Here is a 56591-nt window from a genome sequence, read left to right on the forward strand (position 1 = left end):
CGGTCGTCAGATGGTCCTAGGACCCGCGTCCCCTCCCGCGGGACGGCACCGCGCCGGCACGTACTTCCTCCGGCTGATTCGGGAAGACGCGCCCAGAGAGTACGGTCTTCACATGTGAGCACCGCGGGGCGCTCGCAGGGGGAGACCGAGAGGCCGGGATGGAGACCGACGACGCCTGCCACGGCGACCAGGGCGCGACCCTGCACGCCGTGAGCTCCGCCGTGCTCGCGGTCACCCGGCACCTGTCCGTCCACGAGGTGCTCCAGGTCATCGTCCGGGCGGCGGCGCAGCTGCTGGACGCCCGGTTCGCGGCGCTCGGCGTGCCCGACGACGAGGGCTCGTTCGCCGAGTTCGTCGTCGAGGGCGTCTCCGACGAGGACTGGGAGCGCATCGGCCCGCTGCCCCGCCAGCACGGCATGCTCGCCGCGATGCTGCACGGCGACACGCCGAAGCGGCTCGCCGACATCCGCAAGGAGCCGGAGTTCGAGGGCTGGCCGGTCGCGCATCCCGTCCTGAAGGACTTCCTCGGCGTGCCGATCCGCGACGGCGAGGACGTCATCGGCATCATCTTCCTGGCCAACAAGCGGCGTCCGGGCGGCTTCGACCAGGACGACGAGGACGTGCTCACCCTCTTCGCCGCGCACGCCGCGATCGCCATCACGAACGCCCGCCTCTACGAGCGCAACCGCGAGCTGACGGTCGTCGCCGAACGCAACCGGCTGGCCCGCGAGCTGCACGACGCGGTGGCGCAGAAGCTCTTCTCGCTGCGGCTCACGGCGCGGACCGCGTCCGCGCTGGCCGAGCGCGACCCCGGCCGGGCCGTGAAGGAGCTGGAGCAGGTGGAGCGGCTCGCCGCCGAGGCCCTCGCCGAGCTGCGCGCCGTGATCTTCGAGCTGCGTCCCGCCGATCTCGCGGACGGCCTGGTCTCGTCCCTGCGCAAGCACGTCGAGGTGCTGGACCGGGCCTACGAGACGTCCGTGGGCATCACCGCCGACGAGGCCGTCGTCCTGCCGGAGGAACACGAGGCCGTGGCGTTCCGCATCACGCAGGAGGCGCTCTACAACGCGCTGCGGCACGCCGGCGCGCGGACCGTCCAGGTGCGCCTCGGCACCGAGCACGACCGTGCCGTGCTGGAGGTCTCCGACGACGGCGCCGGGTTCGACGCGTCCGACGGCGAACCGCAGGGCGGGCTCGGGCTCGCCTCCATGCGCGACCGGGCGTACTCGATCGGCGGGGCGCTCACGATCGACGCCGCCCCCGGGAGGGGCACCACCGTCCGGCTGGAGGTGCCCCTGTGAGCCCGCGGTGCGCGGCCATCAAGGTGCTGATCGCCGACGACCACCCGGTCGTCCGGCAGGGGCTGCGCACCTTCCTCGGCATCCAGGACGACATCGAGGTCGTCGGGGAGGCCGAGGACGGCACGTCGGCCGTGACACTGGCCGAATCCCTGGAGCCCGATATCGTGCTCATGGACCTCAAGATGCCCGGCGCCGACGGCCTCACCGCGCTGACGGAGCTGCGGGCTCGTGGGGTGCAGGCACGGGTTCTGGTCCTGACCAGCGTGACGGAGCGCGGGCACGTGCTGCCGGCCGTACAGGCGGGTGCGGCCGGGTACCTGTACAAGGACGTCGACCCGCAGGCGCTCGTCCAGGCGATCCGGGCGGTCCACGACGGGCACGTGCTGTTCGCGCCCGACGCGGCCGAGGCGATGCTGCGGGACGGGACGGCGGGCGGCGGCGGTGGGGACGACCGCGGCCTCGCCGCGCTGACCGAACGGGAACGGGAGGTGCTCGTGCACATCGCGCGGGGGAGGTCCAACCGGGAGATCGCCCGCGCGCTCGTGGTGTCCGAGAAGACGGTCAAGACGCACGTCAGTAATCTGCTCATGAAACTGGGAGTCCAGGATCGGACGCAGGCGGCGCTGTACGCGGTCCGGCACGGTGTCGGAACGTCCGGCGCGGCCGGGGAAACCGGGGAGACCACCGCCCGCGGCTGATACAACTCCTCTGACAGGATCGTCATCGAAATTGGTATGAACGTAGCAATCAGGTACGCAGCAGGCAGTGACATCGGGTGCAACCGGGAGAACAACGAGGACTCCGGGTACGCCGGTGCAGGGTTGATCGCGGTCGCGGACGGCATGGGCGGCTATGCGGGCGGCGAGGTCGCGAGCTCGACCGTGATCGGCTCTTTGCGCTCGCTGGACACCGATGCCCCTAAAGACGATCTTGTCGACATGCTGGGCCGCGCCGTGGCCGAGGCCAACGAGAAGTTGCGCATCGTCCGGGAGGAGCGCCCCGACCTGAGCCGGATGGGCACCACGCTCACCGCCATGCTCTGGTCCGGCGAGTCCGTCGCGCTGGCGCACGTCGGCGACTCGCGCGGCTACCTGCTGCGCGACGGCGAGCTCTTCCAGATGACGCAGGACCACACGATGGACGAGTTGCTCAAGGCGGAGGCCGAGCAGGCGGGCCAGACCGCCGACCCGGCCGAGACGTCCCGGCTGTCGCACGTCCTGTACCGGGTGCTGGACGGCCGCGACGACCGCGAGCCCGACCTGCGGCTGCGCGAGGCCCGCCTCGGCGACCGGTACCTGCTGTGCTCGGACGGCCTGTGCGGCCCGGTCGACGCGCAGCAGATCTACGAGGTGGTGTCCGCCGAGGCCGACCCGCAGCGGGCCGTCGACCGGTTGATCGAGCTGGCCAGGGAGAACGGCGGGCCGGACAACATCACCGCCGTCATCGCCGACGTCGTCGAGGCCGAGCACTTCACCGGCGCCGAGGGCCCCCTCGTCGTCGGCGCCGCCGCGCAGAGCTGAACCCCGGCGCGGATCCGGTGTCACGCGGTCCCTGCTCTCGCGTGAACGCCGCCGGCGCGGCAGGATCCGGCCGAATCATTCATGCTCGTCCCGCTAAAGAGTGCGCACGTAGCTGCCGTTTTGTCCTACTCTTACCCCGAGGTGGTGTCGCCGTGCGCCGCGTAACGGTCCGGTAGCGGATCGTTGCCTTCGCTTGACCCGCCTCAGGGTGCACCCGGTATACGGGTCACTCACCTGTACGTACTGAGGCGGAGGATTCGTTGGGGGGAGCGCCCGGGACGGCGCCCGCCGGTGCACCGGAAGGTGTGCTCGGGGGGATCGTCAGCCGGACCCTCACCGCGGCGCGGCACGGACCCCTGGGGGTCGTGCTGCGCGTCGCGGCGATGGCCACCGCGGCCATCGGCGCGGCGTGGATCCACCGCGTGAACGACCCCGGTGTGCTCTGTCCCCTGAGGGCATTCACCGGAATCCCGTGTCCCATGTGCGGGGGCACGACCGTGTTCATCGAGTTCGGCTCGGGGCGACCCGCCCAGGCCGTCCTCGCGAACCCGGTCGCTCTCGTCGGCGCCGCCGCCGTCGCCGCCGCACCGCTGGGTCTGGGGGGCCGGTGGTGGGCACTCCAGCCGAAGACCCGTGCCTGGATGCTCGGCACCGCCCTCGCGGGGGCGGAGCTGTGGCAGCTCGTCCGGTTCGGTGTTCTGCGCGTTTGAGCCGCGGTCGATCCTCGGTCAGACTTGCGGAGCCCACCGGGTCCGGCGGGCGTCACATAACCACAGGGTCAATCTATAAGGAGCAAGTGTGGGTAACCCCTACGACCCGTACGGTCAGCAGCCGGGCTACGGGCAGCAACAGCCCGGGTACGGCCAGCAGCCTCCGGCCCAGCCCGGCTACGGCCAGCCCCCGGCGCAGCCGGGCTACGGCCAGCAGCCTCCGGCGCAGCCCGGGTACGGCCAGCAGCCCCCGGCCCAGCCGGGCTACGGCCAGCCCCCGGCGGCCCAGCCCGGGTACGGCCAGCAGCCTCCCGCCCAGCCCGGCTACGGCGCACCCGCGCAGCCCGGCTACCAGGATGTCCACCACCACCACCACTACGGCTCGACCGGCCAGCTGGCCGAGTGGGGCTCGCGTGCGGGCGGCTACATCATCGACTACCTGATCTTCGCCGGTCCGGTGTTCGTGCTGTACATCCTGATGATCATCCTGTCCAGCTCCGGCAGCGGCGGCGCGGCCCTGTTCGGCCTGCTGCTCATGCTGATCGGCGCCGCCATCTCCATCGCGGGCGGCCTGTGGATCTGCTACCAGGAGGGCACCACCGGCCAGTCCATCGGCAAGCGCCAGATGGGCATCCGCCTCGTCAGCGCCCAGACCGGCCAGCCGATCGGCTTCGGTATGGCGTTCGTCCGCAAGATCGCGCACGCCGCCGACAGCTTCGCCTGCTACCTCGGCTTCCTCTGGCCGCTGTGGGACGAGCGCAAGCAGACGTTCGCCGACAAGATCTGCAACACCATCGTGGTCCGCGCCTGACCACACCCCTTGCAAAACGGGGCGCCCCACACCAGGTGCGCCCCGTTTCGCATGTAAGACAGAGGCTCCGCTAGCGCTCCGCTCCAGGTACCGGGTCGAACGCACTGTTGCACGCCGCCACCAGCGCGCGGCGGACGGCGCCGTCCAGGAGGCGGAGGGCCTCGCCGCGGCGGCTCATCTGGTCGGCGCTGAGGCCGCGGTCGTCCATCTGGCGGGCCAGGTCGACGACCAGCGACAGCCGTCCGGCGAGGGCCGCGACGCGGTGGGCTCGGGGCGGGTAGCCGGGGGCGAGCGGATGGTCGCCGCGGTCGGGGTCGCGCAGGTCGACGAGCGCGTCGGCGATCTCGGGCGGGACGCCGGCGAAGTCGTTCACCGTCAGCAGCGCCTCCGTCGCGTCCCGCATCGCGCGGGTGAGCCGGTGGTCGGCCTCGGCGAGGGACGGGACGTCCGGCGGCACCGGCGACGCGTCGTGCGTCGTCCAGCGGACGCCGACGTACGACGAGCCGCGCCTGTCCTCGGACGGGACGAGCCCCATCGCCCGCCCGTCCAGCACGGCGACGACGGCCGCCCCCGCCTCGATCGCCGCGGCGTTGAAACCCGGCGGGCCGGTCAGCCCGAGGAGGTCGCCCGGCTCGGGCAGCGCCAGCCGCAGCGCCGCCATCCCGCCGACGCGCAGGTCACCGAGCCCGCGGCGCAGCGTCACCTCGGCGGGCTCGCCGCCGACGATCTGCGGGCCGCCGCTCTTCTCGATCTCGTCGACCGCCTCGTCCAGGCCGACGCTGCCCGTCAGCCACGCATTGCCCCAGGCGACCAGAGCGATCGCGACGCCCCTGCTCATTCGCTCGTGCTCTTTCCCTGTCCCGGACACTTCGCAATGGGCATGCGAACCACGATAAGCGCTCGGATCGCCGGTGCCACCGGACGTAACAGACCTCTCGCGGTGCGGGAGCGTTCCCGGACCGCCGTTTCCGAGGGGAACCGGGTGGCCCACGCCCGTCCCGGATCGCATAGGTTCTTTCCTGAACCGGACCACGGGACCACCGGATTGGGGACGAAGGCGCGCGATGGCAGGCGAGGTACTTCAGCTCCGCGGAGTCGGGGTCAGGCGCGGCGGGGCACACCTGCTGCGCGACGTCACATGGACCGTCAACGAGGGCGACCGCTGGGTGATCGTCGGCCCGAACGGAGCCGGCAAGACGACACTGCTCCAGGTCGCCGCCGCGATGCTGCATCCCACCGAAGGCGCCGTCGAGATCCTGGAGGAGGAGCTCGGACGCACCGACGTGTTCGAGCTGCGCCCCCGCATCGGCATCGCCAGCTCGTCGGTCGCGGAGAAGGTCCCGACCAACGAGACGGTCATCGACCTGGTCCTGACCGCCTCGTACGCGATCCTCGGCCGCTGGCAGGAGGAGTACGACTCGACCGACGTGGGCCGCGCCGTCGCGCTGCTGGAGGCCCTCGGCTGCGCCGACCTGATCCGCCGCACGTTCAGCACCCTGTCGGAGGGCGAGCGCAAGCGCGTCCAGATCGCCCGCGCCCTGATGCCGGACCCTGAGCTGCTGCTGCTGGACGAGCCCGCCGCCGGTCTCGACCTCGGCGGCCGCGAGGACCTCGTCGCGCGCCTCGCCGCCCTCGCCGACGACCCGGCCGCCCCCACCATGGCGATGGTGACGCATCACGTGGAGGAGGTCCCGGAAGGCTTCACCCACGCGCTGCTGCTCCGCGGCGGGCAGATCGTCGCGCAGGGCAAGGTGGACGAGGTCTTCACCCAGGAGCACCTGTCGGACACCTTCGGGATCCCGCTCACGATCGAGCGGCAGAACGGCCGCTGGTACGCGCGTTCCGCCCGCTGACCGACCCCGGTGCGCCGGTGTGAGCTGCGCGGTCCCTACGATGTGTGCGCCGTTCAGTGACACATGACGCAGGGATGGGACGGACTTGAATCTGCTGGACGCGGTCGCCGTCTTCGCGGCCGGGGTGGCCGCCGGAGGCATCAACACGGTCGTCGGGTCCGGCTCCCTGATCACCTTCCCGACCCTGGTCGCGCTCGGCTACCCGCCGGTGGTCGCGAACGTGTCCAACAACATCGGCCTCGTCCCGGGCGGCGTGACCGGCGCCATCGGCTACCGCAAGGAGCTGGAGGGCCAGCGCGGCCGGCTGCTGCGGCTCGCCACCGCGTCCTGCGTCGGCGCGGTGATCGGCGGCCTGCTGCTGCTCGGCCTGCCCGAGAAGGCGTTCAACGTCATCGTCATCGCGCTGATCGCGATCGCGCTGGTCCTGGTGGTGGTGCAGCCCCGCCTCCAGAAGTGGATGGTGCGCCGCCGGGAGGGCGAGCATCGTCCCCACGGCGGCGCGCTGCTGTGGATCGGCGTCCTGTTCGCGGGCATGTACGGCGGCTACTTCGGCGCCGCGCAGGGCATCATCCTCATCGCGCTGCTCGGCATCATGCTGGACGACGACCTGCAGCGCCTGAACGCGGGCAAGAACGTCCTGTCGGCCGTCGTCAACGGCACCGCCGCGATCCTGTTCACGCTGACGTGGCTGTTCGGCGACACCGGGATCGACTGGTGGGTCGTGCTGCTCATCGCCGCCGGCTCCACCTGCGGCGGCATGATCGGTGCCTCGGTCGGCCGGCGCATCCCGCCCATGGTGCTCCGCGGCGTGATCGTCGTCGTCGGCCTGGTGGCCATCGTGAACCTGCTGCTCTAGCCCTCGTCCTTGCGGCCGTCCCCGGTGGGGTGCTCCACCAGGGCCAGGACGCGGCTGGCCATGAAGCGCGCCGTCCTGACGGCGGTGCCCGTGCGGGTGACCTCGCTGACCTCCACGACGCCGCGCCGCGTCGCGACCTCCACCCGGCGCCCCGCGCGGCTCGCCGTGATCTCGTACGTCCGCGTCCCGTCGCCCCCGGCGTCCACCACGATCTCGACCCAGTCGCCCTTCATCCGCACGAACCTCCCCGGCAGTCGAACATATATTCGACTTATACCCAGTCTGACCCCGTGCGAACCCCGACGTAACAGGACAAAACCCCTGGTCGCTGCGGCTGTGCTGATCGTTGATCAGGTTCGTGGTGAAGGGGGCGACTCCGCCGGCGCGGGGCCCAGCCCGCGGATGGCGAAGTCGATCGCGGTGGCCAGCCGCTGTGGATCATGTCCGGCGCGTTCCCCGACCGGCCTGCCGGGCGTGCTGTGGATCGGCGGCGCGGCCGCTCTGGTCGCGGCGCTGGCGGTGTGGACCGCACGAGGCATCGCCGGCCTGCGGTAGCCGGGGTGAAGGGCACCTCGCCCGGGGCGCGGTCGCCCCCATGGGCTGACAGGGTCAGACCGGCTTCACCTGGAGTACGCCCTCTTCGGTCACGCGGGTTTCGAAGGTGGGTTGGCGGGCGGTGGCGGGGCCGTGGACGACGGAGCCGTCCGCCACGCGGAAGGTGCTGCCGTGCCAGGGGCAGACGACGCAGGTGTCGGCGTTGTCGTCGGTGATGATGCGGCCCTGGTGGAGGGGGCCGGCGAGGTGGCTGCAGCGGTCGGCGAGGACGTGGACGTCGCCGCCGCGGCGCAGGACGAAGAGGCTGATGTAGCCGAGGCGGCGGGCGACGGGCCAGCCGTCGGGGAGTTCGTCGACGGCGCACAGGTCGTGCCAGCCGAGCGGGACGAGGTGGGCGAGCTGGTCGGCGTGGCTGGCGCCGGCGGCCTGCCGGAAGGCGAGGTGGCCGCCGAGGTAGGTGCCGGCGAAGAGGGCGCCGAGGCCGGCGAAGCCGAAGGCGCGTCCGGCGGCGTCCCGGCCCTGGTAGCGGGCGAGGAGGGACGCCGAGTACAGCATGCCGGCGGTGGCCGTCGCGGTGGCGTGGACCAGGCCGACGCGCTGCTGCTCGCGGTGCATCGCGGACCAGTCGGCGATGCCGGTGAGGACGGTCGGGACGGCGCCGGCGAGGCCGGCGGCGACGAGGGCCTGGGAGGCGCGGCGCGTCCCGGGCATGAGGTCCAGCACGGCGGCGGACAGCCACATGCCGATGGGCACGTCGGTGAGCGGCGGGTGGGCGGGGTGCCCGAACGGGACGCCGTGCAGGGTGTCCTTGACGGGCCCGGGACGCAGCGTGCGCCGCACGGTCGTGGAGAGCACGCGGATGGTGCGGTCGAGGCCGCGGGCGTGTTCGAGGCCTTCGGTGACGTCGGCCAGGCGCGCGGACGCCGGTGGGCGGGACCCGCGCCGGAATATGTTGACCCGTCGGTTCATGTCCCTCCTCCGCGGCCCCGTGAGACGCCTGTTGCGACACTAGTCTTCGGTGTTCACCTGCGGCCAGTCATACCTACCTGTAGCCGGGAGGGACTAAACAAGCGGGTCAGCGCGCCGCCTCCAGGGTGACGGGGACGCCGTTGAACACGGCGTTGCCGGAGAGGGGGTCGATCTCCTGCTCGTCGGTGACGGCGTTGACGTTCACGCCGGCGTGCCGGGCGGCGACCTCCGTGCGGGTTCCGGGCCGGTCGTGGCCCCAGCCGTGCGGCAGGCTGACCACGCCCGGCATGATCGTCTCGGTGGGTTCGGCGACGGCCTCGACGGTGCCGGTCCGGGACGTGACGCGGACCGTGTCGCCTGCGGCGACGCCGAGCGCGTCCGCGTCGGCGGGGTTCAGCTGGAGGGTGCAGGTGTTGGAGCCGCGCACCAGTTCGGGGACGTTGTGCAGCCAGCTGTTGTTGGACCGGAGGTGGCGGCGCCCGATCAGCACCGTCCCGGTGGACGTGCCCGCGTCGCGCAGGGCGGAGTGGAGGCGGTCGACGTCGGCGGCGAACGTCGGCGGGCACAGCTCTATGCGCCCTGATGTGGTGCAGATCACCTCGCCCAGCCGCGGCTTCAGGGCGCCGAGGTCCAGGCCGTGCGGGTGTTCCGTGCGAAGCCTGGTCAGGGTGAGCCCGCCGAAATCAGCGCCGGAGGCGCTCCGGGGGGTGTGGGGGGTCGTCCCCCCTCGAACGGCGGGTTGCGCGCCGAAGGCGTCGCCGTAGGGGCCGAGGCGCAGCATCATGTCGAGCCGCTGCTCGGTCAGGGTGCCGGAGTCGAGGAGCATCTTGCGCAGCTCGTCCGGTTCGCGGCCGTGCACCGGGGAGCCGTCGAGCGTGACGGCCTTCCGCAGCGTCGCCGTAATGATCATCTCGTCCAGCGCGGCGGGGTCGCCGTCGGCGCCGGAGGCGATCATGGCGAGCCGGGCGAGGACCTCGGCCTCGCTCGGGCGCCCGTCCGGCAGCGGCACCGCAGGCGGCGAGTAGCGGGCGTAGTCGCGGACGGCGAGACCGGTCAGCGCGATGTCGTAGTGCGGCGTCTGCGCGGGGCGCGGCGGCGGCAGGATGACGCTCGCGTGCCGGGTCGTCTCGTTCAGGTACGGGTCGACGCTGACCATGAACTCCAGGCCCGCGAGGGCGCGGTCGAGCCGGGCGGCGTTCGGGGCCGACAGCGCCGGGTTGCCGCCGATCGTGATCAGCGCCCTGATCCGCCCCTCGCCGGGCGTCTCGATCTCGTCCGCGAGCGTCGCGACCGGCAGTTCCCCGTTGACCTCCGGCAGGCCGCGGACGCGGCTGCGCCAGCGTCCGGTGGTGAACGGCCTCTTGCGGCGGTACACGGGCGCGTGGGCGGGGCGGGGGAACATCGCGCCGCCCTCCCGGTCGAGGTTCCCGGTGAGGACGTTCAGGACGTCCACGAGCCAGCTGTTCAGCGTCCCGTACGCCTGCGTGCACGTCCCGATGCGGCCGTAGACGGCGGCGCGGTCGGCGGCGGCGAGGTCGCGGGCGGTCCGGCGGATCGTCCCGGCGGGGATGCCCGTGACGGGCGCGACGCGCTCGGGGGCGAAGTCGACGGCGAGGGCGCGCAGGTCGTCCAGGCCGTTGACGCGTCCCGCGAGGTGCTCGGCGGACGTGACGAGGTCCTCGGCGAACAGGGTGTGGACGAGCGCCATGAGGAAGAACGCGTCCGTCCCGGGCCGGATGAACAGGTGCTCGTCGGCGAGGGCGGCCGTCCTGGTCCGGCGCGGGTCGACGACCGTGACCTTGCCCCCGCGCGCCCGGATCGCCTTGAGCCGTCCGGGGAAGTCGGGCGCGGACGCCAGGCTGCCGTTCGATTCGAGCGGGTTGGCGCCCAGCATGAGCAGGTGGCCGGTGCGGTCCAGGTCGGGCACCGGGATCGCCAGGGGGTCCCCGAACATGTGCCCGCACGACACGTGCTTCGGCATCTGGTCGGCCGTGCTCGCCGTGTAGAGGTTCCTGGTGCCGAGCGCCTTCACGATCGCGCCGCCGTACAGCGGACCGGCGATCGAGTGGGCGGTCGGGTTGCCGATGTAGACGGCGACGGAGTCCCGCCCGTGCCGCGCGATGACGTCGGCCAGGCCCCGCCGGACCTCCTCGAACGCCGCGTCCCATCCGGCCGCCTCGCCCCCGACGAGCGGTTCGGCGAGCCGGTCCGGGTCGCCGTCGAGGCTGCCGAGCGTGGCGCCCTTGGGGCAGATGAAGCCCTTGCTGAAGGGGTCCTTCGCGTCGCCGCGGACGCGGGTCACCGTGCCCGCCTCGTCCAGGGTCAGTTCGAGCCCGCACAGGGCTTCGCAGAGCGGACAGGTACGGAAGGCCGTGCGGTCGCCCATCGGGACACTCCTTGTGAACGGGACCGTCTTCCATCATGGCAATTGCGCCCAGACGGCGCCATCGCGGGGCATGGCCGCCAGGGCGATTTCGGAGTTACTTTGAGAAAGAGGACTTTCGGCAGCCAGTAGGGAGCTGCTATGGAGCCGTGGGTCGCCTGGTTGCTGGTCGCCGCGCTGCTCGGGATCGCGGAACTGCTCACGCTCACGTTCGCGCTCGGCATCCTCGCCGTCGCCGCGCTGGCCGCCGGGCTGACCGGGGCGCTGGGCCTGCCCGTCGCCGTCCAGGCCGCCGTCTTCGCGATCGGCTCGATCGCGGGGATCGCCGTCGTGCGCCCCATCGCCAGGCGCCACGTCGCGCAGCCGCCGCCGCTGCGCTCCGGCACGGCCGCGCTGGTCGGCCGCGAGGCGTTCACCCTCACCGAGGTGAGCCGCCGCGGCGGGCGCGCCCGGATCGGCGGCGAGGAGTGGACGGCCCGCCCCTACGACCCCGACCTGGTCATCCCGGCCGGCGCCACCGCCGACGTCCTCGCCATCGAAGGGGCCACGGCCCTGCTCTACCCGGTCTCGTCCGGACAGGATGAGGAGCCACCATGACCGACATCGCCATCGCCGTCCTCATCGTGCTGATCGCCGGGGTCGCCGTCCTGGCCACCGCGGTGATGCGGGCGGTCTGGATCATCCCGCAGGCGCGGGCCCGCAACGTCGAGCGCCTCGGCCGCTACCACCGCACCCTCGAACCCGGCATCAGCTTCGTCGTCCCGTTCGTGGACCGCGTGAAACCCCTCATCGACCTGCGCGAGCAGGTGGTGTCGTTCAAGAAGCAGCCCGTCATCACCGAGGACAACGTCGTCGTCCACATCGACACCGTGCTGTTCTTCCAGGTCACCGACCCGCGCGCCGCCGACTACGAGATCGTGAACTACATCAAGGCGATCGAGCAGCTCACCGCGACGACCCTGCGCAACGTCATCGGCACCCTCGACCTGGAGGCCACCCTGACGTCCCGCGACCGGATCAACACGGCGCTGCGCGGCGTGCTGGACGACGCGTCCGGCAAGTGGGGCATCCGCGTCACCCGCGTGGAGATCAAGGCGATCGAGCCGCCGCCGTCCATCAAGGACGCGATGGAGAAGCAGATGCGCGCCGAGCGGGAGAAGCGCGCCGCGATCCTGACCGCCGAGGGCGCCCGCGCGTCCAAGATCCTCACCGCGGAGGGCGAGAAGGCGTCCGCGATCCTGAAGGCGGAGGGCGGCAAGCGCGCCGCCATCCTGGAGGCCGAGGGCCAGTCCGCGGCGATCGAGCAGGTCTTCAACGCCATCCACACCGCGGACCCGGACCCGAAGCTCCTCGCCTACCAGTACCTCCAGACCCTCCCGAAGCTCGCCGAGGGCCAGGGCAGCACGTTCTGGGTCATCCCGAGCGAGGTCACCTCGGCCCTCCAGGCGGTCACCAAGGCCTTCGGCGGCTCCCTGGACGAAGCCACGTCAGCCCTGGAGAACGCCGCCCGCAAACCCGAACAGTCCGACCAGCAGGAACTCTCCGGCCCCGACGGCCCCTTCGAACTGACCCCGGGCCTCAAACCCAACGGCAAGGAAGAACCCGCCGATTACTCCTGACTCAGACGCTCTCCAACTCGGAGAACGACACGTTCAGCTTCATGGCCTCGGGCAGTTCGGTGTGGAGGACGCCGTGGTGGACGGTGGCGAGTTGATAGCTACGCCCTGACCAGTCGAGCCGATATTCCTCCATGCACTTGATCGTGTCCTGGGCGTCGAGAACGACGATGAGATACAGGGGGATGCGTTGGCCCGCGTACTCGGCCTTTTTGTCCTGGAAGTCGCGCTGTCTGCTGTCTGGGCCTGTGATCTCCACGGTCGTGAAAACGTTGGCGCTGGTCAGCCTTCCGGTTCCTTCGAGGCAGTACAGGACACTGATATCGGGACGGCGCATGGTGAACCACTGTCCCTTATCGCTGTCTTGGGCGTTCTGCTCGACGTAGAACATGTCGGTGTCCGGCAGCACATCTATACAAGGCCCATCACTTGGCCGTGCGTCTTGCAGTGCGCGGCTCAGGTTTCGCAAAATGCGCTGGTGCCGCGGTGACGGTGATGCGCAGATGATGACGGCGCCGTCCACCACCTCAATGGATTTGCACACATCCGCTGGCAGAGCATCGTACTCCTCCTCTGTGATGAAGAGGCTGTAAGGATCAGTCGCCCACGCGGGAAGGGGCATGATCAGGCTCCTCGGCATCGGTTGTACCTGGCCAGAGCCTATACGCGGGCATCTGGCCGTGGGTCAGCCGCGGAAAGGGGGTGCCGATTTGAAGGCGGGGTGGAGTTCGATGGTGGGGGTCAGGGTCGCCAGGACGCGGCGGGCCCGGGAGAGGGGGTGCTGGGGGAAGTGGGGGTCCCAGCCGGGGTCGTCGGAGTGGTTGCGCGGTAGGCCGCCCTGGACTTCTGGGGTGTAGGGGTGCTGCGCCCACCAGCGCATCATCTCCTGCATGTCCCGGCCCTGGCCGTATTGGGTCATGAAGTGGTTGAGGGCCACGCTGTCGCGCATGCCGGTGACGCCCTGCTCCAGGCATTGGAGCTTCAGCACGAGGCTGCGGTCGGCGCGCGGGACGGTGAACGAGGCCACGTAGGCGACGCCGGCCGGCCGGTCCGGGAGGGGGAGCTTGATGATCTGCCGGACGGCGGGGAGCCCGTCCAGCGTGATCACGTCGAGCTCGACCACACCGCCGCCTGATTCGGCCGTCTTCGCGACGATGCGGGCGCGGAGGAGGTCGAGTTGCTGCAGGGGCGCCGGGAGGTCCGGAGGGACGTCGAACCCGTAGAGGGCGAGGGTGTCGCCGTCGGCGTTCCGGAAGGCGCCCGGCTGGAGCGGTTCCCAGCCGGTCTGGTCGAAGCGCAGGGTCATAGCGGTGCACAGTAGCGGTCATCGGACCGGTGCCTGGTGGGGCGGGCGGTGAGGACGTGGCATGCTGGGCCGATCCGACCAGCAGGTCCATGGGGACCGGACGGAGGCGAGACGATGGTCAGACGGGGGAGGACGGCCGCGGTCGTGGCCGGTGCGGCGCTGGCCGCCGCGGCGTGCGGCGGCTCCGGTGGTTCGGACGCGAAGGGCGCGACGCCGGCGCCGCCGGCGTCGACGTCCCCGGGCGGGGCGACGCCGACGCAGGCCGCCAAGCAGCCGATCCTTCTCGCGTTCGGCGGTGACACGCACTTCGAGGGGCAGTTGCGCGGCCGTCTGGGCAACCCGTCCACGGCGCTCGGCCCGGTCGCCCGGCAGTTGCGCGCGGCGGATCTCGCCATGGTCAACCTGGAGACGGCCATCACCACGGGCGGCACCAAGGCGCCCGGCAAGGAGTTCGCGTTCCGGGCGCCGCCGTCCGCGCTGAAGGCGCTGAAGGCGGCCGGCGTGGACGTGACGTCCATGGCCAACAACCACGGCATGGACTTCATGGAGGGCGGCCTGCGCGACTCCCTGGCCGCCATCAAGCGCTCTGGTTTCCCGGTTGTGGGGATCGGCAAGAACGCCGACGAGGCCTACAAGCCGTACCGCGTCACGGTGAAGGGCAACAAGCTCGCGATCGTCGGCGCCACGCAGGTGCTGGACGACAACCTGATCCAGGCGTGGACGGCCACCGACGGCAAGGGCGGTCTCGCGTCGGCGAAGAACGTCCCGCGGATGGTCCAGGCGGTGAAGGAGGCGCGCAAGGGCTCGGACGTCGTCATCGTGCACCTGCACTGGGGCGCCGAGCTGGAGTCGTGCCCGCTGCCCCGGCAGAAGGAGCTCGCCAAGGCGCTCGTCGACGCCGGAGCCGACATCATCGTCGGCGGTCACGCACACATCCCGCTGGGCGGCGGCTACCTGGAGGGCAAGTACGTCCACTACGGCATGGGCAACTTCGTCTTCTACTCCGCCAACGGGCAGACGGCGAAATCGGGCGTGCTGTTCCTGAAGGTGGAGAACGGCAAGGTCACCAAGGACAAGTGGAGCCCCGCGCTGATCTCCGGGGGCCTTCCCATCCCGATGAAGGGCGCCGCCGCCAGGGCCGAGGTCAAGCGGTGGAACGGCCTGCGTTCATGCACCGGTCTGAGCGCGCGTCCCTCCTGAGCTGGACTCTCCCACTGTGGGAGACATCAGGGTGGGTCCCGTGAGCGACGATCTCCTTCCGATCGGACGGTTCGCGCGGCTGAGCCGGCTGAGCGTCAAGCAACTCCGGCACTACGCGGAGCTGGGCCTGCTGGTCCCGGCCTGGACCGACCCGGCATCCGGCTACCGGTACTACCGGCCCGACCAGGCGCGCGACGCGCTGCTGGTCGGCCTGCTGCGGGCGATGGACGTCCCGCTGCCGGACGTCGCGCGCGTCCTGTCCGGGGACGGCGGCGCGCTGCGGCAGGCGCGGGACAGGATCGAGGCGGACGTCGCCCGGCGGCGGCGCGCCCTCCGGCTCCTGGACCGCGTGGTCGCGGAGGGGCTGCCGGAGACCGGCGTGTCGATCGTCCGGGAGCCGGCGCTGCGGGTGTTCGCCGAGCGCGCGGCGGCGACGCCGGTGACGATCCCGGACGCGACGTCGGCGTGCGTGGCGCGGCTGCTGCCCCGCATGTCGCCGGACCCGCTGCTCGTCGGGCTGTTCCCGCTGGACATGGCGGACGAGTTCGACGTGCGGGTGGCGGTCCGGGCCGAGGACGGCGACGAGGTCCTGCCCGGCGGCGCGTTCGCCGCGGCCGTCCATGTCGGCCCGTACGAGGAGATACCGCTCACGGTCCATGGCGTGCTCGCGTGGTTCGGCGACTACGGGCACACGCCCGCCGGGCCCGTCCGCGAGGTGTACCTCAACGACCCCGCGACCACGCCGCCCGAACACCTGGAGACCCGGGTGATGGTCCGAGTGGAGGATCCTGATGAGCTGGTATGAGGCGGCGGACGAGCCGGAACTGGTGGAGCTCGGGGCCGTGTCCGGCCTGGCCGTCACCGGCCGCGGCGAGCCGGGAGGCGTCGCGTACAACGAGAGCGTGGGCGCGCTGTACGCGGTGATGGGCGCGCTGGGTGCGCCGATGGTCCCGCTGGAGGGACGCTGGTGGGTGGAGGACGAGCGCTCGCCGTTCGAGGTGCCCCGTGAGGAGTGGTGGTGGCACCTGTTCCTCCGTCTCCCGGACGGGAGCGCACCAGTGGAAAGGGCGCGCGAGGACGTGCGTCCGAAGCTGCCCGCGGCGGCGCGCGTCCAGTACGTGACCTACACGGACGGACGGTGCGTGCAGATGATGCACCACGGCCTGTACTCCGACGAGCCCGCGTCGCTCGCGCGGATGGCGGCTCTGATGGAGGCCGAAGGTCTCACGGTGAACGGGCTGCACCATGAGATCTACCTGTCCGACACGCGGGAGACCGACCCGGGGAAGATGCGCACGATCCTCCGCCAGCCCGTCCGGTAGGCGTTGGCCGGTCCGTGCCGGGAACGTAGTTTCGCGGGAGACGGGATCCTACGGAAACGGCGGGCGGGCTGATGCGCAACCAGCGGGTGAGGTCGGGCGAGATCGAGCTGTCCGTGCGGGTGCGCGGCGAGGACGGCCGGCCGGCGGTCGTCCTCGTCCACGGGTACCCCGACACGGGTGCGATGTGGGACGAGGTGGCCGAGCGGCTCGCCGGGCAAATCCGCGTCGTCGTCTACGACGTCCGGGGCGCCGGCGCCTCCAGTGATCCGTCCGACCCGCTGGACTACGGGCTGGACGCGCTCATGGGGGACCTGGAGGCCGTCCTGGACGGTGTGGGCGCTGACGCGCCCGTCCACCTCGTGGGGCACGACTGGGGGTCGGTGCAGGGCTGGGAGGCCGTCATCGGGGACCGGCTGCGCGGCCGGATCGCCTCGTTCACGTCGATCTCCGGACCGGACCGGCGGCACATGGCCCGCTGGACGCGGGACGCCGTCCGGTCCGGTCCGCGCGGCGTCGCGGAGGTCCTCGGGCAGGCGCGGCGCAGCGTCTACATGCCGGTGTTCATGGCGCCTCGGGTGGGCGAGGCCGCGGCCCGGGTGCTCGCCGCCGGGTTCGGGCGCGCGATGCGGCTGCGCGAGGGCGCCGACCCGCGGCCCGGCCATCCCGCGGAGACACTGCCGTCCGACGCCCGCAACGGGCTTGGCCTGTATCGGGCCAACATGCGGCGCGGCTCGGCCCCCGCGGGCGATGGACGGACGGACGTCCCCGTGCAGCTCATCGTCCCGGTCAAGGACCGCTACGGCTCGCAGTCGCTCCTGCTCTCCGCACGGGGTGCCGTGCCACGCCTCTACGTGCGGCGTGCACCGGCCGGGCATTGGGTGGCGCGTAGCCACCCTCACCTCATCGCCCGCTGGATCAGCGAGTTCGTAGAGCACATCGAGGGCGGACCGGAGACGCCTGCACTGGCCCACGCGCGTGCGGCGGGGCAGCCCGGTAAGGACTTCGGCGGCGATCTCGTCGTCATCACGGGTGCGGGCAGCGGTATCGGACGAGCCACGGCCCATGCCTTCGCCGCCGCAGGGGCACGGGTGGTCGTCGCAGACATCGATGAAGGCACCGCCAAGCACACGGTGGACGAGATAGAGGCGGCGGGCGGCGAAGCCCACGTCTACGGGGTGGACGTCGCCGACGCCGAAGGGATGGAACGCTTCGCCGAGTACGTCCGCGACACGTTCGGCGTCCCGGACATCGTGGTGAACAACGTGGGCGTCGCCGTCGCGGGATCCCTGCTCGACACGTCCGAGGAGGAGTGGGCGCGCATCCGTTCCATCAACCTGGACGGCATGTACCGCGGCTCCCGCCTGTTCGGCCGGCAGATGGTGGAGCGCGGCGAGTGGGGCCACATCGTGAACATCGCGTCGATGGCGGCGTTCATGCCCAGCCCAGACCTGCCCGCCTACAGCGCGACCAAGGCCGCCGTGCTCCAGCTGACCGAGTGCCTCCGCCTCGACCTCGACCGCTACGGGATCGGGGCCTCGGCCGTCTGCCCCGGCGCGATCGACACGCCCATGATCGGGCGGACCCGCTTCGCCGGTCTGCCGCCCAGCGTGGACAGCGAGCTGCGTGACCGCCTGGGGCGCGCGATCGAGCGCCGGGGGTATCCGCCGGAGAAGGTCGCGCAGGCCGTCCTGCGGGCCGTCCGGCAGGACACACCGGTGGCGCTCGTCACCGTCGAAGCGCGGTTCGCCCGCGCGCTCTCTCGCGTGTCACCGTCTGCGAACAGGGCGCTCGCAGGCCTCGCGCGCCGGGCGGGAGACCGCCTCCGCACGAACGTGGAACGGCTCCACGGCTGACCCTGCGTCTCCCGAACGGGCTCGGCGCCGCCTGAGCGTCTCGGTGGGCGTCTCACCGAAACGCTGCCGGTAATGGGCGGCGAAGCGGCTCATGTGGAGGTATCCGGCCGCTTCGGCCACGTCCGAGACGGTGCGGGGCCCCGGCAGCGCCATGGTGAGCGCGGCGCGAGCGTGGTCGAGCCTGACGCCGCGTAAGAGCTGCGTGGGCGTCATCCCCCACTGGTCCTGGCAGATCGCCTGGAGCTGCCGGACGCCGACGCCGACGGCCGCCGCGACGTCGCTGACGCCGATCGGCCGGTGGTGGTGCGCCTCGACCCATTCGCGGATCACCCCGGCCAGATGGTGGGGGGCCCTGCCGGGCTCCTCGGCGAGGGACGCCGTGCCGGTGTGGGGCAGGCCGAGGAGGATCGCCGTGAGCAGCGAGTCCTCCAGGCTGCGGGCCGCGAGCGGATGGAGCCCGCCCCGCACCGCGGCGGTGTCGAGGATGGCGCACACGTACCGCCAGGTGCTCTCGATGATCGAGGGCTCCGCGATGGCCGGCCCGGTCGTGTGGAAGCGCAGCGGCGCGGTGTGGTCGCGTCCGAGATGGCCGGAGAGGTGGTCGGCGAGCCGCCCGGTGCTCGTGGCGATGACCAGGCAGCCCCGCGTCGCATGGGGCCTCATCCGCATCGCCTCGTCGTGGGACAGCACCAGGTGGCCGCCGGCCGTCTCGCGGTTCCTCGTCGTCCGGTACTCGACGCCCATGGGCGCCTGCGGGGCGCACAGGGCGAAATGCCCCTCGGTCGGCGGTGTGTCGACGACGACCCCGCCGCCGCCGTACCGCACCCAGACCAGGTTGACCGCGCCCAGGCCGAGCGCGTTGACCTGTCCGTCCAGCAGGACCCGCGGTTCGATCGCCTGGAGGTCGTGGCCGACGGCGAACGGTTCGACCGTGTCGTGCAGGACGTCGATGTCCGTGCTGACGATCCGCTGGTGGGCGGACAGAGGCGGCGAGATGTCGAGAGAAGTCATGGTCCTGGAGGCGAATCCGTTCGGCGGTCGATGGACAGGACACCCCGGGCGCGGAGCCGCGGCATGACCTCCGCGGCGAAGTACCCCAGTTCTTCAGCGTAATTGAGGAACGACAGAGCGATACCGTCGAACCCGGCACGCGCGAACTCGGCGATCCCCTCGGCCACGTCGTCGGGGTCGCCGATCAGCGGGCAGCTGCCGTGCCCGGCCGCGAACCGGTCCCGGTAGATCTGCAGCATCTCCGGGGTGAACGACTGCGCGTGCAGCCCCTGGAGCCGCATGACCTCGTCGACGGCGGGCCAGTCGGCGTGCTCGTCGGCGTAGTAGCGCAGGAAGTCCTCGGCCTCGGTCCGCGTCGGGCGGCACACGACGTGGCCGAGCGTGAAGACGCCGACCGTCCGGCCGTGGGACGCCGCCTCGGCGCGGATGGCCTTGACGATCTCGGCGCCGTCCTCGGGGCCGGCGACGACGGTGAAGGCTCGGTCGGCGTTGCGCGCGGCGAACGAACGCCCCTGCGTGGACGACCCCGCGTTGATGACGGGCAGGCTGTGCCCGTTGTACGGCTTGGGCCGCCCCACGACGTTCTTCAACTGGAAGAACTGCCCCTCGTGGTCGAACGGCTCATCGGTCGACCAGATGCGCTTGACGACGTCCCACCACTCCTGGGCGAGGGCGTAGCGCGTGTCGTGATCGTCGGGAAGGGTGAGGCCGAACATCTCGTATTCGGGAGCGTGCCAGCCCGCGACGATGTTCAGGCCGATCCGCCCCTTGCTGAGGTGGTCGGCCGTCGCGAGCTGCTTCGCCGCGACGACCGGGTGGTGGAACGCGGTGTGGACGGTGCTGAACACCCGGATCCGCTCGGTCCGGGCGAGGAGGCCGGACGCCCACACGAGCGGGTCGAGGGCGCTGCTGTGGAAGTCGGTGCCCGGGCCCCAGTCCGTCCAGCGGGCGACCGGCAGCAGGAAGTCGATGCCCGACTCGTCCGCGATCCGGGCGAGCCGGAGATTGTTGTCCCAGGTCGCGTGCCACCTTTCCGGTGCGGTCGTGATCGCGAGTCCCGATTGGGTGTTGGGGGAGAACAAGCCAAGCTGGAATCCCATGCCGACCCCTTTTCGTCCGGCCGCGTTCGGCATTGCCCGCCCAGTATCGGAAGTGCGTGGAGTTTGGGGCAATGGCCGGAACCAGCCGGGTCACACTGGTATGGCGCCGAGTGCGAACCGATCGAAAGGCCCCGTCCCCTCCGGGCGCGGCCCGTCCACCGTCGCGTACACGATCGCCCGCGCGCGATCCCGCCGCTGCTCACGGGCTTGCGTCGCCAATTTCTGCACGGTCTCGGCGAGATGGGCACCGCAGGAATCGAGGCCTCCCTCCTCGGGGACGCCGTCCGCCTCCAGCCGCACGTGAAAGGACGACGGGCGACCGCAGCGGGGCATTGAGCAGAGTTGTTCGCCGTTGCTCGGAGGGCTGGGCATCAACCGGCTTTCGATGGCGGGCGCTTTCGACGGTGGGGTGAAGGCGTCAATGATGCACCACCCCTTCCCGCTCTTCAACGTACACGGGCTAGCCCGCCGCGCTCACGGGCTAGCCGGGCGAGAGTACAAAAGCCCATTAAGCGAACAAAAGCCGCACCCGACCTGCGGCGATGCGGACCGTGGGCACGCGGGCGGCGTCCGTCACATCGCGCGGGACCCCCGGCGACCGGCGGCGGACGAGGCCCGTAAGAGGTCCGGTTTCAAATCTGCTTCATCCCGAGCTCATGTGCGCGAGCACGATTCGGGTGGAAGAGAAGCGGATCTGCTGGATACAGGTACGCGGTTTCAAAGAGATCAAAGGCCTCGGTCGTCTGCCCGATGGGCCGGCGTCCGAGCCCTGGCTTTTCCGTGACGGCGACATCCACGGCGTGCGGGCTCGCCTGTTCCGCGATGGAGTGCTGATCGCCAAAGATCGCGCGGGTGACGTTGGCCGAGGGGAAGCCGGCGGTGGGGGACCCTGTCCGGGTGCTGCGCGGCGGGCGGCCGGTGGCCGAGACGCTGCGGACGGAGTCGCGCGCGAACCTCCTCGATGTGCGCGTGGTGAAGCACGCGGACTCCACGGTGGCCGTGGCAGCGGCGGCTCCGGTCATGATGGCGCCTGCAAAGGGAAAGGAACCGGCGGTCGGATTCCGCGCCCGAGTGCTGCGCAACCGCGTGGTCATCGCCGACGGGCTCACCATAGGCTATTACCCGGACATGAATACTCTGCCACGGGACCAACGGTTTCACGTCCGGATATCCGGCACGTCCGAGAAGCTCACCGTTTTCAATATCGGGCTCCACTTTCCGGATCTGCGTCTCCGCGATGAAATCGAGCCCTACCAGGTCGTTTCCGGGAAAGCGTGAGAAACACCGGTCGGCTCGCGGTGGCGCGTAGAGTGGCGGCCATGGTCATAAAGGACGACGTCGTGCGGGCATTGCGGGGCCGGTCATGAAGGCCCGGGTTCTCACTTTCAACACGCTGTTCCGCGGGCAGGCCCGAGCGCGCATCGGCGTGCTCGCCGGACTGATCGAGCAGGCGGACCACGACGTCGTCTGCCTGCAGGAGGTCATCTCGCCGCGGGTCCTGGCACTGCTGCGCCGCGCCGTGCCGTCCTACCCGTACGCGGCCTCTTTCCCGATGCTCCCGCTCCCGCTCGTCCGCGGCGGCCTGGTGACCCTCTCCCGCCATCCGATCACGCGGCGGCACTTCCAGCCGTTCCCGCTCGCCCGTCCGGCCCGTCCCGAATGGCTGCTGGGCAAGGGCGCCCTGTTCACCCGTGTCCGCTTGCCCGCAGGTCACCTGACGGTCGTGAACACCCACCTGTCCGCGAACATGGACATGGACTGGTCGCCGGGCAACCGGTACGCGAACGTGGAGCAGTCGGAGCTTCGCCACCTGGCGTCCGCGATCAACAGGATCGACCGGTCGGAGCCCCTGGTGGCCATGGGCGACTTCAACGTCCCGCGCGACTCCCCCTACTTCCAGGAGTTCGTGTCCGCCACGGGCCTGGAGGACGCCCTGGCGGGCGACACGGAACCGACCTTCCGTCCCGACTACGCGGACATCGGCGCCATCGACCAGCTCCTCGTTCGCCCAGGAACGCACGCGACGACCCGCCTGGTCTTCAAGGAGGCGATCCAACTCATCACCGGCGCCTCGACCGTCCTCTCCGACCACTACGGGATAGAAGCGACCCTCACCACCGACGACGTCTGAACCATGCAGGGCCGGGTTCGGGTGCTGCTGACCCCGATAGGCGATCGCATCAAATACCAGGTGGTCGGCTGCGTCCTTCTCTGTACCAAGTGACCATCCGACCCTTCTTCTTGGAGTTGGTGCGGGCGTTGGCGGCCATGCTCGTGTGATGACGGTCGGCCGGGCGATGTGACCCACCAGGAGGCTTCGGCAAGGCCCGTCGCCGTGGGACTCGTGCTTCCACATCCGAACCGGATTCCCGCTGGTCAGGAAGGGTTTTTTGGATTCCTGGCGAGAACCTGCGTGCTGTTCAGGGGCCATCGGTGGCCATCGGAGCGCTACTCCGAACGATCTGTGTTGTCCGGTTCATTCGGGGTCGGACTGGGTCTGCAGCGAACACAAGACCCGGAAAAATTAAGGTTAAGGATAGTGCTATGTCTACGATTCAGACAAATCAGAACTCACCCCTTTCTGAGACTCTGCGAGGCCAGACAGTGTCTGCAGACACGAAGGCCATCGCGCTCATAGGGGCGAACTTGGCCGGCCTGGGCTTCGTGCTTACACAGGTCTCAGGGGGATCGATCGCGTTCCGGATCCTGATGGGCATCGTCGGCCTGGCTTTTGTCGCTTCGATGCTCTTCGCGCTGGCGGTCCTCTACCCGCGCTCCAGAGCCAGCGAAACCTGGTGGCGGTCCCTGTGGCCTGCGGACGAGTCCGAGGTCATCCAGATGTTCGCCCCCACCGAATCCGACAACAGCGCAGCCGATCATCTGGCGAAGATCGTCTGCGTGAAGTATCGCAGCGTCCAGTGGTCCATCTTTTTGATGGCCGTGGCGGCCTTGCCGGCCGTGGGCGCGATCATCGCGGGCATTGCCTCCTAGGCAAGGCCGCCCGCTTTCAACTCGACGGCCTCCGCACCAAGCAGCATGGTGCGGAGGCCGAACCTTGCGAAGCGAACACGAACGCCGCGCCGCCGAGGCACCGGCCCCTCACCGTCCAAGCTCTCCGATGACCGACGAGTCGTAGCGTCGGCCACCACCCTCGAACGGCGCTCCTCGCGCACAGCGTCGGCCAGGAGAACGTCACCACCATGGAGGTCGGAAGCCGTGGCCGCGCGGAGCCGTCGAGAACATGCCTAAGTCGAGCAGACCCGGCCGGGCGGGGTGATCGTCCTGCCGTGGACGCTGCGGGAGCAGTCGGCGGTCCCGCAGTCTGGATTTGTCCGACATGCAAGCGCAGCCGAGTGAAGAAGTGAGGGAATCTCGTGCCGCCACCCGGCGAACTCCCCGTGTAGCGGCGTTTGACGCTTATAGCGTCTGATGCATGGAGCCGTATGCCGTCGAGTTGGAGCCTGAAGTTCACACCCGGTGGGTGAGGGTCACCGCGCTGTGACACGCCACCGGCGTAGCGGTTGGCCCTTGCCGGTGGTCACCCAGGTGCCGTCCTGACCGCCGACGACTCCGCCTCGTTGATCGGCCGTGAAGGGAGCCGGGTAGTGCATCCGCCCGGCCACTTGCAGTGTTCCTAAATCCAGCAGCGCATGCTCGATCTCGTGCTGTTGTTGGCGTGGCACCAGCACATGGTGCTCTGATACGAAGCAACCGGCGCCGTATTGGAAGGGATCATCTTCGTCCATGACGTCGTAGAACCTGATCAGGTCGCCGCCGTCAAACCGGCCTATGACAGGACGGCCGAACTCGGCCGCCAGCCAGCGATTCTGGTCCTGGTGGACATCCACGGGGATGGCGTCAACCGTGGCGATCATCTCCGCGTCCGAGTCCGTCCAGCGCTCCCAACCGCCGTGCTGCGTGTGTCCGTCGGACGATCCGGAGCCAAGGATGCGCCCGCCGGAGTGGATCACCAGTCCTGGTTCGAAATAACCAGCGTTTATGCGGGATAGCACACGATCTTCGGCGAGATCGACCACCCAGCGTTCGAGGTGCTCCGCGCCGTCGTCCTCATCGTTGTCTCCTTGAACCGGCACGAATGCCCAGAGCCGATCACGGTCGGCCGGGAATACCACGGCACCGGGAAATGTCTCGAACCACGCATCTCTCATGTGGGGATGGCGCGTCTGCCATACGATCTCACCCTTGACGCCGACCACTGCGATATGCCCGAAACCCGCAAATGCGGCCCACCGGCCATCTCCACTTACCGCGGACTGATGCCCGCGGAATATCTCCTCATCATCGGATTCGCCGGTCAGGTCGACTCCATCGGGCGGCGCGAAACGCGCGACGACCTGCAAAGCTTCATCAAGGAGCAACGCGGAGTTATCGATCCCGGTGGCGCACCAGCCTCCCCGTATTCGGGCCGGCTCCCCTGTCGTATCACCGGGCCCCTCAGCGATCAACGCTGCCGTGAGGTCGCCATGTTCGAGTTCTGCTGAATTCGACATTCGGCGATGTTAGCGTGACGCTCCGTCAAAATTCACATCCGCAGGTGTGGTCAGATACGGCAGCTGTAGATCGTGGCTGTGGGGATGATGCTGCTGGTCGGCGGGGGCCCGGGGATGATCACGATCGGGTGGAGTGCCGGACATGCGAGACGGCCGCCGTGATCGTTGCTTTGTGTGACGAAAGTAAAGAACCCGGCGGCCGTCGGGGGCACGATAGCGCATGCCGATGATGAGCGCCGGGCGGGTTTCCTGGACGCGGTGATGGCCCGGATCTCGGGATGTTTCCGCAGGTGTGAGCCAGGGACACGGCAAAGTCATGAAGTGGGGCTGTGGCCTGCGATGTCATGACACGGGGTGAAGGGTCCGGCGTGTCTGTGGGTGGCGGGCAGGGCCCGGGCGGAACGATGGAAGTTCCTACGCTCGCCATCGCCTGCCACAAGGGACGCCCGCCCGCCGATGCCGGGGCGGACGTGCTGGCCGGGCTGGGAGCGTGCCGTGGCCCGGCGGAGGAGTCCACGTTCCGGCGCGCGTTTGCCATGATCGGCCCTGACGTGCTCGACCAGGTTCTTGGTGCCTGGCTGTGGACAAGGTGCGCGAAGGTCAGCGGCCGTCTGGTGATCGCGATCGACGGCGGGGCCGTCCGCGGCGCCAAGGACAACAACGGGAAGGCCCCGCACCTGGTCGCGGCGCTGGCGCACGGCATCGGCGCGGTCCTGGGCCAGGTTGCCGTGGATGCCAAGTCGAACGAGATTCCCGCGGTGCGGGACCTGCTGAAAGCGTTCGCCGGCCTGGCCGGGGCGGTCATCACCATCGATGCGCTGCACACTCAGCGTGACACCGCACAGGCCATCATCGGCCGGCAGGCCGACTACGTCATGACCGTCAAGGGCAACATGCCGACGCTGTACCGGCGGCTGAAGAAGCTGCCGTGGGCTCGCATCCCCGCCGTCTCATCGGATAGCACCGACCACGGCCGCCGGGCCCGCCGCACGATCAAGGCCACGCTCGCTCCGGCGTGGATCGAGTTCACCGGTGCCGCCCAGGTCGCGCAGATCCGCCGCACCGTCACCAAGAACGGGAAGAAGACCATCGAGGTCGTCTACCTCATCACCAGCGACCCCGACGCCGAGCCCGGCCTTCTGGACGGGGCTCGCCGGTGGTGAACAGGGGCGCTGTTCAGGGGAGGTCGTGGCCCCCCGCCTTGATGCGCTGGGTGAAGGCGCGCCATTCGGTGACGGCGAAGGTCAGCTTCGGTCCGTCGGGATTTTTGGAATCCCGTACAGCGATCACCTGCGCGATACCCGCGACCTCGATGCAGTCGCCGCCGTGGTGATCACTGTGGCTTGACTTGCGCCACCGGATGGCGGATCGGTTTCCTGTGCTCACGTACTCATCTCCTCCATCACGATCGTGATCAAGGAGCGCGACTCCTCTACCCGGAGCGCGTCACCTCGTAGTGAGTTGTACGTTACTGCAAACTTTGCGACGATTCGCGGCTCCTGTATGAGCATTCCTTGTCCTGCCATCTCCCCATACACCACATCCGGAGTATTGGTGAAGCTCAGGATGGTGAAGCTACCTGCGAGACCTGGGTAATATCCCGCGCTCAGCGGGACGATGTCGATTGCGATGTTGGGACGTTCCTCCAGGGAGAGGATGTGGGCGAGTTGCTCTCGCATGACCTCCCGCGGGGCGACCTCGCGACGAAGTGCCGCCTCGTCCAGCGTGAACCACACGTGCGGAGGGTTCTCCCGGGTGAGGATCTCCTGCCGCTTGAGACGTTCGGCGACGAATCGTTCGGTGGTGTCCGGGTCTTGCCTGTGGCCGACGACGGCGCGGATGTAGTCCTCGGTCTGGAGTAGTCCGTGCACCAGCGTCAGTTGGTAGACGCGGATCTGGGTGGCTTCGGCTTCGCGTTCCTGGTAGGCGGCGAAGCCGGGCGGGAGGATGGCCTGGTGGCGGGTGTCGATGATGCGCCTCTGTAGCCGCTTGAAGAGGCCGTTGGTCTTGTAGAAGGTGTCGAGGTTCTCCGCGAACTCCTTGGACGGGACGCTCTTCGCCGCCTCGACCTGGCTGATCCACTGGGGCGTGTAGCCGAGGGTCTCGGCGAGGGCGGTCTTGGTAAGGGCGGCGTCCGTTCGCCAGGCCGTCAATTCAGAGGCGAATGTCTGAATTGCGGGGGCTTCATGTGGTTCATTGCGCGATCCCATGGGGGCTCCTGCGTGTAACCCGGTCCGGGGTTTCGTTGATCTTGTGGGGGGTTTCGCGTTCCACCTGGGGAGTTGCTGGTCGGGAACGGCGTGACGCTGTGATTCTTATAACACATTCCGCGCAGGAGAATCCGACCTCGGGACCTTCCTTGAAAGAGATATCTTCGTTCGATAACCCCGCTCTCGATCGCCTCCGGAAAGACTTTCCGGGGCACCACATCTGGCGTTCGCGTCGATGGGACGGACAATTCGGTGAATACGTCGCCACGCTCATCGACCCCGAGGCAGGTGTGGACGCGACCGTGATGCGGCCCGATCCGGTCGAGCTGCGGGCCGAGCTGATGCGTGAGGCGGCCCGGGCGAGCGGCTGCTACAGAAAGGTCCGGTGACGTACCCCCACGTTGCCGGAGAAGGGCCGTCCCCCCGGCGGCTCTGGCGGCGGTGTGGCCGGTGGACCTCCTCTCGTGTCCACCGGCCACATCACTGTGCCTGCCAGAGGGCGGCCAGTTGGCGGGTGGCCAGGCGGCTGGGGATCGCGCAGAGCGCGGCGTCTCTGAGCCAGGCGGTGGCGCCGGTCTTCGAGGTCAGCCGGGACTGCCGGGACGATTGCCGCATGAGGCGGTTGGCGCGGGGACGGCGTTCGGCGTCGTAGTGACGCAGTCGCTCGGCGACCTGCGACGCGGCGTCCGGCCCTGGCCGCGGCCCTCGCGGGGCTGGCGGACGCATCGGTGCGCTTCACCACCGGGCATCACGCCGAACTCGGCCTCGCGATCCCGGCCGAGAAGATCCCCGTCCTGATCACCCTGTACGGCGGTGCGCTGTTCACCCTCGTCACCGCGCCGCCCGAGCACGTCAGCGCGGAACTCGTACGAAGCGTCGCTCATGGGATCGTGCACGGCGCACTCCCGGCATAGATCTGGCGGGAGTGCGGGATCGTCAGCCGGGCTGCTTGGTGTAGTCGCGGGTGTACCAGCGCTCTGGACGCACCCGTGTGAGGACCATCATGTCGGCGACGTCCATTGTCGACTCCAGGTACTTGGCGCCGTCCTCGACGCCGAGGTAGCGCTCGGCCAGCGCGCGGCGGTCCTCCTGGCGGGCCGGATCCTCGAACCCGACGACCGGCCCCTCCACCGAGGCGTACCGGTAGAAGGGCGGCGCGGCGTCCTGGACCACCAGGCTCACCCGTCCCGCCGCCCGGATCAGGGCCATCTTGCGGCTGTCCCGGCCGGTGATGAAGGTGATCTCGCCGCCCGGCTCGTAGGCGTACCAGACGGGCAGCGCCAGCGGCGCCCGGCCCGGCTCGTCCGCGACGCTCAGTATGGCCACGTGCGTGCCGGCGAGAAACGCCTCCCGTTCGGCCGCGGTCATCGTCAGGGGCATCGTGGCTCCTCTCCGCCGATCTTCCCAGCATGCCCCGAGGTCGCCCATGCCGATGGGCCCGGCCGGTTCCGGCCGGGCCCGCCGGGTGGTCATGCCTTGTGGCGGGCCGCGGTGGACAGGCGGAACGCGGCGACGAGGAAGAACACGCCCCCGAGGAAGGCGTAGCCGGCGAGGGCTCCCAGCGAGGGGTCGTCGGCGCCCGCTTGGAGGACGAACGAGGCACCGGCGAACGTGGAGATGGCGCCGCTGATGATCATCGCCCACTGGCCGCCCATGCTCCGGCGGACGGCGCCCGCGACGAGCTGGACGAGCCCCGCGGTGATGGCCCACGCTCCCCAGACCCGCAGGACGGCCGGGATGCCGGACGTCGCGGCGGCGGCGAGGCCGGCGACCGTGAGCGAGCTGACCGCGATGTTCACGAGGAGGACGGAAGCCCTGCCGCCCCTGGCCCTGGTGGAGCGGGCGTCGACGACCGCGGAGGCTATGTCGAACAAGGGGTAGACCAGTAGCAGTGCCACGCTCGCCGGGCCGAGCGTGTCCGCGGTGGCGAACAGCAGGCCTGCCCAGATCGCGGCGAACGCGAAGCGCAGGAAGTACAGCTTCCGCAGGGTAGTGGGATCGCTGGTGGCGGTGTCGGTGTCCTTGGGGGCGGCTTTCGGCAGTTGCAGCGGCTGGGTCATCGCTTCCTGAGCTCCGCATCTGAATGAGGGAGAACGTTCGGTCTCATTTAGACAAGCAGGCCCCGTGGGTGCTGTCAAGACCGAACGTTCTCCCTCATGTGTTGGTACCCTGGGCGCCATGAGCCCGAGTCCAGGAGGCGGCAGGACGTCCGAAGCGCGAGCGCGGCTGCTCGGCACGGCGACGAGGATCTTCTATGCCGAGGGGATCCATTCCGTCGGCGTCGACCGGATCATCGCGGAGGCGCAGGTCACTCGCGCCACGCTGTACCGGCACTTCTCGGGTAAGGAAGACCTCGTTCTCGCCTATCTCGACCTGGCCGACAAGGGAATCCGCGAGCAGATCGGCGCAGCTCAGGCGCGCGGCAGTACGGCGGCCGACAGAGTCCGAGCCGTCGCCACGTCCATCACCGAAGGCATCCAATCCTCCGGTTTCCGGGGGTGCGCCTTCCTCAACGCGGCGGCCGAATATCCCGATCCCGCCCACCCGATCCACCAGGCCGTTCTGGCGCACCGGCAATGGTTCCTGAACACCGTTACGGATCTGCTGGCACAGGTCGGCGAGGCACCCGCCGACGTGGACGGACGGCATCTCGTCATGCTCAGAGACGGCGCCATGGCGGCCGGCTGCCTCTTCGACCCGAAGCTGGTCTCCGAGACCTTCCTCCACGGCGTCGAGGGCATTCTCCAGGCCCGCTCTGCCTGAGCCTCCGCACGCGGCCTTGTTCATCGAATGGCCGGGCGCCGTTCTGATCGCCGTTGCTAAGATCAACGCCGCGTTCAGGAATTCCGGATGCCGGATTGCCTGGTCAGGCGGGCATGGCGATCCGATGTCGCGCAGCAGCCGCAGAGGTTTACACGATCTCGACAGGTGTCCGGACTCGGTCAGACAGCCAATCTTTCCCCATGTACGGGGTTGTGTCGCAATGGCTCGCCGTTAAGCTTCGGGCCCATCATTCTCCTGCGTCTCACCGGGAACGGACCACGAGCGCACTCGCATGTTTGCCGCCGGCCCGCGGCATTCCCCGCCATCGCCGAAGTGCGGTCCTCGCCCGGAGGGCACGGGAGCCCCCGATCAGAGGAGAAAGGCAATGCGCGCAACTCGGCTGGCCGCGGCGGCGATCGCCGCGGGTTCCCTGGTGCTCGGGATGGCGGGCCCCGCACTCGCGACCCCCGAACCGGTCACCCCCGGCGCCTTCTGCGACAAGCCCGGAGCCCTGGGCAAGACGGAGAAGGGCACGCTGATGGTGTGCAAGAAGGCCAAGGACGGGAAGCTCCGCTGGCAGGCCGCCAAGCCCGGCGGCGGTGGTGAGCCGACGGAGTCGCCGAGCCCGTCGCCGACGAAGCCGACGTTCAAGTTCGGCTACGACAAGGTGAAGCTGTCCAGCCGCCGCGTCGCGCCCGGTCTGTCGACGACGTTCACGGTGACCTGCCCGAGCACGGTGACGATCAACGGTAACGGCTACACCCAGAACCCGCTGCCGGTGAAGAAGGTCGGGAAGGCCACCTGGACCGCCACCGGCAAGTTCCGGAGCAACCTGCCCGACCCGACGACGGCGACGGTGGTCTGCAAGGGCTTCGGCTCGGTCCGGTTCAGCACCAGCCCGGAGAAGGGCGGCAACAACATGGAGCCGAAGACGCCGAAGATCCCCATCGGGCCGGTCAACACCGGTGACGGCAGCATGTACGGGCAGCCGGACGGCTCGCCCGCCCCGGTGCTCGCCGCCGCGTGGGGCGCGCTCATGGCCGCCGGGCTCGGCGCCGTCGCGCTGCGCCGCAGGACGGTGCGGGAGCGGTCGTAACGTTGCCCGCCTCATCAGCATCGGCGGCCGGTCGCCGCGTCCTGACCGCGGCGGCCGGCGCGCTGCTCACCGGACTGCTGTTCAGCGGCTGCGGGGGCGGCGGCACGTCCGCCTCCTCGGACACGCCGGAGCCCGCGGTGAGCGGGACGCCCGGCGGGACGACGGCCGCGTCGAACACCTCTTCCCTGTCCCATTCGCTACCGACCAAGATCGCCATTCCGAAGATCGGGGTGTCGGCCCCGGTCAGCCAGATCGGGCTGCTGGCCAACGGGCGGATCGAGGAGCCGCCGCTGAGCAGGCCCAACCTGGCGGGCTGGTACAAGGAGGGCGTCACGCCGGGCGAGGTCGGCCCGTCGGTCATCCTCGGCCATGTCGACGCCCACAGGAAGCCGGCCGTGTTCTACCGGCTGAAGGAGCTGAAGCCCGGCGACGAGATCCAGATCAGCCGCAAGGACGGGACCACCGCGAAGTTCGCCGTGGAGCGGGCGCAGCGCGTGAACAAGAACGCCTTCCCGCACAAGAAGGTCTTCGGTGAGGCGCTGGACCACGCGTCCCTCCGGCTCGTGACCTGCGGGGGCGCCTTCGATCCGAAGTCGGGCCACTACACCGACAACCTGATCGTCTACGCCAAGCTGACCGGCTCCTGACCCGGACACGGACCGCCCGCCCGCGCATCCGCGGGCGGGCGGTCCGTCAGTGCAGGACGTGGTCCACGAGGAGCCAGGCGCCCAACGCGGTCATGGCGGCGCCCGAGAAGCGGCCGGTGAGCCGCGCGGCGGCCGGGCGGGCGTCCAGGACGGTGCGGGTGAGCGTGCCGAGGCAGAAGTAGAAGACCCCGCACGTGGCCATGAAGGCCAGGCCGAGGACGCCGATCTGCGCGGCGACGGGCCACCCGTCCGCGGGGTCGGTGAACTGGGGCAGCAGCGCGAGGAAGATCAGCAATCCCTTCGGGTTCAGGCCGCTGACGCCGACGCCGCGCAGGAACGTGTGCAGGCCGGTGCCCGGCTCGTCCCGGACGGAGGGCTCGGCGGGGCGGGCGAACGTCGTCACGCCGTGCCACATGAGGTAGAGGCCGCCGGCGAGGGTGAGGCCGCCCAGCATCGCCGGGGAACCGGCGACCAGGGCGCCGACCCCGGCCGCGACCACGGCGGTGACGGCGGCGTACCCGGCGACCAGGCCGCCCACCGCGGGGAGGACCGGGCCGCGGAGGCCGGCGCCGATGGTGAAGGCCCAGTCCGCGCCCGGGACGGCGATGAGCAGGAACGCGATCGCCCAGAAGGCGAGTACCGAACCGACGGCCATGGCGTTTCTCCCTCGATGGCGGCCATTACGGGGAGAGTACGTTCGATCCAGTCGAAGATGGTTCCAAGCTTCCCTCGATGATCGGCCTTCTGTGGAAGCATCTTCTCCATGGACGCGATCGACCGGAAGATCCTTGCTGTGCTCCAGGAGGACGGCCGCCTGACGGTCACCGAGCTGGCGGCGCGGGTCGGGCTGAGCGTCTCGCCGTGCCACCGGCGGCTTCGAGAACTGGAACGCAACGGGACGATCCGGGGCTACCGGGCGATCGTGGACGCCGCCGCGCTCGGCCTGACGTTCCAGGCGCTCGTGTTCGTCACTATGCGGCAGGAGGATCGCGACACCCTGCTCGGCTTCGAGGCGGCGGTCGCGCGGGTGCCCGAGGTCGTCCAGGCGCAGCGGCTCTTCGGCGACCCCGACTACCTGCTGCGCATCGTCACCGCCGACCTGACCGCCTACCAGGAGCTGGAGGACGACGTCCTGTCCGCCCTGCCCGGCGTGCAGCGGCTGAACTCCACGCTCGTGATGAAGCACGTCGTCGGCGAGCGGCCGCTGCCGACATGAGGCGGGGGACGGACCCGGCGGCAGCCGGACCCGTCCCCGAAGCGGAGACCTCAGCGGCGGAAGAGGTTCAGCCTCTCCTCGCCGATCTTCTCGCGCAGGGCGGGGTCGTCCACGCCCTGGCCCTCCCCGGTGGCGCCGCAGAGGACGGCGACCTTGCCGACGTGCCGGTTCGTCTGGACGGCGCGGGTCGCCTCGCCCGCCCCCTCCAGCGGGAACACCGCCGACAGCGTCGGGTGGATCATGCCGAGGCCGATCAGCCGGTTGACCTCGGCGGCCTCGTGGTAGTTGAAGCCGTGCGAGCCGATGATGCTCTTCAGCCGCATCCACAGGAACCGGTTGTCGTACTCGTGCTTGTAGCCGGTCGACGAGCCGCAGGTGACGACCTTGCCGCCGCGCTTGGCGACGTAGACGGACGCGCCGAACGTCTCGCGGCCGAGGTACTCGAACACGATGCCGGGGTCCTCGCCGACGAGCCGCCGGATCGCCTCGCCCAGCATCCGCCCCGCCTTCGGGTGCCGCAGCCCCTGCTCGCCGAGCTCCAGGTCGTTGCGGTTGATCACGTGCTCGCAGCCCTGGGAGCGGACGAGCTCCGCCTTCTCGTCCGACGACACGACGCCGACCGGGATGCCGCCGCCGTTCTTGACGAGCTGCGTCGCGAACGAGCCGAGCCCGCCGGTCGCACCCCAGACCAGCACGACATCGCCCTGCTTCATACGGGCGCCGTGCGAGCCGACGAGCATCCGGTAGGCGGTAGCCGCGCACAGGGTGGTGGAGCCGGCCTCCTCCCACGTCAGGTGGGCGGGCTTGCGGATCAGCTGGTTCGCCTTGACGACGCAGAACTCGCCGAGCGCCCCGAAGTTGGTCTCGAAGCCCCAGGCGAGCTGCGTCTCCGACATCATGCCGTCGTCGTAGGAGCCGTGGTCCTCCTCGTCCACGTAGGACGGGGACAGGACGACCTTGTCGCCGACCTTCCAGCTCTTCACGCCGCTGCCGGTGCGCACGACGACGCCCGCGCCGTCCGAGCCGAGGATGTGGTACGGCAGGTCGTGCCGGGCGCCGTACCAGCCCTGGCGGCCGAACTTCTCCAGGAACGCGAACGTCGGGACCGGCTCGAAGATCGCCGACCAGACGGTGTTGAAGTTGATCGCCGCGGACATCACCGCGACGACGCACTCGTCGGGCGCGATCTCGGGCATCTCGACCTCGCCGATGTGCATCGAGCGGCGCACGTCCTTGTCCGCCTGGCCCTCGAAGATGCCGACCTCGTCCTTGCGGGTGAACGCGGCGCGGAATCGGGTCGGCAGGTCGATCTCCTGGAGCTCCTGGCCGCTCGCGCCGGAGCGTACGGCGTCGAGCAGATCGTGGGACGAGCCGGGGTGGGCCATGGGTGTCCTCCGTGGAACGGGTTTCGGGGCGGCCCTCAGCGGGCCGTGTCGAGGGCGGGGACGGCGTCGCGCTCCCGCCGTCCCGCCAGCCGTGCCTCCAGGTGTGCGGCGAGAACGTCCACACCCGGCGGGTCGAGCAGGTTGAGATGGTGCGCCCCGGGGATCGTGACGATCTCCAGGTGGGAGCAGAGCCCGCCGAAACCGTTGGTCCCGTCGAGCACATAGCGGGCATCCCGGACGGCCCAGGGGGTTTCCTCGGGCGCGTGGTACAGGATGACGTGCCCGTCGTAGGGCTCGGGCCGGTACGCCTCCAGGGAACGGGTGTCCTGGTGGGACGTGAGCTGGTGGGTGAGGGCGGCCGGGGGGATGTAGTCCACGAGCGGCGCCGCACGTTCCATGACCAGCGCGAACTGCGATTCCTCGTCCAGCCCGGACAGCTCCTCGTAGGTGAGGGTGACGTCCAGGCCGTACGTCTCGTTGATGTAGTCGGCGAACGCCGAGAACCGGCGGGCGAGGGTGTCGGACTCGTCGTCCACCCGCAGCGGCAGGCCCGCGTCGAACAGCGCGACGAACTCGACCTCGCGGCCGGCCGCCGTGAGCTGCCGGGCGGTCTCGTAGGCCAGCACGCCGCCGAACGACCAGCCGCCGAGCCGGAACGCGCCCTCGGGCTGCGCCTCCACCAGGTGCCGGACGTAGCGGGTGGCGCGCTCCTCGACGGGCGGCGCGTCCTCGAACCGCTCCAGCCCGTACACCGGCTGGTCGTCGCCGAGCAGGTCGACGAGCTGCCGGTAGCAGGCCGTGGTGCCGCCCGCCGGATGCGCGATGAAAAGCGGCCTCCGCTCCCCAGAAGGCGAGTCATTGTGGGGGGACGACCCCCCACGCCCCCCGGAAAAGGCCTTGAGGGCCCGGACCGTTTGCCGTGCCGCCTCCTCGTCCGCCGCGCGGATGTACTCGGCGACGTTCTCCGCCGTCGGGACCGCGAACAGCTCGCCGCGGGTGACGTCCCCGCCGAGCTCCTTCGCGACGAGCGCGACGATCCGGTCGGCCTGGTGGTCCTGGCCGCCGAGGTCGCGGAAGAAGTCCGCGGTGACGCCGACGCGGTCGAGGCCGAGGACGTCCTCGAAGATCCGGACGGCGAGGCGTTCGGCGGCGTCGCGCGGCATGACGTACCCGGACTCGGCGTTCGCGGCGGCCGCCGGGGCGGGGGCCGGGGCGCCGGACAGGCCGAGCTCGCCCGCCGCCCACTCCTCGAACGCGTTCACGCTGGCGCCCTGGAGCAGGACCGACGCCGGGACGGTCAGCCCGAGGTCGTGCTCCACGCCGCTCTTGATCCGGACCGCGACGAGGGAGTCGAGGCCGAGGTCGGTGAGCGGGACGGCCGGGTCGAGGCGCTGCGGATCGAAGCCGAGGACGGCCGCGATCCGGTGCCTGATCTGCGCGGCGATCATCGCGCGGGCGGCGCCGGGGTCGAGGTCCTTCAGCGCCTCCACGCCGGGCCAGTCGCCCTGGTCGCCGCCCTGCTCGTCCGCCGCCGCGGTGAGCGCGGCGAAGTACGGCATGGTCCGGATCTCCGGGAACAGCCCGACCGCGGTGGCCGGGTCGAAGCGCAGCACGCCGGTGGCGGGGAGGTCGTGGACGAGCAGCGTCTCCAGCGCCTCGGCGCCCTCGTCCGGGCTGATCGGATCGATGACGGCGACCGACGACTCGGCCGCCCCGCCGACCCGCGACCAGGTGCCCCAGTTGATGGTGGTCCCGGGGCGCCCGTTGGCGCGCCGGTGCGCCGCCAGCGCGTCGAGCGCGGCGTTCGCGGCGGCGTAGGCGGCCTGGCCGGGCGAGCCGAGCAGCGCGGCGGCCGACGAGTGCGCGACGAACCAGTCGAGGTCGAGGTCCCAGGTGGCCTCGCTGAGCCGGCGGGCGCCCTCGACCTTCGCCGTCCACACCCTGTGGAGATCGTTCGGGCCGAGGTCGGCGATCAGCCGGTCGTCGATCGCGCCGGCGCCGTGCAGCACGCCGCACAGCCGGGCGCCGCCCTCCTGCGCCACCCGGACGAGACGCTCGGCGACGCCGGGCTCGGCGATGTCGCCGAGGACGACGCCCACGTCCACGCCGCTCTCGCGGAGACGGGCGATCACCTTCTCGGCGTCGGCGCCGGGGCCGCCGCGGCCGGACAGCACGATGCGCCCCGCGCCGCGCTCGGCCAGCAGCCGGGCGGTGACGAGGCCGATGCCGCCGTAGCCGCCGGTGATCACGTAGGCGCCGCCGCGCCGGACGACCCGCTTCCTCCGCGGCGGCGTCTCCGGCAGGACGGCCTGCGCGAGCCGGGCGACGCGGCGCGTGCCGCCGCGCCAGGCGACCTCGCGCGCCTCGCCGCCGGCGAGGAGTTCCGCGACGAGATCCGCCGGGCGGTCGACGTCGACGTGCGTGGCGCGCTGGGCGGTCCGTTCGAAGGCCAGCACGCGCGTGAGCGCGCTGACGAAGCCGTGGCCGGGCAGCCCTTCCCCCGCGAGGGGCAGGGCGCCGCGGGTCGCGACATAGAGGCGGGGCCCGTCGGGCAGGGAACGGCTGACGCCCGCGACGGCGAGCACCAGGTCCTCGTCGACGAGATCGGCCGGCGGGACGAGCACGACGCCCTCGACCGGCTCGGCCATGGCCGGATGGTCGTCCGGAGGCCGGTTCATCACCCGATGCCGGACGACCCTCTTCCCGCGCTCTTCGAGCCCGTCCGCCGTGGCCGTGGCCAGGGCGTCGTCCCCCTCGCCCAGAACCAGCCACGTCGCGCCGCCCGCGGTCTCGTCCTGGTCATCGGGCAGGGGCGCCTCGTCCCAGACGAGCTCGATCAGCTTGTCGGCGACCGGGACCGGGACGTCATGCCGCTCGACCTGGCGAAGCGCGATGCCGGTCGCTTCGGCGAGGACCTGGCCGTCCGCGGCCAGGAGAGTGACGGAGCCCGTCACTCCCTCGTCGTCGCGCGTCACCCTCGCCTGGACGTGACCGCCGCGATGCGTCGGCCCGTACACGCGGAGGCTTCCGATGGTGTCGGCCAACCAGACGCCACCGCCGCCGGAGGCCGCCTCACCGGAGAGCACGGACAGGCAGCGGTCGAAGATCTCGGGGTGCAGGCGGTAGTGGCGGCTGCCGCGCTCGGCCGCCGCGACCTCGGTGGCGGCGCCGGCCTCGGCCGGGGCGGGGCCGCGGTCGTCCTCGCCGACGTCCGCGCTGGCGAGCCGCGCCCAGCCGCCCGCCGGGGTCAGCGCGTGGATCTCCACCCGCTGCTCCGCCTCGGCGAACGTCGTCGTCACCGTGGTGTGCTCGGCCAGGGCGAGGGGCCGCTCGATCCACAGGCTGTTGACGCGGACGTCCTCGATGCCGAGCGCGGTCGCGCCCGCCGCGAGCGCCATCTCCGCGAAGGCGGCGACCGGCAGGGCGGCCAGCCCGTGGACGCGCAGCCCGTCCAGCCAGGGCTGCGCGGCCACGCCGACGTCCGCGCGCCAGGCGTGCCGATCTTCCCCGGGCATCTCCACGTGGGCGCCGAGCAGCGGGTGCTCGCCGTGCCCGCCCGCCGTGCGCGCCGGCAGGTCGACCCAGTGCCGCTCGTGCCGCCACGGCGACTGCGGGACGTCGGCGACGCGTCCGTCGGCGGGCCCGGCGACGGTGTGCCCGTGCGCGGCCAGCGTGGCGAGCTGCGCGTGGAAGGTCAGCGTGTCGTCGGTCTCCTGGCCCTTGCGCGCCCGCTTGAGCGTGTGGGCGACGAGCGCGCCCGTCCCGTCGAGGGTCTCGCCGACGGCGTGCGCCAGGATCGGGTGCGCGTTGATCTCGACGAACGTCCGGAACCCGTCCTCGGCGGCGGCGGCCACGGCGTCGGTGAGCCGCACCGCGTTCCGCAGGTTCGCGGCCCAGTGGTCGACGCCGAGCGCCGCATCGGACCCGAAGTAGGCGCGGGGATCGTCGAGTGCGGTGGTGTAGAACCGGACGCCGTCGGCGAAGGGCGTGCCGCGTTCGGCGCCGACCTCCGCGAGCCGCTCCCGCAGGTCGGGCAGCAGCGGGTCGACCTGCGGCGAGTGCCCGGCGCCCTCGGCCTGGACCATCCGCGCGAGCCGCCCCTCGGCCTCCGCCCGCCGGACGATCTCGGCGACCCGGCCGGCGTCGCCGGTGACCACGGTCTGCTTCGGCGAGGAGTGGACGGCCGCGTACACCTCGGGCAGCCCGTCCGCGAGGCGCGCCACCTCCCCGGCGGACGCGCCGAGCACCGCCATCGCGCCGCCGCCGACGAGCCGCGTCAGCAGGCGGGACCGGCGGCAGATGACGCGGACGCCGTCCTCCGGCGTGAGCGCGCCGGCGACCACGGCCGCCGCGACCTCGCCCATCGAATGGCCGACCACCGCTCCGGGTGTGACGCCGTACGCCCGCCACATGCGGGCGAGGCCGATCTGGATCGCGAACAGCACCGGCATCGTGTCGGCGGGGCCGTCCGGCCTGCCGCCCTCTTCGAGCAGCTCCCAGAGGCCGGGGCCGCCCTCCTCGGCGAAGAGGCCGTCCAGGTCGTCGATGGCCTCGGCGAACGCGGGCTCCTCCTCCAGGAGCCGCTGCGCCATGCCCGGCCGCTGCGCGCCGTATCCGGAGAAGACCCACACGGGACGGCCCGGAGCGCCGAGCGCCGTGCCGGTCACCACACCCGGGTGGGGACGTCCCTCGGCGAGCGCGGTCAGGCCTTCGACGAGGTCCGCGCGGCCCCGGGCGGCGACGGCGGCGCGGGCCCGTCCGCGGCCACCGCGCCGGTGCAGGGTGTAGGCGACGTCCGCGAGCTTCACGTCCTGGTCCCGCAGCCACCCGGCGAGGAGGGCCGCATGGTCGCGGACACGGTCGTCGCTGGTGTCGGACAGCGGGAACGTCCGGACGACGGCCGGCCGAGCCTTCGCCTCCTGCTCGGGCGCCTCTTCCAGGAGGACGTGCGCGTTCGTCCCGCCGAAACCGAACCCGGACACGCCGGCCCGTGCGGCGCGGCCCCGCTCGGGCCACGGCGTCTCCTCCGCGACCACCGCGAGGCGCAGCTCGTCGAACGGAATGTGCGGATTCGGTTCCTTGTAGTGCGCGCTCGGCGGTATGACCTTGTGATGCAGTGCGAGGACGGTCTTGATGAGCCCGGCCATGCCCGCGGCGGACTCCATGTGCCCGAGATTGGACTTCGCGGACCCCAGCAGCAGCGGTTCTCCGGGATCGCGGCCCGCGCCGAGGACCTCGCCGACCGCCTTCGCCTCGATCGGGTCGCCGAGGAACGTCCCCGTCCCGTGGGCCTCGACGTAGTCGACCTCGCGCGGGTCGACGCCGGCGGCCGCGTACACGTCCCGCAGCAGGGCGCGCTGCGCGTCGGAGTTGGGGGCGACGAGGCCGTTGGAACGCCCGTCGGAGTTGACGCCGGACCCCCGGATGACCGCGAGGATCCGGTCGCCGTCGCGCGTCGCGTCCGAGAGGCGCTTCAGCACGACGGCGCCGCAGCCCTCCGCGCGGACCATGCCGTCGGCGGACGCGTCGAACGCCTTGCAGCGCCCGTCGGCGGCCGTCCCGCCGGCGAGGTCGAACGTCATCGTCACGGTCGGCGACAGCAGCAGGTTCACTCCGCCGGCCAGCGCCACATCGGCCTCGCCGCTCCGCAGCGCCCGGACGGCGAGGTGGGTGGAGACCAGCGACGACGAGCACGCGGTGTCGACGATCATGCTGGGGCCGCGCAGGTCGAGCAGGTACGACAGCCGGTTCGCGATGATGCCGAGCGCGGCGCCCGTCGCCGTGAACGGCTCCAGGGACGCCAGGTCGGACGCGGTGAACGCCGCGTACTCCGGCGCCGACACGCCGACGAACACGCCGGTCCGGCTGCCGCGCAGCGACGCCGGGCCGATGCCCGCGTGCTCGAACGCCTCCCACGCCACTTCGAGGACGAGCCGCTGCTGCGGGTCCATCACCGCGGCCTCCCGCGGCGTGATCCCGAAGAACTGCGCGTCGAACCCGGCGACGTCGTCGAGGAAGCCGCCGAGCCGCGTCGTCCTGCCGAGCAGGTCGCCGACCTCGGGGGAGCCGTCGTCGAACGGGTCCCAGCGCCCCTCCGGCACCTCGCGGATCGCGTCGCCGCGCCCGGTCAGGAAGCGCCAGTAGCCGGCGGGGCCGGTCAGGTCGCGGTCGCCGCCGGGGAAGCGGAGGCCGACACCGACGACGGCGATCGGCTCGCCGTCCGCGGCCTGCCGCACGGCCGGTCCCGGTTCGTCCCGCCGCGCGGGCGCCTCGCCGCCCGCCAGCGCCACCGAGAGCTTGTTGATCGTCGGGTGCTCCCACACGAGCGTGGCCGGCAGGGCGCGGCCGAGCAGCTGCTCCAGCTCGCCGGCGATCGCGACGGCGTCCCGGGAGGCCAGCCCGAACTCCTCAAGGGGCCGGTCCGGGTCGATCTCGGCGGCGGTGGTCCGGGAGCGGCGCGCGATCTGCTCGATCAGGTGCCGGCGGACCGAATCCTCGCTGATCCGAGTCTCGTCGTGCGTGAGGTGGGGCGCGGCTCCGGAACGATCATTGCTCTGCATGCGCTGGGTTCCCCCCATGAAACCGGGATCGTTCATCGAAGCGGAGGGACCAACTTTGTCTTACGCCCGCGCGCTCACGATGCGCACCCAGACCACTTTTCTCGCACCCGTCTTGTCACGGTGATGACAAGACTCGGCAGTAACCAATGTGGCCTGATGGGATAGTTGTGGAACCTAGGCCCGGAGTCAGGGCTGAGTAACGAGATGCGAACCAATAGTAACAATAGCGACGACTCTATTTAGGGGGAAGCGGCGGATTTCCGCGGACGGTGCGGAAGTCACCGCCGCGCAGAAGGGTGACCCGGGGACGGTACCGGTGGGCGCTGGCGGTGGTGGCCGTCAGCGCGTTCATGACCACCATGGACAACACGGTGGTCTTCACCGCGCTGCCCACGATCATGGACGACCTCGGGATGTCCTCCTCGGCGAAGGACTGGGTCGCCGCCGGGTACATCCTGATGTTCTCCTGCCTGATGATCACCGGCGGGCGGCTCAGCGACGTCTTCGGCTGCCGGCTCACCTTCACCACGGGCATGGTCGTGTTCACCGGGGCCTCGGCGGTCTGCGGGCTCGCGCAGAGCTCCGACGTGCTCATCCTGGCCCGCATCGTGCAGGGCGCCGGCGCCGCCCTCGTGCTGCCCGCCACGCAGGTGATGGTCACCGTCGGGCGCAACGACAAGCAGCGCTCGCTCGGCAACATCGTGTTCATCGGCGCCGCGTCCACCGCGACCGCGTTCGGCCCCGCGATCGGCGGGTTCATCGTCCAGCACTGGCACTGGGGCTGGATCTTCCTCATCAACATCGTCCCCGGCGTGCTGGTGATCCTGCTCGGGCTGTTCGTCCTCACCCCGCACGGCGAGAACCGGCACGCCCGCATCGACCTGCCGGGCGTGCTGATCTCCGCGACGATGCTGTTCGCGCTCATCTACGGGCTGGAGTCCGGCAACAAGCACGGCTGGGCCGACCCGTCGGTGCTCAGCGTCTTCGTCCTCGGCGCGGTCGCCCTCGGCTGCTTCGTCCTGGTGGAGAGCTGGGCCCCCGACCCCATGATCGACCTGCGGTTCTTCCGCAACCGGGTCTTCACCGGCGGGCTGGTGTCGCAGATGCTCTACGGCATCGGCTTCAACGGCATGATGTTCTACTCGCAGCCGTTCCTGCAGCGCTTCCTCGGCTTCTCGCCGACCGAGGCCGGGCTGGTCATGCTGCCCCCCGCCATCACGATCATGCTGCTCACCCCGGTGGCCTTCCTGCTGGCCGCCCGGATCGGCCCGCGCCCCACGATCGGCGCCGGGATGGGGCTGATGGGCGTCGGCATGTTCCTGTTCTCCGCCCTGCGGACCGGCGACGGCTACGCCGACCTCATGCCCGGCGTCCTGCTCATCGGCGTCGGCGCCGCCATGGGCATGCCGCTGGTGATGTACGTGCTCAAGGCCGTCCCGGAGAAGCGTGCCGGGGTGGCGAGCGGCGTCATCAACGTGATCCGCGAGGCGTCCGGCGCGTTCGGCATCGCGATCGTCGGGCTGCTCGTGCACGCCGTCCCGGACGAGGGCGCGAGCGCCGCCGACCTGGAGACCTTCCGGCACGGCACCGCCTCCGGCCTCATCCTCGGCGCCGCCGTGGTCCTCATCGGAGGCCTGATCAGCGGGGTCACCCTGCCGAGCCGGCGCGGCTGGCTGGGCCCCAAGCACGGCAAGACGGCGCCTCTCGTCGCGTCCCCGCCGCGCGCGGCGCCCGATCCGGCCGCGACGCCCCGCGACCCCGTCCCGGTCCTCACCGCGCCCGACCTCGTGCCCGTGCGCGAGCCCCTGTCCGAGCCCGTGCCCGAGCCTGAGCCTGTGCCCGAGCCCGTGCGGGAGCCCGTGCCCGCTCCGGTCGCGCTGACCGCGCCCGCTCCTCCCGCCGAGCCCGTCCCCCTCGCCCTCACCTGGGAGGACGAGTCCGTGCCCGACGAGCCCGCCCCCGATCCCACCCCGGGCCCGCACTGGTGGACCGACGCCGAACCCAAGCCCGCGGACGACACCTTCACCTGGACCGACGACTCCCCGGCGGCCCCGTGGCCGCCCCCGCCACCGTCCCCGCCGCCGCCCGGCGCGGCCGAGGACGCCGCCGAGCCGGGCGCCCCGGATGCCGGCCAGGCCGTGCACGAGGAGCACGGCGAGCGGATATGGCGGGTCGTCGCGCGGCCCGGCGCCGCGGAGGCGGAGCCTGCCGGCGGCGAGGTGGGGCCGGACGTGGGCGGCGACGCCGCCGCGGACGGTGGCGACGGCCGGCCGGCGCCGCCCGAGGGGTGGTACGAGCCGTACGTGCCCGACGACGAGCCCGCCGAGGAGCCGGAGATCGCTCCGCGCGAGGACGCCTGGTAGGAGGCAGCGTGAGCCGAATCGTGATCTTCGCGGCGGGGTCGCGGGGCGACATCCAGCCCTGCGTGGCGCTGGGGAAGGCGCTGCGGGCCCGGGGGGACGACGTGCGGCTGGTGGCGAGCGCGCGGTACGCGCCGATGGCCGCCGCGGCGGGCCTGGACCTCGCGCCGCTGACCGCCGACCCGGCGGAGATCCTGGAATCGGACGCGGGCCAGGAGTTGCTGGCCGGAGGCCGCAACCCGATCACGTTCCTCGGCGGGTTCCGGCGCATCCTCGGGCCGATGGCGGAGCGATTGCTGGCCGAGTGTTCGGACGCCTGTAAGGACGCGGATCTGATCCTGGGCCCGACTCTGGGTTTCCTCCCGCGACACATTGGTGAACATCTCGGTATTCCTTGGGCGCTGATTCATTTCCAGCCGAGCGAACCGACCGGTGCGTTTCCGCATCCTTTCGTTCCGCAAGCGCGCGTATTCGGTCCGTGGTCGAATCGGCTGAGTTTCCTCGCGGTCGATCAGATCGCCTGGCAGTTGTCGCGCCCGTTCATCAATCCCTGGCGCGAGGAGGCGCTGGGATTGCCGCGGCAGCCGCTGCGGGGCCGGCGGACCGGCGGCGCGACGGTGCTGGCGTGCTTCAGCCCGGTCGTGGTCCCGAGGCCGAAGGACTGGGGGCCGAACGTGAACCTCACCGGCTACTGGTTCCTGGACGAACCTGAGTGGGAGCCCCCTGCGGAGCTGGCGGAGTTCCTGGCCGCGGGGCCGCCGCCGGTGTACGTCGGGTTCGGGAGCATGGTGCCGAAGGACGCGGAGATGACCGGGCTGGTGGTGCGGACGGCCCTCGGGCTCGCCGGGGTGCGGGGCGTCGTGCAGGGCGATCCGGCGGGTTCGGACGAGCAGGTCTTCGCCGTCCGGGACGTCCCGCACGCGTGGCTGTTCCCGCGGATGGCGGCCGTGGTGCACCACGGCGGCGCCGGGACGACCGCGGCGGGGCTGCGGGCGGGGGTGCCGACCGTGGTGTGCCCGTTCTTCGGCGACCAGCCCTACTGGGGCGAGCGCGTGGCCGCCCTGGGGGCCGGGCCCGCCCCGCTGCCGTTCCGCGCGATGACGGTGCCGCGGCTCGCCGCGAGGATCCGGCGCGCCACCGGCGACCCGGCGATGGCGGACCGGGCGGGCGAGCTGGGCCGGCGCATCCGGGACGAGGACGGCGTCGGCCGGGCGACGCGGATCATCGACTCCCTCCTGCGCTGAGGGCATTCTGCACGCCCGGGGCTCAGGCGGAGTCGTCGGGCTCCTCGCCCCAGTGCCAGCCGGAGCCGTCGGGGTTGGGGACGATCACCCGCCTGGTGCGCGGCGGCTGCGCGGGGCGCGGCTGCGGCGGGCCGTCCGCCCACGGGGTCCACGGGCCCTGGCCGTTCCCGTTGGGGTCCTCCCCCGGAGGCGTCCGGAAGACGATCTGGGGTGGCTCGCTCGGCTGCCGTGCGGGGCGGAAGGCGTTGTTCGCGTCCACCTGCGGGCGCTCGGGCGGCGCCGGCGCCGGCGCGGGCGCGGGTGCGGGAGGCTCGGGAGCCGGGGCCGGAGCCGTCGCGGGCGAGGTCGCCTTCTCCCAGTGGATCGCGTACGGGAAGGGCTGCTCGTCCGGGAGCGGGGGCGGGACCGCGGTGGCGCCGGCGGGGGCGAACGCGGTGCGCTCGCGGAGGTCCATGCGGGCGTGGAGGCCGGCGAGGAACCCGGGCAGCCACCAGTTCGCCGAGCCCATGAACCGCATCGTGGCCGGGACGAGCAGCGAGCGGACGAGGGCCGCGTCCACCACGACGGCGACGAACATGCCGACGCCGATCAGCTTCACGACCGTGATGCCGGCCATGCTGAACGCGCCGATGACCAGCAGGAACAGCAGTGCCGCGCTGGTGATGATGCCACCGGTGTGCTGCATGCCGGAGGCGACGGCGAGGCGGTTGTCGCGGGTGAGGTCCCACTCCTCCCGGATGCGGCTGAGCAGGAACACCTCGTAGTCCATGGACAGGCCGAACACGACCGCGAGGATGAGGATCATGCTGGTGGCCTCGACGCCGCCCGTGGGGGTGAAGTCCAGCAGCCCGGCCAGGTGCCCGTACTGGAAGCCCCACACGATCGCGCCGAACGAGGCGCCGATCGACAGCACGTTCATGACGATCGCCTTCAGCGGCAGGACGATCGACCCGAAGAACATGAACAGCAGGAAGAACGTGGAGATCCCCACGACGAGCGCCATCTTGGGCAGGGACTCCATCAGGCTCGACATGAGGTCCATCTGCGCGGCCGTGCTGCCGCCGACGTCGATGTGCATCGGGTAGCCGTCCTTGGACAGGCTCATCCCGCGGATCTGGGTGACGAGGTCCTGGGCGTGCCGGTCCATCGGCTCGTACTTGTGCGTCACGGAGATGCGCACGCCCCCGTAGGTGCCGGAGTAGCCCGTGTACTGCGCGTCGGAGACGCCGGGGAGGGCGGTGAGGCGCTTCCTGAACTCCTCCAGGTAGGGCGGGATCGGGTCGCCCTTCCCGGTCGGCTTCCAGTCGCGCGGGATGAGGTCGCCGGACACGACGACGTCGATGGGCTCGGCGGACCCGTTGGGGAAGTCCTTCTTGACCGTCTCGACCACGGCGCGGGTCGGGCTGTCCGGGGGCAGGACGCGGGCGTCCACGCTGCCGAACTGGACGTTCAGGAACGGCCCGAACATCACGGCGAGGATGACGAGCACGACCGCGAAGTACGGCAGCGGGTGCTTCATCACGCTGGTGCCGAGCCGGTACCAGAAGCCGCTGTGCGGGTCGCGCTGGGCGCGCCTGGACGTGGGACGCCGCCACGGCATCCGCCCGATCTCGACGCGCGGCCCGAGGAGCGCCAGCAGCGTCGGCAGCAGGACCGTCGCTCCGAACACGGCGACCATGACCGTGGCGATGCCGGCGAGCCCGATCGTCCGGAGGAACATCTGCGGGAACAGCAGGAGCCCCGCGAGAGCGGCGGAGACGGTGATGCCGCTGACCATGATGGTGCGGCCCGCGGTCGCCATGGTGGCGGCGAGGGCGGTCTCCCGGACGGGCTTGAGCGACTCCTTGTACGCGGCCTTCGCCGCCTTGCGCGCGACCTTGTCGCGTTCGCGCTTCCAGGGTTTGCCCTGCGGCAGCCCCTGCGCGGCCATCCCGCGCTGTAGTTCCTCCCGGAAACGGCTGATGATGAACAGCGAGTAGTCGATCGCCAGGCCGACGCCCATCATCGTGACGACTTCCAGAGCGAACGACGTCACGTCGGCGGCGTACGTCACCAGGTGCAGGACGGCCAGCCCGCCGATCATCGAGAACACGGCCACGGCCATCGGCAGGAACGACGCGACCAGGGCGCCGAACAGGATGACCAGCAGGATCAGCAGCGGCAGTGCGGTGATCATCTCGGCGCGGATGATGTCGCTGACGACCTGCGTGCCGAACTCCTCGCCGAGGGGGACGGCGCCGCCGTACTGGACGCGGAGCCCGGGCGCGACCAGGCGCTCCTTGACGGCGTGGTAGTTCTCGATCTGGGCCGCGCCGTCCTCGCCCTTCAGCTTCACGGCGACGAACGTCGAGCGCCGGTCGTGGGACGCGAACGAGTCCGCGGCCTTACCGTCGAACGACCAGTAGGAGATGATCTCCTCGACCTGGGCCCTGGGCAGCCGCGCGATGGTGGTGACGACGGCCGCCTCGTAGCGCGGGTCGTCCACCGTCATTGTGTCGCTCGTGTAGAGGACGAGCATGTCGGGATTGGTGCTGCCGAAGTAGGTCGCGCCGAGCTTGGCGACGAGCGTGGAGGACGCGTCCGGGTCCTCGAAGCCGCCCTCCTTGAACTTGGCGAACACGCCGAGGCCCCAGGCCCCGGCCACCACCGTCGTGACCAGGATCAGGACAAGACCGGGCCAGCGCCGCCGGTGGATGAGACGCCCCAGCCCCGAAAGCATGATCCTCCTGTTTCGCCACGACCGCCGCGGAGCGCCCTTGCTCCCCGGGGCCGGTCACGAGTGGTCACCTGCGTGCGGCGAGGCGGGCGGCCGTGGTCGGCAGCGCGCCGTCCAGATAGCGCCGCCGCGTCGCCGCACGCGCGATTTTCCCGCTGGACGTACGCGACACGCCACCCGGTTCGATCAACACGAAGTCGTGGACGCTCATCTCGTGCTCGATGGTGATGGCGCCCCGCACGGCCGACTCCACCTCGTCCACGTCCAGGCGCCCGAGAGGAACGCGGCGGTTGCGCTCCGCGACGACGACGAGCCGCTCGGTCTCCTCGCCGGTGAGGGCGAAGGCGGCGACGTGGTCGGGGCGGATCGCCGGGTGGGCCTCCTGCGCGGTGACCTCGATGTCCTGCGGGTAGTGGTTGCGGCCGTCCACGATGATGAGGTCCTTGATGCGGCCCGTGACGTACAGCTCGCCCTCGTGGACGACGCCGTAGTCGCCGGTCTTCATCCAGGGACCGGAGGGCAGATCACCGGGCTCGGCCAGTACGCCGCCGAACGTCTCCTGGCTCCGCTCGGAGTTGCGCCAGTAGCCGGGCGCGGTGTTGGGGCCGTGCACCCAGATCTCGCCGACCCTGCCGTCCGGCTGCTCGACGCGCGTCTCGGGGTCGACGATCGCGACGATCTGGCCGGACGGGTGCCCGCACGACACCAGCGCGCTGGTCCCCTCGTCCCCGTCGCCGTCGCGGAGCCGCAGCTCGCCCTGGGTGAGCGCGTCCCGGTCCGCGGAGATCACCTTCGGCGGGGCGTCCTCGGCCGCCGCGGTGACGAACACGGTCGCCTCGGCCAGCCCGTAGCCCGGCGCCTGCGCGCCCGGACGCAGGCCCGCCGGCGCGAGCGCCTCGGCGAACGTCGACAGCGTCGAGGTGCGGATCGGCTCCGCGCCGTTCAGGCACGTCGTCAGCCCGGACAGGTCCAGGCCGGCGATCTTCTCCGGCGAGGCCATCGACGCGACGTACTCGTAGGCGAAGTTGGGCCCCGCGGTGTAGACGTTCTTGCCGGGACGCGACGCGATCAGCTGCAGCCACCGCATCGGGTTCATGATGAACGACACGGGGTCGGTGTAGATGGCGTGGTCGCCGCGCACCAGCGGCAGCGCCATCGTGGCGATCAGCCCCATGTCGTGGAACAGCGGGAGCCAGCTCACCAGCTCGGGGTTCGGCCGGTCGGGCGCCCAGCCGGCCCAGAGCTGCGCGGCGTTCGCCGTCACGTTCCCGTGGGTGATCTCCACGCCGGCGGGGCGGCGCGTGGACCCCGACGTGTACTGGAGGTAGGCGAGGTCGTCGAACGCGACGGGCTCGTCCTCCCACTGCCCGGCCAGGGCGAGGTCGATCTCCTCGGCGAACACGATCTCCTTGGGCCGCGGGACGTCGTGGTCGGCGAGGAACTTCTCCACGTGCGGCAGCGCGTTCCGCGTCGTGACGATCACCGCGGGCTCGGCGTCGGTGTAGGCGCCGATCAGCCGGTCGGCGTGCCCCGGCAGGTCGGGAGAGAACAGCGGCACCGCGATGACGTGCGCGTACATGGCGCCGAGCATGGTCATCATGTAGTCGAGCGTCTGCGGGAGCAGCAGCGCGGCGCGCTCGCCGGGCCCGGTGACCCGGCGCAGCGTCACGGCCGTGGCGCGCGCGTGCCGGTCGGTCTCGGCCCAGCTCAGCGTGGTGTGCGCGCCGGAGGGGTCCGCCGAGTAGTCGACGAAGGTGTAGGCCGGGGCGTCCGGCTTCTCCCTCGCCCACCGCGCGATCCGTTCGATCAGCGGGGTGCGGCCGGAGCCGCCGGGCAGGAGGTCGGGAAGCAGCGAGCCCAATGCCATTGATCATCTCCCGAGGAGGGGGCCGGGGGGCCGTGTGCGGTGCCGTGCGGGGTCGGGCGCCGCAGGCGGGCGTGCGCCGCGCCTGCCGGACGCCCCTCCTTGGACGCCCCCGGCGACCGGCGATGATCGTCAAGCTACCGGATGGTAGCCAGTGCGCGATATTAGCTCGCGGTCACATTCGCCGAACCGCGGTTTGTCACCGCCGTGACAAGAGGAAATCGCCCTTTACACGGGGGCGTATGAGCGGTCACGGACCGTGCGGGAATCACTCTTCCGCGGCGAAGATCCGCTGCACGATGCCCCTGCGGTGCCGCCCCTGGTACGTCGTCTCCGGGTTGACGTCGTCCGGGAGTTCGGCGAGGTAGCGGCTCTCGGCGTCGATGAGCTGCTCCAGTTCGCCGCGGTCGAGGAAGACGCCCTTGCATCCCGGGCATTCCTCGATGACGACCCCGTGGCGTTCATGGGTGTCGAGCGTGGATTCGCACTTCGGGCACTGCAGTGTCGCCTCTGACATACCGGATCCCCTGTCCGTCACGGCAGTGTTTACTGACTGGCGGTCAGCATACTGACGCCGGGCCGCATTTGGGGTGTTAGCGGCATGGTCATCACGGATTCGGGCGCGCAGTTCCGATGCGCCCCCGTTCGCGTCGTGTGCGTTCTCCCGGCGGCGTCACACCGGCCCGTCGTCCGCGGACCCGGACATCGCGCGGCTCAGCCTGATCCGCCGCCTCCAGAGGGCGATGCACGCGGCACCCCACAACAACCCGATCTCGGCCACGAGCGATGCGCCGACGACGACGGCCCAGTCCGTGTCGTCGCCCTCCTCCGCCCCGACGGGCGCCATCAGCGTCATCCGGGTCCTGCCGGCGGCCACACTGGGGTCCGCCGGCGGGCTCATCTGCGGGAGGACGCTCGTGTCCGGCGGCGGCACAGGCGGCACCACCGATCCGGGTTCCGGCGGCACCGCGGCGCCGGCCTCCGGCTCTTCCGCGGCCTCCGGGTCCGGCACGTCCGGAACGCCCGCCTCGACGTCCACGGGACCCTCGTCCGGGCAGTTCGCGCCCTGGCAGACGGGCACGGAGGCGGACGCTCCCGGCGCCCCCGGCACGACCGGCAGATCGCCCGCATTCGTCTGACCGCCCGCGGGCCGGGACGGGTGCTCCCCGTCACCCGCGCCCGAGTGCACTCGCGGCGTCTCGTGCGGTGTCTTGTGCGGGCTCACCGTGCCGCCGGACGGCCGAGCGGTCTCAGGTGCCCTGGGACCGGACACGCGCGGCCGGCTCGTGGTCGCGCCACTCCCGCGGGGCAGCGCGCCCGCCTTGGGTGTCGTCTTGTGCGGTCTGGGGGCGGTCGTGCTCGGCTTGCCGCTGGACGGACGGCCTGTGGCCTTGCCGCCTCCCTTGGGATGCGCCTTCGGTCCCTTGGGCGGTGCCTTGTGCGGTGCCTTGTGCGGTGCCTTGTGCGGGGTCGGCTTGCCGCCGGACGGGTGAGTGCTCTTGTGCGGCCGGGGACTGGACGCGGTCGGTCTGCCAGCAGGCGGCTTGGTCTTCGTGCAGGGCCTTGCGCCCGTCTTCGCCTTCCCGCTCGCGCAGTGCTCGGGCTTGGCGCGCGGGCTCGGCCTGCCGCCGGACGCGGGACACCGCTTCTTGCCCGCGCAGGGCTTGGGCCTGGTCTTCGGCGAGGCCTTCGCGGGCGGGCTCGGAGCGGCGCCGGAGAAGTCGAACATCGCGAGGGCGGACCGGCGGGACGCGTTGGAGGCGTCCGCCAGCGCGAGGATGCTCAGAGGCTTCGCGGACGGCCCGGAGACCCTGGACGCTGGAATACGGACGGTGCCCTTGCGCTCCTGCGGCTTCGCCCCCACGTCGCCCAACTCGCAGCGCAGCTCGTGGCCGGAATCGGCTTTCGAGCAGGTCGGCGAGTGGCTCGTCCAGACGAGGGGGCGCTCGGCCGCGAGGCGGACGGCGGCGTGGCGCGCGACGCCTCCGCGAGCGCTGACCCGCACCGTGTAGGTGAGCGTGTATCCCCGGCCGTGCGCCGCGTCGCCGGTGGCCGTGATGTCCATGAGCAGCTTGACGCCCGATGGTCGCCCGCTCGGCACGGCCGCGGCGGCCGGGCTCGCCAGCATCAGTGGAACGGCCAGCGCCCCGCTCGCCGCGACGGCGCCATAGCGTGGTCTCCCGCGCCCCTCTCGCACTCGATCCCCCAAACGGTCTCTACGGCTGCCGGGGGGCGGCGACGTGGCGCCGGGCACAGACAGTTATTGCCAGATCATCCACGGGAGTAACGTGCATCACTCTGGCGACCCACCCTCTTTCGTACAGCGGAATCGGTTCTCCGTAGAATCGGGGGGTCGCGACGGGGAGGAGACACGGGGTGGCGGAGGCCGTTCGGTCGCTGGAGCGCGCGTTCGATCTGCTGGAGCATCTGGCGGACGCCGGGGGCGAGATGGCGCTGTCGGAGCTCACGGAGGTCTCCGGCCTGCCGATGCCGACGATCTACCGGCTGATGCGGACCCTGGTGAACCAGGGCTACGTGCGCCAGGAGCCGTCCAAGCGCTACGCCCTGGGGCCGCGGCTCATCCGGCTCGGCGAGGGCGCGAGCCGCCTGCTGGGGACGTGGGCGCGCCCGGTGCTGGCAGGGCTGGTGGACGCGATCGGGGAGACGGCCAACATGGCCGTCCTGGAGGGCGACGAGGCCGTGTACGTCGCGCAGGTGCCGTCCAAGCACTCGATGCGGATGTTCACCGAGGTGGGACGGCGCGTCCAGCCGCATTGCACCGGCGTGGGGAAGGCGCTCCTGTCGCAGCTCCCCGACCGGCGCGTGCGGGAGATCCTCGCCCGGACGGGCATGTCCGCGCACACTCCCCACACCTTCACCGACCCGGACGCGCTCCTGGCGGAGCTGGAACGGATCCGCCGGCAGGGCTACGCCCTGGACGACGAGGAGCAGGAGATCGGCGTGCGCTGCGTCGCGGTGCCGCTGCGAGGTGCGCCGACGCTGACGGCCATCTCGGTGTCGGGGCCGTCCGGGCGCATGACGCGGGAGACCGTCCCGGACGTCGTCCCCATCATGCGCGACGCCGCCGACCGGTTCGCGAAGGAACTCGGGCCGACGGCGTAGGCGGTTCGGTCAGTCGACGGGTTCGCCGACGATCACCGTGGGGCGCCCGCTGCGCTCCCACGTGACGAAGTCGCCCGCGGACCGGACGAGCACGGTGGCCAGCCACAGGGCCAGCCCGGTGTCGTCCACGATGCCCGCGACGGGGATCACGTCGGGGACGGCGTCGATCGGGGAGATGATGTACACGAGACCCAGGGCGAGCAGCCCGAGCGTCCCGAAGGACATGCCCTTGTACTTCCCGCTCAGGACGGACTTCATCATCCTCGGGACGGCGCGGACGCGCTCCCAGAACCCGGGGGCCTCGGGCTCCAGTGTCTCGCGGTAGATCTGCCAGGCCTGCCCGGCGGCGGCCGCACTGCGCTTCCTGTCCACCAGCACTCCTCATCCAGATGTTCGTGAGGGCGCGCCCCCGCGGCGCCCACGTATGACTAGGACGCGAGGGGTGCCCTATTTGTTCCCCTCGACCGACCGTGAGGCGGGTGTCACAGCCGGACCGCTCCGGGCGGCGCCGGAATGATCGCCGTGAACGCCTCCCGGACACGCCGGGGAGACGTCACCGGAAGTGAGTTCTTCGTCACTCTGATGGGCGACGTGCGGCGATTCACGGTGTGTTGCCCGGCGTCTACTGAAAGCATGGGGCGACGCTGGGAGGAGCGCCGCCTCCCGCCGGCACGACCGGCATGGCCGTCGAGCATGGGGAGCTGACGTACCGAGATGACCGGCGAGGATACGAACCGCCCTGTCCATGGAACCGCGTCGGGGGACGCCTACGTCGCGCTGCCGCCGACCGCGGTCGACGCGGTCATGTCCGGCCCGACCCGGCTGGTCGTGGCCTGGCCCGGGTTCGACCCGCCCCGCACGGCGGCGGCGCTGGCGGCGGCGATCCCGATGACGGGCGTGCCGGTGTGGCGCGTCTACCTCGACCTGCCGGGACGCTCGCCCGGCGGGCTCGGGTCGGGCGCGATCCTGGAGAGCGAGAGCATCGAGGCCTACGGCGCGGCCGTGCGGAACGCCGCCGAGCGGCTGCCCGCCGCGCTCGACGAGATCCGCGGCGACCTCGGCCTGCCGGACGGGCCCGTCGCGCTCGCCGGCTTCAGCGCGGGCGCAGCCGCCGCGCTGCTGGCCGTGGCGCGCGGGGCCGTCCCGGTCAGCGCCGCCGCGCTCGTGGCGCCCGTCGTGGCGCCGTCGCGGGCCGCGCGGGCGGTGGAGAAGCGGTCCGGCCGCGACCGCGCCTGGTCCGACCGCGCCGCCGCGCTCGCCGACGAGCTCGACCTCGGCTCGCTCGCCGCCGGCATCGCCGGCCGGGACGTCCCGACGCTGCTCATCAGCGGCGGGAAGGACCGCGTCGTCCCCCCGCGCGAGATCACCGCGCTCCGCGACGAGCTGCGCCGGCACGGCGCCTCGGCGGTGGAGGCCGCCACGTTCCGGATGGGGCACGCGCTGGCCGCCGAACCCGGCACCGAGGCCCGCCCGCCGATCACCGAGGCCGTCCGGGTGGACGGCGTCCTGACCGACTGGTTCCGCGACCACCTCGCCCGCGGCCCGGCCTCGCCGTCCGCGACCCTGGAGGACGTCCCGCAGGTGCACGTCCCGCAGGTGCACGTCCCGCAGGCGGAGGCACGGCAGGTGGACGTCCCGCAGGCGGACGTCCCGCAGGTGGAGGCATCGCGGGAGGTCGTCGCGCTGGGCGACACGCAGCCCGTCGACCCGCGGCACGGATCCTGGGCACCCGGCGGGCAGGACGCCGCCGAGGCGCGGACCGGAGCGGGCGTGGGGCACGGGTCCTGACCGCCCGGCGGGCACCGTGAAGCGCCCGCCGGGCGGGTGCGGGGCATGCGGGGTGTGCGCGGGGATCAGCCGCGGGACAGGACCTCGTACCGGACGGGGATGACGCCCGCGCCCGTGCCGCCGACCTTCTTCATGGCGGCCCTGGACAGGTCCAGGCAGCGTCCGCCCGCGTACGGGCCGCGGTCGTTGATGCGGACGATGACCGACCTGCCGTTGTTCTTGTTCGTCACGCGGACCTTCGAGCCCATCGGCAGCGTCTTGTGCGCGGCCGTCAGGGCGTTCGGGTCGAAGCGCTCGCCGCTTGCGGTCATCTGCCCCTCCCAGTAGTAGGAGGCTTCGCAGGACCCTGAGCCGACGACCTTGTACTTCTTCTTCTTTTTCTTCTTGGGCTTGGCCACCTGGGCGGCCTGGCTGTCGGGCTTCGGCGGCTCCGTCTCGGGAGTCTTCGTCGGGGACGGCTCCGGCGACCGGGTCCCGCCCCGGCTCGCCCGGGTCGGCTCTTCGTGCGGCCGGTCGGCCAGCGGATCATCGGTGGCCCGGGGCGCGGACCGCGCCGCACCGGCGGAACCCGCCCCGCCGCCGGTGTCCGCCAGGGCGAAGGCGCCCACGGCCAGGACGGCGACGGCGGCGCCGGAGACGATCAGGATGGTGCGTAGGCGTGCTCGAAGAAGACGCCTGACAGGGCTGCCCACAGAGGAGTCCTTCGGTCGGGAACAGGACCCCGGACGCCCGGCGTTCACACCGCCGTTCTCGCGGCGTGGTCAGGCGACCTCGATCGTCCCCGAATCCCCCGCCGCCCGCGGGCTCCATGGCCCGCCGCGCCGATCTCTCTCAGGCGCGTCCGCTCCCTCGCGGTCAAGCGTCCGGTGAGTGCGGCCGGAAAGGCATCTTCATTTTTGATCTCTCAAGTGCCGCACAAGTCCTTGACCGTACGGTGTGTCCCGCGTGAATCAAGCCGTAGGGCCCTGATTTGTGGGCTTTGTCACCTCAGTCTTGACCAGGTGAAGCTGATCAACTTCGCACGGTGACCGGGATTGAAGATCGACTTTACTCGCCATAGACCACGAGATCTCGGGCATATAACAATCGCTTGCATGCTAACGGAACGGGGCGTTCCGGCGGAATGTCGCTTCCGCCGGAACGCCCCGTCAGGAGGTTCGTGATGCCGTGATGTCGTGCTGTCGTGGCGCGGTGCCGCCGCGGTGCCGCGGTGCGGTGGGTCAGCCGAGGCCGGCCGGGTTCGCCAGGTCGAGCACGGACGCTTCGGGCATGGACAGGGGGCCGTCCGCCAGCCGGGAGACCGAGCGCTCCTTCGCGGTCAGGACGTCGACCACCTTGCCGGCGCCGCCCTTGGAACCGACGAGCCCGCCGGCCTTGCCCACGGTCTTGCCCGCCGTGTTCACGGCGCCCCCGGGGAGCTCGCCGCCCGGGTGCCCCGCGTGCCGGCCGGTCTTGCGGAGGACCTTCTGCCCGGCCACTCCCCCGAGGCCGAGCATCGACGGGACGTCCGGCAGACCGGACGACAGCCCCGGTACCGGCAGGCTCAGCGGCGTCTGGGCGCTGCGTCCGTGCGGGAGGGGAGCCGCGACCGGCGCCGCGCGGAGGATCCCGTCGACCGCGCCGGTGCCCGTCTCGGCGACCTGGCCCGCCCGGTTGACGGCGGGGGCGGGGAGCGTCCCGGTGACGGGGGCGGCCCCGGTCGCGGTGTCGTAGAGGAGCGTCGTGGCCGGGCCCTTGGCGGCGTTCGCCGGGGCGGCCGCCACGGCGAACGCCGCGACGACGGGAGCGAGGGCGCAGGCGCTCAGCATTTTGATGGTGGACCGGTTCATTTCTTCTCCCCGAGGGATGTGGGATTGACCCTGCACGTATGGTGCGCGCCCGCGCGATATGCGATGACCGGCGCGCCGTCGAGCGGGGACGCTAGTACACGCCGATGTCGCACGCGGTGATTTCGGGGATGAATTGACCGGCCGGAACAAAGATCTACGCGAAGGGGAAGGAAAGTCCGGAGACGCCGAATGGCATTAAGATAGGACAAAGCATAAAGCGGGGGCGCCCCGTGGGACGCCCCCGCCGACGACCCGGTTCCGGGTCGCTCCGCGCTTCCGGCTACTCGGCGGCGCCGAGTCCGATGGCCTGGTCGACCTCGTCCTTGCGGGCCGCGAGCTCGGCCGCGTACCGTTCCTCGTCGACCTTCTCCGCGATCTCCTCGTCCTGCTTCATCAGCGCTTCGAGATCGGCCTTGGCGTTGTCGAGGACACCCATGTCCTGGTATGCGGCCTGCACCTTGTCGCCCCACAGGCCGACGTCCCGGACGCAGGGCACGATCCGGCTGAACAGCAGCGACTGGTAGAGGGTGTACATGTCGGAGTTGTCGACGAATTCCATGCACCGGTCCACCGGCATGTCGAGCTGCTCGAAGATCTCGCGGCCCTTGAAACGGTCGCGCATCAGATAGCAGCCCTCGACGACGAACTCCTCGCGCTCCGCCCGCTCCTTCTCGGTCAGCTCGGCGTAGTAGTCCTTGAGCGCGAGCCGCCCGAACGCCACGTGCCGCGCCTCGTCCTGCATGACGTACGCGAGCAGCTGCTTGACCAGCGGGTTCGTCGACATGTCGCGGTAGAGCCCGAACGCGGCGAGCGCGAGACCCTCGATGAGCACCTGCATGCCGAGGTAGGGCAGGTCCCAGCGGCTGTCCTCCAGCGACTCGGCGAGCAGCTTCGCGAGGTCCTGGTTGATCGGGTA

At 71.2% G+C, this 56591-nt stretch carries 53 protein-coding genes (1 of these 53 running past the window's edge); 28 read left to right on the top strand and 25 right to left on the bottom strand.

Going from position 1 to position 56591, the window contains the following annotated elements; translation table 11 throughout:
* Positions 1–158 precede the first annotated feature (158 nt).
* From ABGB11_RS05100 to ABGB11_RS05120, 5 genes are all read left to right on the top strand, one after another.
* Positions 159–1298, top strand: a complete 1140-nt coding sequence (locus ABGB11_RS05100) for a GAF domain-containing sensor histidine kinase (protein ID WP_347629262.1) — start codon at positions 159–161, stop codon at positions 1296–1298.
* Positions 1295–1996: a response regulator transcription factor gene (locus ABGB11_RS05105; RefSeq protein WP_347629264.1), complete on the top strand. Its 702-nt coding sequence runs from the start codon at positions 1295–1297 to the stop codon at positions 1994–1996. The genes ABGB11_RS05100 and ABGB11_RS05105 overlap by 4 nt, the downstream gene beginning before the upstream one ends.
* Positions 1997–2032: 36 nt before the next feature.
* Entirely contained in the window at positions 2033–2818 is a 786-nt protein-coding gene (locus ABGB11_RS05110) for a protein phosphatase 2C domain-containing protein (protein ID WP_347629266.1), read from the top strand.
* 305 nt (positions 2819–3123) lie between these two features.
* Positions 3124–3528, top strand: coding sequence for a DUF2752 domain-containing protein (locus ABGB11_RS05115; RefSeq protein WP_347629268.1), 405 nt, complete (start codon positions 3124–3126; stop codon positions 3526–3528).
* An 88-nt stretch (positions 3529–3616) separates the two neighbouring features.
* Entirely contained in the window at positions 3617–4339 is a 723-nt protein-coding gene (locus tag ABGB11_RS05120; protein ID WP_347629270.1) for an RDD family protein, read from the top strand.
* A gap of 70 nt (positions 4340–4409) precedes the next feature.
* Here the strand turns inward: ABGB11_RS05120 and ABGB11_RS05125 are convergent, their stop codons facing one another.
* Entirely contained in the window at positions 4410–5177 is a 768-nt protein-coding gene (locus tag ABGB11_RS05125; RefSeq protein WP_347629272.1) for a hypothetical protein, read from the bottom strand.
* A gap of 226 nt (positions 5178–5403) precedes the next feature.
* On the opposite strand from ABGB11_RS05125, the gene ABGB11_RS05130 reads away from it, so the two are divergent.
* Entirely contained in the window at positions 5404–6192 is a 789-nt protein-coding gene (locus ABGB11_RS05130) for an ABC transporter ATP-binding protein (RefSeq protein ID WP_347629273.1), read from the top strand.
* Between the two features lie 85 nt (positions 6193–6277).
* A complete protein-coding gene (locus tag ABGB11_RS05135; RefSeq protein ID WP_347629275.1) occupies positions 6278–7048 on the top strand; it encodes a sulfite exporter TauE/SafE family protein in 771 nt (256 codons plus the stop codon).
* Here ABGB11_RS05135 and ABGB11_RS05140 read toward each other — a convergent pair.
* Complete coding sequence (locus ABGB11_RS05140) at positions 7045–7281, bottom strand: hypothetical protein (protein WP_021593316.1); 237 nt, start codon at positions 7279–7281, stop codon at positions 7045–7047. The genes ABGB11_RS05135 and ABGB11_RS05140 overlap by 4 nt on opposite strands.
* Positions 7282–7450: 169 nt before the next feature.
* Here ABGB11_RS05140 and ABGB11_RS05145 point away from each other — a divergent pair, with 169 nt between their 5' ends.
* Entirely contained in the window at positions 7451–7603 is a 153-nt protein-coding gene (locus ABGB11_RS05145) for a hypothetical protein (protein WP_347629277.1), read from the top strand.
* Between the two features lie 54 nt (positions 7604–7657).
* Here ABGB11_RS05145 and ABGB11_RS05150 read toward each other — a convergent pair whose 3' ends face one another.
* Positions 7658–8572 carry a Rieske (2Fe-2S) protein gene (locus ABGB11_RS05150; protein WP_347629279.1) on the bottom strand — a complete coding sequence of 305 codons (915 nt, stop codon included), beginning with the start codon at positions 8570–8572 and terminating at the stop codon, positions 7658–7660.
* 106 nt (positions 8573–8678) lie between these two features.
* The gene (locus ABGB11_RS05155) at positions 8679–10958 is read right to left on the bottom strand and encodes a molybdopterin oxidoreductase family protein (protein WP_347629281.1); all 2280 of its coding nucleotides are present in this window, start codon (positions 10956–10958) and stop codon (positions 8679–8681) included.
* 138 nt (positions 10959–11096) lie between these two features.
* On the opposite strand from ABGB11_RS05155, the gene ABGB11_RS05160 reads away from it, so the two are divergent.
* The gene (locus tag ABGB11_RS05160; protein WP_347629283.1) at positions 11097–11552 is read left to right on the top strand and encodes an NfeD family protein; all 456 of its coding nucleotides are present in this window, start codon (positions 11097–11099) and stop codon (positions 11550–11552) included.
* The gene (locus ABGB11_RS05165) at positions 11549–12574 is read left to right on the top strand and encodes an SPFH domain-containing protein (RefSeq protein WP_347629285.1); all 1026 of its coding nucleotides are present in this window, start codon (positions 11549–11551) and stop codon (positions 12572–12574) included. Before ABGB11_RS05160 ends, ABGB11_RS05165 begins: the two co-directional genes overlap by 4 nt.
* Before the next feature lies 1 nt (position 12575).
* Here the strand turns inward: ABGB11_RS05165 and ABGB11_RS05170 are convergent, their stop codons facing one another.
* Together ABGB11_RS05170 and ABGB11_RS05175 are read right to left on the bottom strand one after the other, a co-directional pair.
* Positions 12576–13193: a Uma2 family endonuclease gene (locus ABGB11_RS05170; RefSeq protein ID WP_347629287.1), complete on the bottom strand. Its 618-nt coding sequence runs from the start codon at positions 13191–13193 to the stop codon at positions 12576–12578.
* 63 nt (positions 13194–13256) lie between these two features.
* Complete coding sequence (locus ABGB11_RS05175) at positions 13257–13877, bottom strand: hypothetical protein (RefSeq protein WP_347629289.1); 621 nt, start codon at positions 13875–13877, stop codon at positions 13257–13259.
* 114 nt (positions 13878–13991) lie between these two features.
* Between ABGB11_RS05175 and ABGB11_RS05180 the strand changes: the two genes are divergently transcribed.
* The 4 genes from ABGB11_RS05180 (at position 13992) to ABGB11_RS05195 (ending at position 18252) form a co-directional block, all read left to right on the top strand.
* Positions 13992–15077, top strand: a complete 1086-nt coding sequence (locus ABGB11_RS05180) for a CapA family protein (protein ID WP_347629291.1) — start codon at positions 13992–13994, stop codon at positions 15075–15077.
* Positions 15078–15117: 40 nt separating this feature from the next.
* The gene (locus ABGB11_RS05185) at positions 15118–15882 is read left to right on the top strand and encodes a GyrI-like domain-containing protein (protein WP_347629293.1); all 765 of its coding nucleotides are present in this window, start codon (positions 15118–15120) and stop codon (positions 15880–15882) included.
* Positions 15869–16399 carry a GyrI-like domain-containing protein gene (locus ABGB11_RS05190; RefSeq protein WP_347629295.1) on the top strand — a complete coding sequence of 177 codons (531 nt, stop codon included), beginning with the start codon at positions 15869–15871 and terminating at the stop codon, positions 16397–16399. Before ABGB11_RS05185 ends, ABGB11_RS05190 begins: the two co-directional genes overlap by 14 nt.
* 71 nt (positions 16400–16470) lie before the next feature.
* Positions 16471–18252: an SDR family oxidoreductase gene (locus ABGB11_RS05195; RefSeq protein WP_347629297.1), complete on the top strand. Its 1782-nt coding sequence runs from the start codon at positions 16471–16473 to the stop codon at positions 18250–18252.
* Here the strand turns inward: ABGB11_RS05195 and ABGB11_RS05200 are convergent.
* Both ABGB11_RS05200 and ABGB11_RS05205 read right to left on the bottom strand, forming a co-directional pair.
* A complete protein-coding gene (locus ABGB11_RS05200) occupies positions 18166–19263 on the bottom strand; it encodes a helix-turn-helix domain-containing protein (protein WP_347629299.1) in 1098 nt (365 codons plus the stop codon). The genes ABGB11_RS05195 and ABGB11_RS05200 overlap by 87 nt on opposite strands.
* A complete protein-coding gene (locus ABGB11_RS05205; protein ID WP_347629301.1) occupies positions 19260–20363 on the bottom strand; it encodes an LLM class flavin-dependent oxidoreductase in 1104 nt (367 codons plus the stop codon). The genes ABGB11_RS05200 and ABGB11_RS05205 overlap by 4 nt, the downstream gene beginning before the upstream one ends.
* Positions 20364–21215: 852 nt before the next feature.
* Between ABGB11_RS05205 and ABGB11_RS05210 the strand changes: the two genes are divergently transcribed.
* The 3 genes from ABGB11_RS05210 (at position 21216) to ABGB11_RS05220 (ending at position 23354) form a co-directional block, all read left to right on the top strand.
* A complete protein-coding gene (locus tag ABGB11_RS05210; RefSeq protein WP_347629303.1) occupies positions 21216–21641 on the top strand; it encodes a hypothetical protein in 426 nt (141 codons plus the stop codon).
* A gap of 85 nt (positions 21642–21726) precedes the next feature.
* The gene (locus ABGB11_RS05215) at positions 21727–22494 is read left to right on the top strand and encodes an endonuclease/exonuclease/phosphatase family protein (RefSeq protein ID WP_347629305.1); all 768 of its coding nucleotides are present in this window, start codon (positions 21727–21729) and stop codon (positions 22492–22494) included.
* Positions 22495–23009: 515 nt separating this feature from the next.
* Positions 23010–23354, top strand: coding sequence for a hypothetical protein (locus tag ABGB11_RS05220; RefSeq protein ID WP_347629307.1), 345 nt, complete (start codon positions 23010–23012; stop codon positions 23352–23354).
* A 497-nt stretch (positions 23355–23851) separates the two neighbouring features.
* On the opposite strand, the gene ABGB11_RS05225 is transcribed toward ABGB11_RS05220, so the two are convergent.
* A complete protein-coding gene (locus ABGB11_RS05225; RefSeq protein WP_347629309.1) occupies positions 23852–24874 on the bottom strand; it encodes a hypothetical protein in 1023 nt (340 codons plus the stop codon).
* Between the two features lie 374 nt (positions 24875–25248).
* Between ABGB11_RS05225 and ABGB11_RS05230 the strand changes: the two genes are divergently transcribed.
* Complete coding sequence (locus ABGB11_RS05230) at positions 25249–26037, top strand: ISAs1 family transposase (RefSeq protein ID WP_347629311.1); 789 nt, start codon at positions 25249–25251, stop codon at positions 26035–26037.
* A gap of 13 nt (positions 26038–26050) precedes the next feature.
* Here ABGB11_RS05230 and ABGB11_RS05235 read toward each other — a convergent pair whose 3' ends face one another.
* On the bottom strand, positions 26051–26260 hold the full coding sequence (locus ABGB11_RS05235) for a DUF397 domain-containing protein (protein ID WP_347629313.1): 210 nt from the start codon (positions 26258–26260) through the stop codon (positions 26051–26053).
* The gene (locus ABGB11_RS05240) at positions 26257–27084 is read right to left on the bottom strand and encodes a helix-turn-helix transcriptional regulator (RefSeq protein WP_347629314.1); all 828 of its coding nucleotides are present in this window, start codon (positions 27082–27084) and stop codon (positions 26257–26259) included. The genes ABGB11_RS05235 and ABGB11_RS05240 overlap by 4 nt, the downstream gene beginning before the upstream one ends.
* A gap of 149 nt (positions 27085–27233) precedes the next feature.
* Here ABGB11_RS05240 and ABGB11_RS05245 point away from each other — a divergent pair, with 149 nt between their 5' ends.
* Positions 27234–27473: a hypothetical protein gene (locus ABGB11_RS05245; protein ID WP_347629316.1), complete on the top strand. Its 240-nt coding sequence runs from the start codon at positions 27234–27236 to the stop codon at positions 27471–27473.
* Positions 27474–27564: 91 nt separating this feature from the next.
* On the opposite strand, the gene ABGB11_RS05250 is transcribed toward ABGB11_RS05245, so the two are convergent.
* A complete protein-coding gene (locus tag ABGB11_RS05250; RefSeq protein ID WP_347629318.1) occupies positions 27565–27810 on the bottom strand; it encodes a hypothetical protein in 246 nt (81 codons plus the stop codon).
* A gap of 2 nt (positions 27811–27812) precedes the next feature.
* On the opposite strand from ABGB11_RS05250, the gene ABGB11_RS05255 reads away from it, so the two are divergent.
* Complete coding sequence (locus ABGB11_RS05255; RefSeq protein ID WP_347629320.1) at positions 27813–27998, top strand: hypothetical protein; 186 nt, start codon at positions 27813–27815, stop codon at positions 27996–27998.
* Between the two features lie 22 nt (positions 27999–28020).
* Here the strand turns inward: ABGB11_RS05255 and ABGB11_RS05260 are convergent, their stop codons facing one another.
* On the bottom strand, positions 28021–28464 hold the full coding sequence (locus ABGB11_RS05260) for a pyridoxamine 5'-phosphate oxidase family protein (RefSeq protein WP_347629322.1): 444 nt from the start codon (positions 28462–28464) through the stop codon (positions 28021–28023).
* 89 nt (positions 28465–28553) lie between these two features.
* A complete protein-coding gene (locus ABGB11_RS05265) occupies positions 28554–29144 on the bottom strand; it encodes a hypothetical protein (protein WP_347629324.1) in 591 nt (196 codons plus the stop codon).
* Between the two features lie 64 nt (positions 29145–29208).
* Here ABGB11_RS05265 and ABGB11_RS05270 point away from each other — a divergent pair, with 64 nt between their 5' ends.
* The 3 genes from ABGB11_RS05270 to ABGB11_RS05280 all read left to right on the top strand — a co-directional run bounded on the left by ABGB11_RS05270 (position 29209) and on the right by ABGB11_RS05280 (position 31590).
* Complete coding sequence (locus tag ABGB11_RS05270) at positions 29209–29847, top strand: TetR/AcrR family transcriptional regulator (protein WP_347629326.1); 639 nt, start codon at positions 29209–29211, stop codon at positions 29845–29847.
* A 385-nt stretch (positions 29848–30232) separates the two neighbouring features.
* Positions 30233–30943 (top strand): hypothetical protein, encoded by a 711-nt coding sequence (locus ABGB11_RS05275; protein WP_347629328.1) that lies wholly within the window; start codon positions 30233–30235, stop codon positions 30941–30943.
* Between the two features lie 2 nt (positions 30944–30945).
* Positions 30946–31590 (top strand): class F sortase, encoded by a 645-nt coding sequence (locus ABGB11_RS05280; RefSeq protein ID WP_347629329.1) that lies wholly within the window; start codon positions 30946–30948, stop codon positions 31588–31590.
* Positions 31591–31636: 46 nt separating this feature from the next.
* Here the strand turns inward: ABGB11_RS05280 and ABGB11_RS05285 are convergent, their stop codons facing one another.
* The gene (locus tag ABGB11_RS05285) at positions 31637–32245 is read right to left on the bottom strand and encodes a LysE family transporter (protein WP_347629331.1); all 609 of its coding nucleotides are present in this window, start codon (positions 32243–32245) and stop codon (positions 31637–31639) included.
* Positions 32246–32353: 108 nt separating this feature from the next.
* Here ABGB11_RS05285 and ABGB11_RS05290 point away from each other — a divergent pair, with 108 nt between their 5' ends.
* Positions 32354–32806: an Lrp/AsnC family transcriptional regulator gene (locus ABGB11_RS05290; RefSeq protein WP_347629333.1), complete on the top strand. Its 453-nt coding sequence runs from the start codon at positions 32354–32356 to the stop codon at positions 32804–32806.
* A gap of 50 nt (positions 32807–32856) precedes the next feature.
* On the opposite strand, the gene ccrA is transcribed toward ABGB11_RS05290, so the two are convergent.
* Both ccrA and ABGB11_RS05300 read right to left on the bottom strand, forming a co-directional pair.
* Complete coding sequence (gene ccrA, locus ABGB11_RS05295) at positions 32857–34191, bottom strand: crotonyl-CoA carboxylase/reductase (RefSeq protein ID WP_347629335.1); 1335 nt, start codon at positions 34189–34191, stop codon at positions 32857–32859.
* Positions 34192–34226: 35 nt separating this feature from the next.
* Entirely contained in the window at positions 34227–40751 is a 6525-nt protein-coding gene (locus tag ABGB11_RS05300; RefSeq protein WP_347629337.1) for an SDR family NAD(P)-dependent oxidoreductase, read from the bottom strand.
* A 296-nt stretch (positions 40752–41047) separates the two neighbouring features.
* On the opposite strand from ABGB11_RS05300, the gene ABGB11_RS05305 reads away from it, so the two are divergent.
* Together ABGB11_RS05305 and ABGB11_RS05310 are read left to right on the top strand one after the other, a co-directional pair.
* Positions 41048–43114, top strand: coding sequence for an MFS transporter (locus ABGB11_RS05305; RefSeq protein ID WP_347629339.1), 2067 nt, complete (start codon positions 41048–41050; stop codon positions 43112–43114).
* A gap of 8 nt (positions 43115–43122) precedes the next feature.
* A complete protein-coding gene (locus tag ABGB11_RS05310; RefSeq protein WP_347629341.1) occupies positions 43123–44355 on the top strand; it encodes a glycosyltransferase in 1233 nt (410 codons plus the stop codon).
* 22 nt (positions 44356–44377) lie between these two features.
* Here the strand turns inward: ABGB11_RS05310 and ABGB11_RS05315 are convergent, their stop codons facing one another.
* The 4 genes from ABGB11_RS05315 to ABGB11_RS05330 all read right to left on the bottom strand — a co-directional run bounded on the left by ABGB11_RS05315 (position 44378) and on the right by ABGB11_RS05330 (position 51063).
* Positions 44378–47074: an MMPL family transporter gene (locus ABGB11_RS05315; RefSeq protein ID WP_347629343.1), complete on the bottom strand. Its 2697-nt coding sequence runs from the start codon at positions 47072–47074 to the stop codon at positions 44378–44380.
* A gap of 64 nt (positions 47075–47138) precedes the next feature.
* Positions 47139–48938: a fatty acyl-AMP ligase gene (locus tag ABGB11_RS05320; protein WP_347629345.1), complete on the bottom strand. Its 1800-nt coding sequence runs from the start codon at positions 48936–48938 to the stop codon at positions 47139–47141.
* Between the two features lie 265 nt (positions 48939–49203).
* Positions 49204–49452 carry a zf-TFIIB domain-containing protein gene (locus tag ABGB11_RS05325; protein ID WP_347629347.1) on the bottom strand — a complete coding sequence of 83 codons (249 nt, stop codon included), beginning with the start codon at positions 49450–49452 and terminating at the stop codon, positions 49204–49206.
* A 156-nt stretch (positions 49453–49608) separates the two neighbouring features.
* The gene (locus ABGB11_RS05330) at positions 49609–51063 is read right to left on the bottom strand and encodes a hypothetical protein (RefSeq protein WP_347629349.1); all 1455 of its coding nucleotides are present in this window, start codon (positions 51061–51063) and stop codon (positions 49609–49611) included.
* A gap of 248 nt (positions 51064–51311) precedes the next feature.
* Here ABGB11_RS05330 and ABGB11_RS05335 point away from each other — a divergent pair, with 248 nt between their 5' ends.
* Complete coding sequence (locus tag ABGB11_RS05335) at positions 51312–52058, top strand: IclR family transcriptional regulator (protein WP_347629351.1); 747 nt, start codon at positions 51312–51314, stop codon at positions 52056–52058.
* A gap of 9 nt (positions 52059–52067) precedes the next feature.
* On the opposite strand, the gene ABGB11_RS05340 is transcribed toward ABGB11_RS05335, so the two are convergent.
* Entirely contained in the window at positions 52068–52430 is a 363-nt protein-coding gene (locus ABGB11_RS05340) for a YkvA family protein (protein ID WP_347629353.1), read from the bottom strand.
* Positions 52431–52772: 342 nt separating this feature from the next.
* Between ABGB11_RS05340 and ABGB11_RS05345 the strand changes: the two genes are divergently transcribed.
* Complete coding sequence (locus ABGB11_RS05345) at positions 52773–53846, top strand: hypothetical protein (RefSeq protein WP_347629355.1); 1074 nt, start codon at positions 52773–52775, stop codon at positions 53844–53846.
* 65 nt (positions 53847–53911) lie between these two features.
* On the opposite strand, the gene ABGB11_RS05350 is transcribed toward ABGB11_RS05345, so the two are convergent.
* The 3 genes from ABGB11_RS05350 to ABGB11_RS05360 all read right to left on the bottom strand — a co-directional run.
* Positions 53912–54538 (bottom strand): septal ring lytic transglycosylase RlpA family protein, encoded by a 627-nt coding sequence (locus tag ABGB11_RS05350; protein ID WP_347629357.1) that lies wholly within the window; start codon positions 54536–54538, stop codon positions 53912–53914.
* A gap of 528 nt (positions 54539–55066) precedes the next feature.
* Entirely contained in the window at positions 55067–55675 is a 609-nt protein-coding gene (locus ABGB11_RS05355) for a hypothetical protein (protein ID WP_347629359.1), read from the bottom strand.
* A gap of 280 nt (positions 55676–55955) precedes the next feature.
* Positions 55956–56591, bottom strand: the 3' portion of a protein-coding gene (locus ABGB11_RS05360; protein ID WP_347629361.1) for a ferritin-like domain-containing protein. The gene runs 471 nt beyond the window's last position; 636 of the gene's 1107 nt are visible here — the last part of the coding sequence; the start codon falls outside the window, past its right edge — the gene reads right to left on this strand; the stop codon is at positions 55956–55958.

The organism is Actinomadura sp. B10D3 (assembly GCF_039871695.1).
Taxonomy (GTDB): domain Bacteria; phylum Actinomycetota; class Actinomycetes; order Streptosporangiales; family Streptosporangiaceae; genus Spirillospora; species Spirillospora madurae.

Excerpts from the sequence above, each read along its gene's own strand:
- ABGB11_RS05125 (WP_347629272.1), bottom strand. The coding sequence starts at position 5,177 with ATGAGCAGGGGCGTCGCGATCGCTCTGGTCGCCTGGGGCAATGCGTGG.
- ABGB11_RS05190 (WP_347629295.1), top strand. The coding sequence starts at position 15,869 with ATGAGCTGGTATGAGGCGGCGGACGAGCCGGAACTGGTGGAGCTCGGG.
- ABGB11_RS05355 (WP_347629359.1), bottom strand. The coding sequence starts at position 55,675 with ATGAACCGGTCCACCATCAAAATGCTGAGCGCCTGCGCCCTCGCTCCC.
- ABGB11_RS05155 (WP_347629281.1), bottom strand. The coding sequence starts at position 10,958 with ATGGGCGACCGCACGGCCTTCCGTACCTGTCCGCTCTGCGAAGCCCTG.
- ABGB11_RS05175 (WP_347629289.1), bottom strand. The coding sequence starts at position 13,877 with ATGACCCTGCGCTTCGACCAGACCGGCTGGGAACCGCTCCAGCCGGGC.
- ABGB11_RS05200 (WP_347629299.1), bottom strand. The coding sequence starts at position 19,263 with ATGACTTCTCTCGACATCTCGCCGCCTCTGTCCGCCCACCAGCGGATC.
- ABGB11_RS05315 (WP_347629343.1), bottom strand. The coding sequence starts at position 47,074 with ATGCTTTCGGGGCTGGGGCGTCTCATCCACCGGCGGCGCTGGCCCGGT.
- ABGB11_RS05320 (WP_347629345.1), bottom strand. The coding sequence starts at position 48,938 with ATGGCATTGGGCTCGCTGCTTCCCGACCTCCTGCCCGGCGGCTCCGGC.
- ABGB11_RS05330 (WP_347629349.1), bottom strand. The coding sequence starts at position 51,063 with ATGCTGGCGAGCCCGGCCGCCGCGGCCGTGCCGAGCGGGCGACCATCG.
- ABGB11_RS05150 (WP_347629279.1), bottom strand. The coding sequence starts at position 8,572 with ATGAACCGACGGGTCAACATATTCCGGCGCGGGTCCCGCCCACCGGCG.
- ABGB11_RS05300 (WP_347629337.1), bottom strand. The coding sequence starts at position 40,751 with ATGCAGAGCAATGATCGTTCCGGAGCCGCGCCCCACCTCACGCACGAC.
- ABGB11_RS05215 (WP_347629305.1), top strand. The coding sequence starts at position 21,727 with ATGAAGGCCCGGGTTCTCACTTTCAACACGCTGTTCCGCGGGCAGGCC.
- ABGB11_RS05325 (WP_347629347.1), bottom strand. The coding sequence starts at position 49,452 with ATGTCAGAGGCGACACTGCAGTGCCCGAAGTGCGAATCCACGCTCGAC.
- ABGB11_RS05160 (WP_347629283.1), top strand. The coding sequence starts at position 11,097 with ATGGAGCCGTGGGTCGCCTGGTTGCTGGTCGCCGCGCTGCTCGGGATC.
- ABGB11_RS05130 (WP_347629273.1), top strand. The coding sequence starts at position 5,404 with ATGGCAGGCGAGGTACTTCAGCTCCGCGGAGTCGGGGTCAGGCGCGGC.
- ABGB11_RS05260 (WP_347629322.1), bottom strand. The coding sequence starts at position 28,464 with ATGCCCCTGACGATGACCGCGGCCGAACGGGAGGCGTTTCTCGCCGGC.
- ABGB11_RS05170 (WP_347629287.1), bottom strand. The coding sequence starts at position 13,193 with ATGCCCCTTCCCGCGTGGGCGACTGATCCTTACAGCCTCTTCATCACA.
- ABGB11_RS05240 (WP_347629314.1), bottom strand. The coding sequence starts at position 27,084 with ATGGGATCGCGCAATGAACCACATGAAGCCCCCGCAATTCAGACATTC.
- ccrA (WP_347629335.1), bottom strand. The coding sequence starts at position 34,191 with ATGGCCCACCCCGGCTCGTCCCACGATCTGCTCGACGCCGTACGCTCC.
- ABGB11_RS05145 (WP_347629277.1), top strand. The coding sequence starts at position 7,451 with ATGGCGAAGTCGATCGCGGTGGCCAGCCGCTGTGGATCATGTCCGGCG.
- ABGB11_RS05250 (WP_347629318.1), bottom strand. The coding sequence starts at position 27,810 with ATGCGTCCGCCAGCCCCGCGAGGGCCGCGGCCAGGGCCGGACGCCGCG.
- ABGB11_RS05140 (WP_021593316.1), bottom strand. The coding sequence starts at position 7,281 with ATGAAGGGCGACTGGGTCGAGATCGTGGTGGACGCCGGGGGCGACGGG.
- ABGB11_RS05195 (WP_347629297.1), top strand. The coding sequence starts at position 16,471 with ATGCGCAACCAGCGGGTGAGGTCGGGCGAGATCGAGCTGTCCGTGCGG.
- ABGB11_RS05345 (WP_347629355.1), top strand. The coding sequence starts at position 52,773 with ATGACCGGCGAGGATACGAACCGCCCTGTCCATGGAACCGCGTCGGGG.
- ABGB11_RS05100 (WP_347629262.1), top strand. The coding sequence starts at position 159 with ATGGAGACCGACGACGCCTGCCACGGCGACCAGGGCGCGACCCTGCAC.
- ABGB11_RS05180 (WP_347629291.1), top strand. The coding sequence starts at position 13,992 with ATGGTCAGACGGGGGAGGACGGCCGCGGTCGTGGCCGGTGCGGCGCTG.
- ABGB11_RS05275 (WP_347629328.1), top strand. The coding sequence starts at position 30,233 with ATGCGCGCAACTCGGCTGGCCGCGGCGGCGATCGCCGCGGGTTCCCTG.
- ABGB11_RS05290 (WP_347629333.1), top strand. The coding sequence starts at position 32,354 with ATGGACGCGATCGACCGGAAGATCCTTGCTGTGCTCCAGGAGGACGGC.
- ABGB11_RS05225 (WP_347629309.1), bottom strand. The coding sequence starts at position 24,874 with ATGTCGAATTCAGCAGAACTCGAACATGGCGACCTCACGGCAGCGTTG.
- ABGB11_RS05165 (WP_347629285.1), top strand. The coding sequence starts at position 11,549 with ATGACCGACATCGCCATCGCCGTCCTCATCGTGCTGATCGCCGGGGTC.
- ABGB11_RS05110 (WP_347629266.1), top strand. The coding sequence starts at position 2,033 with ATGAACGTAGCAATCAGGTACGCAGCAGGCAGTGACATCGGGTGCAAC.
- ABGB11_RS05285 (WP_347629331.1), bottom strand. The coding sequence starts at position 32,245 with ATGGCCGTCGGTTCGGTACTCGCCTTCTGGGCGATCGCGTTCCTGCTC.
- ABGB11_RS05205 (WP_347629301.1), bottom strand. The coding sequence starts at position 20,363 with ATGGGATTCCAGCTTGGCTTGTTCTCCCCCAACACCCAATCGGGACTC.
- ABGB11_RS05265 (WP_347629324.1), bottom strand. The coding sequence starts at position 29,144 with ATGACCCAGCCGCTGCAACTGCCGAAAGCCGCCCCCAAGGACACCGAC.